Origin of the sequence: Streptomyces sp. NPDC048389, from assembly GCF_040706335.1 — a bacterium.
In the GTDB taxonomy this organism is placed as follows: Bacteria; Actinomycetota; Actinomycetes; order Streptomycetales; family Streptomycetaceae; genus Streptomyces.
This window is the reverse complement of the sequence record NZ_JBEZKP010000057.1, coordinates 1-43,987: the sequence shown is the minus strand read 5'-3', so window position 1 is coordinate 43,987 and position 43,987 is coordinate 1. Positions and strand designations below refer to the sequence as shown.

The window sequence follows — 43,987 nt, the reverse complement described above, 5'->3', positions numbered from 1 at the left end:
CATCGCCCGCACGGTCGCCAACTGGGCCTTCCGCACCTACCGCCGCAAACCCCTCATCATCCCCGTCATCATCGACGCCTGACGAGACCCGCACGATCCGGCACCACCCCCGGGTGGGCGACGCGGAACGCCACACGCAACAGCAGCGAACAAGGAACGGAGCAGGGATGAGCGCGCGTTTCGCCGAGCTCGACTGGAAGCCGACGCCGATGGGTGACATCTGTCTGCGGCGCCGGCGCGACCCAGGGTCGGGTGAGGACGTGTACGAGGTGAAACTCGGTGACGAGTACCTCATGTCCAGCCTTTTCACGGCGGGCGAGATCGCCCTCGCCCGCCTCGGCCTTGCGGCGCTGCCGGACACGCAACTGGACGTGGCCGTCGGCGGTCTCGGCCTCGGATACACCGCACGGGCCGCCCTCGACGACCCCCGGGTGCGCTCGCTGATCGTCGTCGACGCGCTCGCCGAAGTGATCGGCTGGCACGAGCGCGGCCTCGTACCACTGGGCCCCGGCCTGGTCTCCGACCCGCGCTGCCGCCTCGTCCACGGCGACTTCTTCGCCGGCGCGGGCGAGGGCGGCGCCCTCGACCCGCAGGACCCGGACCGCCGCTTCCACGCCGTCCTGCTCGACATCGACCACTCGCCCAGTCAGGTCCTGCACCCCCGTCACGAGGCGCTCTACCGGCCTGCCGGGTTGCGCGCCCTCGCCGACCGGCTGCGACCCGGCGGCGTCTTCGCACTGTGGTCCAACGATCCGCCCGAGAACGACTTCAGCACCGTACTGGCCGACGCGTTCGCCGAGTCGGAGGCCCACGTCGTCGACTTCGACAATCCGCTCCAGGGCGGCACCGCCACCAACACCGTCTACGTCGCACGCAAAAGCCCTGCCGCGCCGTAGGCGGCGCGATCCAACGGGTGGCGCGACGGTGGCCCGGGACGGAAGTGCAGGGCCGCCGCGGCTCCACGGGCCGTGCACCGCCTCACCGGAACACCGGCCCCCGGTCCCGGGCCCTGGGCGAAGGCGCATAGGCAGGCGGCTACAGCCGAAGGGCACGTTCACGGGCCGAGCCTCTCTTGTGCCCCGCCTCCTGGAACGGCTGGACGATGTCTCGCTCCAGCCGGTCCCTTGCCCCAATGGCTGCGGGTGCCAGGCCCCCGTCGGCCGTGGCCCCGGCACCGCGGACGAGGTCCAACCTGCCGGAAAAGCGAGGCCGGCCGCGTCCGTCGGGAGCGCTTCGCGGAGCCCGTGGGGGCAGCCGGTTCGGTCTAACGCCTCTCGTCCCTGCACGCCGCCGCGGGCTCGGCCTCCTCGTCTGCGTGCTCCTCGTCGGCCCGGACGGGTTCGGGGAGCCGAAAGAGGGCGAGGAGGATGCCTGCGGTACCGGCGGCGGCGACCAGCGCGCCCGTGGTGACGGAGGTGGCGTCGATCAGCGGCCCGAACACCAAGGGCGAGCCGAACTGCCCACCGAACAGGGCGGTGGCCTGGACAGCAGTCGCGGTACCACGCTGTTCCGGTGGAGCAGCATGGTCGACCAGCACTGTCAGCGTGGGCATGGTGATACCGCTGCCGATGCCGGTGAGCACCGGCACGAGCACCAGGAGTGCCGCATGGTCGGCGACGGCGAAGACCAGCAGCGCCGCGGTCCATGAAGCGGCTGCGATCCGCATCAGCACCGCGTACCCGAGGCGTGCGGTGAGTCTGGCGTACGTGAGACCGATCAGGCCGGCCGCGCCGGATGCCAGCACGGTGCCGTACAAAGCGACCACCAGGGTGTCGTGGATCCCCAGTTGGTCCAGGCGGCGGGGCAGCGACACGGCCAGCACCATCATCAGGCCGGTGGTCGCCACCCACAGTCCGCACAGGCCCAGAATCAGAGGATTCTCGCGCAGCAGCCGCAGCGCACCACCGCGCGACGCCCGAGGTCCTTGGCGCTCATCGCTCACCGCGCCGGCACCGGGCAAAGCCACCAGGGTGGCGATCCCCAGGGGCAGGCCGATGAGGTAGATCGCGAACGGCGCATGCCAGGAGTGGTTTCCCAACACCCCCGCCGCCAGCGGATACACAAACCCTCCGGCCGTGGTGGCGGCGGTCCGCCAGCCCATCACCTTGTCCCGCATCCCGCCCCGGCACAAGCCCAGCAGGGCGGCGGTCGAGCAGGTGAACACCGCCGCCGCTCCCGCACCGAGAAGCAGCCGGGAGGCGAACAGCACGGGATAGGAATCAATGACCAGTCCGGCACCCCCACCGATCCCGTACACCGCGAGCCCGACCGCGAGCGGCACTCGCACACCGAAGCGGTCCGTGATCCGGCCGACCAGTGGGCTGACCACGGCGATGGCCAGGCTGTGCGAGGTCAGCACCAGCCCTGCCGCCGTCGAGCCCACCTCCAGCGCCTGCCGGATCACCTCGATCACCGGGGCGATCGTGGCACCGCCCATCACTCCCAGCGTGGAGGCGAGCAGCAGAACCGTCAGGGCTCCCCGCCCCGCCGGCCTGCCTTCCCTCGCGATGTCAGCGTGCATCGTCCCCGTCTCCCGTAGCCAGTGCAGTGTGCGGATGCCGGCATCGACGGCCGCCGCGGCGCACGCCCGGGGCGTCCCCGGTGATACGGCTCCGGATACGCTGCGGGGCGGCCGCGGTGTCGGTGCGGGCGTGCTCGTCGTTCCACTCGGCGGCGTTGAACACCCGCGTGCCGTCCACGCTCGTGTGGAAGTGGGCGGCGAGTGATCCCGGCGTCGGCGGCACGTCCTTCGTCACCACTGCTCGTGCGCCGTCGACGCGTGCCCGTCGATGCTCGTGAACGGAGAACGGCTCGGCAGTCCGTCGGACCACGCCTCGGTTCGCCGTGCCCGCGCCGCCGCATCGGCTGCGGCCGGTCGGGCCGGGGCATCGCGCACGTGACTGGCGGTGATCACCGTGGTGTGGGTATCGGTCCGGGGGACGCCCGGTGGCGCGTCGGTACGCCGAATCACGACAACTCTCCTCACACGCCGAGTCCTGGGCAGGCCGAAGCCCGATCCCGGAACCTCAAAGAACTGAGACTGAGTATCAGCCTGCCATGCGTTCCAATATGACTCCAGTACCATTCAAGCCTGACTGCAGGTTCGGTAACCTGACCCCGTGGACCCCACACGGACCGACCCTCAGGACAGTTCCCTGCCGCTGCGCGAACGCAAGAAGCAGCGCACCCGCCGCGCACTGGCCGACGCCGCACTGACCCTGTTCAGTGACCGGGGCTTCGACCGCGTCACGCTCGAGGAGCTCACCGCGCACGCGGAGATCGGCCGCAGCACCTTCTTCCGGTACTACGGCACCAAGGAAGACGTCGCCATGGCCGCCGAGGACGACCTCTGGGACGCCTGCATCGCCCACTTCACACAACGCACCGCGACCGAACCCGCGCTCGACGCACTGCGCTCCGCCCTGACCGCGGCCATCCTCTCCATGCCCGACGACTGGGACCAGCGGTTCCTGCGCACGCGCCGACTCGCAGCAGGCACTCCCGTCCTGCGCGACCACAGCATCCTGTCCTCCATGAAAGCCCAGCAACGCCTGGTCGAACTCCTCGAAGAACGGCTCGGCATCGACAGCCGCGACGACGTCCGGCTGCGCCTCCTCGGCGAGTTCGCCCTCAGCGCCTGGCGCTGCGGCGCCCGCAACTGGGTCGCCGGACGCACACCCGGCGGCGGCAGGCAACGCGGCCACGGCGGCACGAAGGCCCTCGCCCGACGGGTGGAGGAAGCGTTCGACGCCATTCCCGCCGCCCTGGCCTACGACCTGCCCGGCCGTCACGCCACCCACCGAAGCCGACCCCGTCCGACCTCCGCTTGAGCGGTCTCGCGCTCGGCTGCACCGCAACGGGACGCGGGCATGCCGGAGCGCACGGCCGCCGGCGTCGGGCGAGAACCGTGCGGCCGCCGCCGGGACACTCGGGCAGGAACGCACCGCTTCATCACCGATGAGGCCGGATCATCCGACGCAGGTCCGAGGCACTGCCCCGGCTCAGCGCACCCTCCCCCGCGCCTTCAGCGGTGTCGCGGGCAGCTCCGGGGCCGGAAGCGGAGGGCCGTCGTAGCCCTTGACCTCGCCGAATCGGGTGCCGTTCATCCAGTCCTCGCGGGCCTGTGCGATGTCCTCCTGGGACCGTCCGATCCAGTTTTAGAACAAGTCGCAACACAGGAACGTTTTCGCAGGTCAAGTGGGTCTCGGATCGCTGACGGTCAGCAAACCGTCAGCATCAGCATCCGAGGAGTCCCAGGCGCATGGCGGCCAAGGCACTCGCCCGAGGAATGGGCACGTACTACAAGGACTGCGAGCACCCCACGTCCCGCTGGGCGAAGTGCCCGCACTTCTACAAGGTCCGGTACAGGAGCCCCGGTGGCAACCAGGTCGAGGAGTCGGGCTTCCTGACACAAGACGATGCCATCAGTCGACTGACCAGTGTCCACAAAGCGAAGAAGGCCGCTCCGGCGAACACGGCGAAGAGCGAACGCATCGGGAAGTACGGTCAGATGCGGTTCCGGGAGTACACCGCCGAGTGGAAGGCCGGCCGGCGTCACCTTGCCGCGGCCTCCCTCAGCCACCTCGATTCACTCCTCCAGCACCACATCTTCCCCGCCCTCACGACCCGTCGGATGAGCACCTTCGACCACAAGGTGGTGGACGGCTTCATCCGGTCGATGGAACGCAACAGCGTGGGCCTCGCAGCCCAGTCGAACGCCTACGACAAGCTGAAGTCGATACTCCTGGACGCACATCGTCTGCGGCTCTTCGACGGCAACCCCCTCTTGGGCGTCAAGCCACCGCAGTACGACCCCAAGCGTGCCGTCATCCCCTCCCCCGCCCAGCTCCAGACGCTTCGCAGAGCGGGGGACGACGCCTTCAAACTCGTAGTGGATCTCATGAGCGGCTGCGGCCTACGCAACGGTGAGGCTGCAGCGGTCAACGTCAACAACATCGTGGCGGGACCTGTCCCCGAGTGGTGGACACCTCTGACTCCGGCCCCGGCAGGGGCCGGGCAGGAGGCATCTTTTATGGTGATGAAGGTCTACTCGCCCGAGTTCAAGGCGGACGCTGTCGCGCTGTACCTGTCGGACCCGAGCCATACCTTCGAGGGCATCGGGAAGGATCTGGGGATCAGCCGGGAGACGCTGCGTAACTGGGTGCGGGCCGAGCGGGCCCGGCGCGGCCGGGAAAGTACGACGAGCACGGAGAAGAACACGGTGGATTCGCCGCCGACGGCCGAGGAACTACAGGCCGAGAACGAGGCCCTGCGCCGGGAGCCGGCAGCGGCGCGCAAGGAGATGCAGAAGCTCGCCACCGAGCGGGACATTCTCCGTAAGGCGACGAAGTTTTTCGCACAAGAGATGAGCTGGTGACCAACCGCTGCCAGTTCATCGAGGACCACCACCGCGCCTTCGGTGTGAAGCGGTTGTGCCAGGTGCTGGAGGTCGCCCGTTCCAGCTTCTACAAGTGGCGGGCCGGCCGCACGGCCCGCGCCGCCCGGAAGCGGGCCGACGTCGCTCTCGCCGAGCGGATCAGGGCCGTACACGCCGAGTGGGACGGCACTTACGGCCGCCCGCGGATCACCGCCGAGCTGTGCGACGACGGCGAGCGCGTGAACCACAAGCGTGTCGGGCGGGTGATGCGGAAGTTCGGTATCGCCGGACTGCGGCTGCGCAGGCGCCAGGTCACCACGGTGCCCGAACCCTCCTGCCCGCCGGACGAACGACCGCCGCCGTCCTCGTATGCGCCGCCGTTCTGGCAACCGTCACCGCCTGCGGGACGGCAGAGGCGCCTCACCACGGGCAGGACAAGCCGGTGGCGCTCACCTCGGCCGGCAACTCGCCCTACCGCGGCAACGCGCTGGAGAACCCGTTCGCCAAGCCCGAGCTGGTCCTGACCGACGGCGCGGGGCAGCCGTTCGACCTGCGCAAGCAGACCGCGGGCAAGACGACGCTCGTGTTCTTCGGATACACGAACTGCCCTGACGTGTGCCCGACCACCGTGGGAGATATCTCCGTCGCACTGGCCAAGCAGACCGCCGAGGTCCGTGACAGTGTCCGGGTGGTGTTCGTGACCACCGACCCCGAGCGGGACACCCCGGAGAGTCTGAAGAAGTGGCTGGCCGGGTTCGGACCCAACTTCACCGGTCTCTCCGGAGACCTGGAGCGGGTAAAGAAGGCCGCGCTGAGTCTCGGAATTTCGGTCGAGGACCCGAAGAGGCGCCACGACGGCACCGTCACCTCCGCCCACGGCGCCCAGGTCGCCGCCTCCCTCCTCGCCGACGACAAGGCGCACGTCGTCTACACCAGCGGCACCACCGTCGAAGACTTCGCGCACGACCTGCCGCTTCTCGCCAAGAGCACCCGCTGACGGGCACCCGCCCGATCCGCCAGCAGGGACCCCCGGAGCCGCGGCAGCGGGGTCAGTGGCGGTTCCCACGAGGGCGGCGCCGCCGGTCTGCCGCCTCCGTAACGACGGCCGTAGGCGTTACGGGGGGCCTGGTCAACGCGTCGGCTCCCCGTCGAGGCGATGGAGGACGACTCCGTGCTCTGCCAGGGACTCCGGGAGCGAGGCCAGAGCGGGCAGCTGGTCGATGTGGTGGACCCCGAGGGGCAGCGACCCTGTGAGGAGTTCTCGGGCAACGTGGGCCGCGACCAGTCCGGTGACGCGGCTTTGCGCCTGGCCAGTGAGGGCGTATGCCGCATGAAGGTCGCCGCGGTGGGCGTCCGCCCGCACACCGAAGCCGTCACGCCCTACGTGGATCCGGGTGAAGAGGCCCGTCAGAGCTCGGCGCACCGCCGACCTGCGGGCTGCTCGCCGTAGCGCGAAGAGCCCGGTGGTCAGCGGCCGCGAGTCCAGGCACAGGCGGGTCGTCACCTGCCCGACTCCAAGCGTGCGGGAGAGGGTGTGCTGGTCGGAGAAGGGGAACGGGTACGCGGTGCGCGTCCCGTACCCGGGCAGCATGGTGCGAAGCGGGCCGGCCGTCGTCGGTTCGGCCAGGTGCTCGACCGTCCAGCGGACCGCGTCGGCACCGTGTCGCTCGCCTGCGCCCAGCAGCACCGTGAGGTCGATGCGCTCCGCCCCGCCGACCGCCTCATGCGCCCTGCGGGCGAGGAGGTTGGTCAGTCCGGGGGCGACGCCAACGCTGAGCACGGCCGTGGCTCCGCTCCCCACCGCCACGTCATGCAGGTCCGCCAGGCCGTCGAGCAGCCGCCTGGTGGCTCCGATGTCGAGCAGGTGCACGCCACGCTCAAGGCAGATGCGCGCGATACCGGCGTCAGGCGCTTCCACGCACATGACGACCGCCACCACGCCGCCCAGGCCCGTCAGTACCCGTCGGAAGTCAGCCGGGTCCGTGACGTCCACGCGCACCCCGCCGAGCTGCTGCGCCCGGACCTCATCGCGCCCGCCCACGACGACCCGGCCGGGGAACCAGTCGGCAAGCGTGGAGGTCACCGTCGCACCCACGGCGCCATAGCCGCCGACCACCAGAACTCGCCCAGATCTCACTGTAGTCATGCTCTAGTGAAATACACTGTAGTGTCACTACAGTCAAAGCGACCATGAACGAGGAGAGCCAGTGGCCGCATCGCTGACCCGGGTGGAGAAGGCCCGACGCACCCGGCAGCGGATGCTCGACGCCGCAGCCCGCCTGTTCGCCGAGAAGGGCTGGACCGGTACGACCGTCGAGGACATTGCCCGGACCGCGGAAGTCGGCGTACAGACGGTGTACTTCACGTTCGGCAGCAAGCGGGCGCTGCTGAAGGAGCTTGTGGACACGACTGTCGCCGGCGACTCCGATCCGGTGGCCACCCTGGAACGGCCGTGGGCCCGTAAGGTGCTCGACGAGCCCGACCCCGCCGCCCAGCTCGCCCTCCAGGCCGCAGGCGCCCGGCGCATCCTGGAGCGCGCCGCACCGATCCTCGAGGTCGTACGGGGCGCCGCGACCGCCGATCCGGAGATCGCCGAGCTGTGGCAGGTCAACCATGAACAGCGGCATGCCGTCCAGCTCCACTTCGCCGAGGCACTGCTGGCGAAGGCCGGGGGCGCCCTGCGGCATGACTACGACAGCGCGACGGCAGCCGACATCACGATGACGGCGCTCGGCCCGGAGACCTATGGACTGCTCGTCACCCGGCGCGGCTGGACTCCAGCCCGCTGGGAGCAGTGGGCCGCCGACGCCTTGGTGCGCCAGCTCCTCTCCTGACCAAGCCGGGCCTCGATCAGCGTTCCGACCGAAGGCTCAACCTCTGTGCCCAGACTGCCCGGCGACGACTTCCTCGCCGTTGGCGGGATGACCGTCAGTACGCGCAGCCGGGAGCCCGAACTGCGGTTCTCGCAGAACCCCTTCGCGGATCGACAGGGGTTGGAGCGGGTCACGGCGCTGGTCTCCGCGTGCGGAGTCTTCTCCGATCCAGCCGATCAGTTGAGGAGCGGACGACGGCGCGCCGGTCAGCGTGTGGCATCACCCGCCCAGCGGCCCTTCTCTGAGGAGAATCTGGGGAGTACGAGTGACAGTCGGGGATGCCTGAGGAGAATGGACCAGGTCAGGGCCCGGCCGGGACGTGACCGTCGGCTACATGCGGGCCTTCCTCGCCCTGCGCTCCACGGGACCATCTCCCTCCCGTCGCCGGACGCCGAGCCGAACGCCCAGCCACGCACCCGGGGAAGCGCAGAACGGCTTTCAGCGGGTGAGATCAGCCAGGCTGTTGAGTGCGGTGTCGATCTCTGCTGGGGTGTTGATGACGGCGGTGCCGATGCGGGTGTAGGTCGAGGTGGACAACCGCACGCGGCGGGCAGCGGCGTGGTCGACGACCTGCTGATGGGTGTGGCCTGACACGCTGAAACAGGTGATGCCCGCTGAAAGTTCCGCGTCGTCCGGAGTGTGCACGGTGACTCCACGGATGCGGCTCAGTCCTTGTTTCGCCTGGGTCGACAGCTGTGTGATGCGGGTGGCGACGCGTGCTCGGCCCAGCTGCTCATGCAGCGCCACCGCCACCGGCAGGGCGAAGGCATGCTCGAACGCCAAAAAACCGCCGGGTGACAGGGGCGCTGCTCCCCCGCCCGCGATGAAGCTCACGAACGTGGGCCGCAGCTGCTCGAGGACGTCCGGCGCCACCCAGACCAGTCCCGTTCCCCTTGGACCGAACAACCATTTGTGCGTTCCGGCGACCACCACGTCTGCACCCAGGCCGGCGGCATCCTCATCGACTGCCGCCAAACCGTGCACGCCGTCGACGACCAGCAGGCACCGGTCGGCAGGACTGCGCCCTTCATTGGCCCGGCGCACCACCTCGGCCACCGCACGCACCGGCATCCGAAGCCCCGTGCTGGACTGCACCCAGGTGATCCCCACGACCCTCGTATTCGGGCGTATCGCCTCGCCGACTGCCGCTGCGATGCCGTCCGCCGTCGCGGTGGCCGGATCGGCGAACCAGGAGACCAGCCGCACTCTGTTGCCATGCTTTTCGGCGGCCAACCGGGCGGCGGTGCGATGGGAGATGTGGTCGTGATCCGTCAACAGGAACTCTTGTCCCGGACGGGTCACGACGCCGTTGTAGACGGCACCCAGCCCGATACTCGTGCTCGCCGTCATCGCGATGTCCTCGGCCCGGCCTCCCAGGTAGGCCGCGAGCGACTGGCGTACTCGGGGCCATCCGGTGGGACCATCGGGCAACGCCATCCCCGTGGGTACCGCCAGAGGATTGGCGTCGACCTGTGCGCTCAGATGATCCACCGCGTCCCGCACCACCTTCGGATGCGAGGCCAGGTAGAACAACGCGAGGTTCGCCCATCCCGGCTCCAGACGGAACTGCGCCCGCAAGGCGTCCCAGTCCGCGCGCCCGTCGGCCGTAGTGACCGGCCGCGCCCGTGGCGTGTCCACCCCTGCCACACAGGAGCCGGGCACGAGGGCGGCCGCCACCGCTCCCGCAGATCCCGCCAGCAGACCGCGCCGACTCGTCATCGACATCCAGCACCCCTTTTGCACCGCGGCCGGTGGAGCGGTGGCAGAAATAGCTGTCGGTGCCCTTCTCGTAACGACGTTACGCGAGGTGGCCGCGGATGCCGACAGGACCGTCACCCAAACGGCCTCTGCTCGTGAAGCGATGTCAAGTCAGACACCTTCTTCCGGCGAATCGCTCTCGCTGTCCAGCGCATGGCGAGTTTCGCCGAGGATCGGGTGCCGGACGAGTCGTGGGAGCTGTTCCGGCGGGTGGTGCCACCGACGGAGGTCGTCCCGCAGGGTGGAGGCCGGCCTCACCACCGGAGCGGTGACCGGGGTGCTCAACCGGCTGGAGAAGGCCGGCTACGTCCATCGCAGGGCAGACCCGCAGGACCAGACCGTCCGCCGGACGCGTCACCACCGCATTCCGCCGCACCTCAGCGCCAGCCCTCACCGACCCGAACCCTTTGCCGTCGAGACACGCGGCCCAGAGAAGGGGCTCCACATAACCGGCCCCAGTCCTGCCTGCCGTCGCGAACCCGGCGGCTCCGTCACCGCGCTTTGTGGACTGCCTACAACGTCACTCGCGAGCCGCCGCGCCGGACCGGCACCCGGAGCATCACCCGGAGGGACCATCCTTGGAGGCGCCTGTCGCATCTAAAGGAACCAGGACGGAGTCCTCGACGTGGCACTCGCCTGCCGGGAAGGCGTGCACCAGCATTCCCCTCCACACATCTAACTACTCGTCAGTAGAGTCAGCAAAGGGTCAGCATTCGTTCGACTAGAGCTGATCACAGCTTGCTTCACATGGCACTCCACCTCAAGGCCGGGCGGCGCTTCAAGAGGCTGCGGCACCTACCCGCAGACCTCCGGAAGCGGAACGGCCGTGTGACCCTGAACCCGACTCTCCCCACAAGGCGTAGCCGCAGCTCAGCGCACCCTCCCCCGCGCCTTCAGCGGTGTCGCGGGCAGCTCCGGGGCCGGAAGCGGAGGGCCGTCGTAGCCCTTGACCTCGCCGAATCGGGTGCCGTTCATCCAGTCCTCGCGGGCCTGTGCGATGTCCTCCTGGGACCGTCCGATCCAGTTCCAGAACATGACGATCTCCTCCTCGAACGGCTCGCCGCCCAGGAGCATCAGACCGGCGTCGGACTCGGCGCGCAGCGGGAGTTCGGTGCGGCCGCAGCCCAGATAGAGCATCGAGCCCGGGAGGACCGGCACTCCGTCGACGTGGGCCTCACCGGACATGGCGAGCACCGCGTACTCGAAGTCCGGGTCGAGCGGCAGCCGAGCCTCCGTGCCGTGGGCCAGGGCGAGATCCGCACCCACGATCGGGGTGTACGCGGTGCCCGGGGACGTCGCCCTGTCGAGGGTGCCGAGGACGACCGTGGCGCTCAGGCCGGGGGCGGTGACCTGCGGCAGGTCGGTGTGGTGCTGGAAGTGCGGCTCCGTGTGGCGGTGCTGTTCGGGCAGCGCGACCCACAGTTGGGCACCGTGCAGGAAGCGGGCGTGGGGCCGGGGACTCTCCTCCGAGTGGCTGATCGCCCGCCCGGAGGTCATGAGCCCCAGCTCCCGGGGACGGATCGTGGCGAGCACGCCGGTGCTGTCACGGTGCAGGACCTCGCCCTCATGCAGCCAACTGACCGTCTGCAGGCCCATGTGCGGGTGCGGCGGCACCTGCATGCCGGGCTCGTCGGCGATGTCGTCGGGACCGTAGTGGTCGACGAAGGCCCATGCGCCGACCATGCGCCGGCCCAGATTGGGCAGGAGGCGGCGGACCTCGGTCGACTCGCCGAGTGGAACACGGCGCGGACTGAGGAGTTCACGGACGGGTTCGGCGACGACGAACCCACGACCGCCGCATACGGAGAGGCCGGCCTGACGATCGAGATTGCTCATGGGACACAACCTATTCCCGTAGAGGCGCCGGGAGTCCGCACTCCGTCTCCGAGTTCTGTCACCGGGCACCCCGTCAGGTCGGAACCGGCTCCAGCGGCGCAGCCGGCTCCGGGAGCCGAGGCCCGTGGCCGGCCGCTCCGCTCGGCGAACGGCCCCGGCTCAGCCCGCCCGATACGTCTCCAGCAGCCTCAGCCAGACCTCACTGATCGTCGGGAACGAAGGAACCGCGTGCCACAGCCGTTCCACGGGCACCTCTCCCGCCACCGCGATCGTCGCCGAGTGCAGCAGTTCACCGACGCCGGGCCCGACGAAGGTGACACCGAGCAGGATCTCCCGGTCCAGATCGACGACCATGCGGGCACGGCCGCGGTAGTTCTCGCCGTACAGACCCGCGCCCGCGACCGAGGCGAGGTCGTAGTCGACGGCGCGCACCCGGTGCCCCGCCTGTTCCGACTCGGCGAGCGACAGACCCACGGCGGCGGCCTCGGGGTCGGTGAACACCACCTGGGGCACCGCGGCATGGTCCGCCGTCGCACAGTGCGCGCCCCAGCGGTCGGACTCCAGCAGCGGGACGTGCCGCGCCCTCGCGGCGATGGCTTCCCCCGCGATACGCGCCTGGTACTTGCCCTGATGGGTGAGCAGCGCACGGTGGTTGACGTCGCCGACCGCGTACAGCCACTCCGTGCCCGTGACGCGGCAGCTGTCGTCGACGGTCAGCCACGAACCCGGCTCCAGGCCCACGGTCTCCAGCCCGATGGCGTCGGTGCGTGGCGCGCGGCCCGTCGCGAAGAGCACTTCGTCGGCCTCGACGCGCTCGCCCCCGGCGAGGACCAGCGTCACGGGTCCGCTGCCGCCGGGGCGTTCGACGCCGGTCACGTCGGTGTCCGTCCGGATCGTGACGCCTGCCTCCCTGAGGCCGTCGGCCACGTGCTCGCCCACGAACGGTTCCATCCGGGGCAGCAGCCGCCCCCCGCGTACGAGCATGGTCACCTGCGACCCGAGGGCCTGCCAGGCGGTGGCCATCTCGACGCCGACCACTCCCCCGCCGACGATCGCCAAACGCCCCGGCGCCTCACGGGCGCTGGTCGCCTCGCGGCTCGTCCAGGCGCGGGCGCCGGCCAGGCCCTGGATATCGGGCAGGACGGCCCGGCTGCCGGTGCTGACGACGACGGCGTGCCGCGCGGTCAGCGACCAGTGCTCGCCCTCCGGTCCGTACACGACCACTTTCCTCGGTCCGTGGAGAGCACCTCTGCCCCGGTAGACGTGTGCGCCGATGGAGTCGAGCCAGTCGAGCTGGCCGTCGTCCCTCCAGTGCGACACCTTCTCGTCACGGCGTGCGAGTACGGCCTTGGTGTCGAGCGCGCCCTGCACCTGGCCGCTCAGACCGGGCAGCCTGCGCGCGTCGGCCCGGGCGATGGCGGGACGCAGCAGCGCCTTGCTCGGCATGCAGGCCCAGTACGAGCAGTCGCCACCGACGAGTTCGCTCTCCACCACCGCGGTACTCAGGCCCGCCGCTCTGGTCCTGTCCGCCGCGTTCTCCCCGACGGGGCCCGCGCCGAGCACTACGACGTCGTACTCCACAGCTTGGGTCATGGGGACAGTCTGATCGGGGGTGTGCGCGATGGCCACATGGGCAGGGGCAGGAATACCACCGCCCCGGGCACCGTTGTCCGGGGCGAGTCCGCCGGACGTCAGGAAGAGGTAGCGCGTCATGAGCACCGTTGAGCTCACCAAGGAAAACTTCGATCAGGTCGTGACCGACAACGACTTCGTCCTGATCGACTTCTGGGCTTCCTGGTGTGGTCCCTGCCGCCAGTTCGCGCCCGTCTACGAGGGCGCGTCCGAGCGTCACCCCGACCTGGTGTTCGCGAAGGTCGACACGGAGGCCCAGCAGGAGCTCGCGGCGGCCTTCGAGATCCGTTCGATCCCCACGCTGATGATCGTGCGCGACAACGTCGCGGTCTTCGCCCAGCCCGGCGCGCTGCCCGAGTCGTCTCTCGAGGACGTCATCGGCCAGGCCCGCGCCCTGGACATGGACGAGGTCCGCAAGTCGATCGACGAGGCCCAGCAGGGTGCTGCCGCCGAGGGAGGCCAGGCCGGGGCCTGAGCCCTTGGGACTGCGCACCTCGCGCCGTGAGTCGTACGGGCGGGGCGTGAGCGGACGAAGGTCTGCTCACGCCCCGCCCGTGTGCGCCGGCGTGCCGACGACTGCCCGCCGCGTCAGCGCTCCAGGACGAGAGCGAGCCCCTGCCCCACGCCGATGCACAGGGCAGCCATCCCGGTCCCCGAGCCGGCTGCCGCGAGCTGGTGGGCCACGGAACCGGCGAGCCGCGCGCCCGACGCGCCGAGCGGGTGGCCGACGGCGATCGCGCCGCCCCGCCGGTTCACGACCGAGAGGTCCAGCTCCGGCCACTCCGCCAGGCAGCCGAGCGACTGGGCGGCAAAGGCTTCGTTGAGTTCGAAGGCCGTCAGATCGTCGAAGGACCTGTCCGCCTTCGCAAGTGCCCGCCGGACGGCTTCGACCGGACCGAGACCGAAGAGCTGCGGCTCGACTCCGGTGACCGCCGAGGCGCGGATCCGGGCCAGCGGCTCGCGGCCCGTCGCCCGCAGTCCCTCCTCGTCGACCAGGAGGAGCGCCGCGGCACCGTCGTTGAGGGGTGAGGCGTTGCCCGCGGTGACCGTGCCGTCGGTGCGGAACGACGGCTTCAGCTTGGCGAGCGCCTCCATGGACGTGGTGTCGCGGATGCATTCGTCCCGCGGCAGGTCCACGTCGCCGTACGGGACGACCTCGCCGTCGTACAGGCCCTTCGCCCATGCCTCCGCGGCCTTGCGGTGGCTGGCGAGGGCGAAGGCGTCCTGCTGCTCGCGCGTGATGGCGTGCTTGTCGGCGACGAGTTCCGCGCCCTCGCCGAGAGCCACGGTCCATTCGGCGGGCATCTTCGGGTTGACCATGCGCCAGCCGAGAGTGGTGGAGTGGAGCTGCTGGTGGCCCGCCGGGAAGGCGCGCTCGGGCTTCTGCAGCACCCACGGCGCGCGAGACATCGATTCCACACCGCCGGCGATCGCGACGGACGCGTCGCCGAGGGCGACGGCCCGTGCCGCCTGGATGACCGCCTCCAGTCCGGAGCCGCACAGACGGTTGACGGTCACGCCGGGCACGGAGACCGGCAGTCCGGACAGCAGTACCGCCATCCGGGCGACGTCGCGGTTGTCCTCACCCGCTCCGTTGGCATCACCGAAGACGACGTCGTCGATGCGGACGGGGTCCAGCTCCGGTGTCCGGTCCACCAGAGCCCTCACGACGTGCGCGGCGAGGTCGTCGGGCCGTACGGAGGAGAGCGCGCCTCCGAACTTGCCGATCGGCGTGCGTACGGCGTCGACGATGTACACGTCGCGGATGCTCATCGGTTCTCTCCCAGGGCCTGGAGCGGCGGGCTGTTCAGTTCTCGGGCCGGCGGGCCGCTCGTCCGGCGGTCCGTCCGGCTGTTGGTGCGGTTGTTGGTGCGGTTGTCCGTGGGCGGTTGTGGCGCTGTTCGTCTGGTGAACTTTGGTTCACAATTGTGCCTGCCCGAGTCTCGGCCCGGCCGTGCCTGCTGTCAACGGCCTGCCGTGGCGCCCGCCGCGCAAGGAGCTCCATGCCGCATCCCCCGCCCCCGCCCGTGGGTCCGCTCGACCGCGGCCTCTCCGTACTGCGCGCCCTGTGCCTTCCTGAGGCGGCGGACCGCGTCAGGCACAGCGATCTCGCCCGTACGACGGGCTTGGCCCGCTCCACGGTGGACCGGGTGGTGACCACGCTCGCCCGTCTGGAACTGGTACGCGGCGATGGACGCGAAGTGGCGCTCGCGCCCCGGCTGCTGGAACTCGGCGGGGCGTATCTGACGGCGAGCGGCGTCCCTGCGGCGCTGGGCCCCGCGGTGGCGCGGCTCGCGGACGAGTTCGGCGAGCCGATCTCCGTCGCGGTCCCCGATCGGGACCTGGTGAGGTTCGTCGTACGGGCCTCGAGCCGCCGCACCACGAACCTCAGCTTCAGGGTCGGGGACGCGCTCCCGGCGGATCGGTGTGCGCCCGGCGCGGTCTTTCGCGACGGGCCGGAGTCGGCACTCGCGTCGTCGGACGAGCAGTCGGACGAACAGTCGGACCAGTCGCCGGGCCGGTCTGCGTACGAGCCGGTATCCGGATACACGTCGGCGTACCAGCCGGGATACGAGTCGGCGTACGAGGAGCAGCTCGTGGAGCCGGGTCTGGTGACGGTCGCGCTGCCGCTGCGGGACGCGGCCGGGCGGACGGTGTGCGCGGTGAGCGTGGCCAGTCACACCAGCCGGCACACGGCCGACTCGCTGGCCCGAGCGGTGCTGCCCCGGCTGCGTCAGGTGCGTGGCGCGATGGAGGAATCGCTCGCCGCGCCGCGGCCGGAGCGTCGCCCGGTGGCGGCCTGGGCGAACGACTCGTCGGCGGCGGCCAAGCGGGAGCTGGGGCCCGCGTATCTGCAGTCCCTGGCCCGCGGGCTCGACGTGCTGCGTGCGCTGGGCGCGGACCCCGGCGGCGGTATGCCGCTGACCGCGGTCGCCGAGGCCGCGGGGCTGGCCCGCGCCACGGCCAGGCGGTCGCTGCTGACACTGGAGCAGCTCGGTTACGCGGGGCGGGGTCCCGAGGGACAGCGGTTCGCCCTGCGGCCGCGCGTCCTCGAACTGGGCTGCGCACGCCTGTCGGGCCTCGGCCTGACCGACATCGCGCAGCCACATCTCGCGGATCTGGTGCGGCAGGTCGGCGAGTCGGTGTCGCTGGCGGTCCTCGACGGGCCCGACATCCGCTACGTGGCGAGGGTGCCGACGGTGCGCATCATGAGCATCGACATCACCGTCGGCACACGCTTCCCGGCGTACGCCACCGCGATGGGGCGTGTGCTGCTCGCCGGCCTGCCGGCGGGCGAGCGGCCCGCCCTGCCGGCCGAACTGCCGGCGTTGACCGGGCGCACCGTGACCTCGGCGGGACTGCTGACGGCCGTCCTCGACGAGGTGGCCGCTCAGGGCCACGCGCTGGTCGACCAGGAGCTGGAGGAGGGGCTGCGTTCGCTGGCCGTCCCGGTACGGGACGGCCAGGGCAGGGTGGTGGCCGCGCTGAACGTGGCGCAGCACGCGGGGCGGGGCAGTGCGGAGGGGATGCGGGCGGCGATGCTGGGGGCGCTGCGGCAGACGGCGGGGCGGGTGGAGACGGAGTTGCGGGCGGTGGGAGTGGTGACGGGCACGGTGGGGCCGGCGTGACGGGGGCGGGGCGGGCCTCCTGCGGGGGCGGGCGCGGTGGAGCCTGCATGACGGAAGCCGTGGCGGGCCGTCTGCGGTGGGCCTGGCCCCCACCCCGCCCCTTCCCGAAACCGGACCCACCCCGGACCCGTACGCCGCTCCGCCCGGACCCGTAGGCGTCCACGCGGTGTCCTCGATCGCCGGACGGGCCGGTTCTGCCGTGCCGTCCGACGAAACGGGCTCGTCGGGCCCGTCCTGCGAATCGGATGCGTCGGGCCCGTCGGGCACTCCGGGCGGCGCCCCCGCTACGCCTCGCTCGCGTCGACCACTCGTGCCGCCAGGCCCAGTGACAGTTCCGCGCCGTCCACCAGGAGCGCTTCCACGGCGCGGGTCTCCGGGTCGATGTCGGCCTCGACGCCGTCGCCGACGTAGCGCGGGTAGCCGGACGCGCCCTGTTCGCCGGTGGCGTCGACGACGGCGGAGCGGATCGCGTGGCGGGCTTGGGTGGCGAGGTCCTGGCCTTCTGCGGTCTCCGGGATCACGATGATCCCGAAGCGCTGCGGTTGAGTGTTCATACAGGCGACGCTAGACACCCGCCGCCCGCCGCGCACTACGGTGACGGGATGACGCATTCCATCACCTCCGTGCCCGGCGCACCGCGCCCGCACGGCTCCTTGCACGCCGACGACGCCCCGGACCTGCCCGGCAGCACCGGGCCGACCGCCACCGCCCAGGCCGATCCGGCGCACGTCGGAGCGGTGCGCACCTCGTACGCCCCGAATCGCGACGGCGATCCGGACCCGGGCGAGATCGTGTGGACGTGGGTACCGTTCGAGGAGAACGACGGCCGCGGCAAGGACCGGCCGGTGCTGGTGGTGGCCCGGGAGGAGGCCGGCACGCTGCTCGCCGTGCAGCTGTCCAGCAAGCGCCACGACCACGACCACGAGTGGGTGCCGATCGGCGTCGGGCCGTGGGACGGCGCCGGGCGGGAGTCGTGGGTGGATCTGGACCGCGTGCTGCGGGTCCACGAAACGGGCATGCGCCGCGAGGCGTGCGCGCTGGACCGGCCCCGGTTCGATCAGGTCGTACGGCGGCTGCGGGAGCGCTACGGCTGGAGCTGAGTGCCCGCGCCGAGCCGGTCCGCGAAGGCGCTGCGGAAGGCGCCCAGGTTGGGGGACGTGCCCGACCCGTCGAGGACGGCGAAGACGACTTCGTCGAAGTGGCCGGCGAACCGGCCCTCGCCGGTCAGCAGGCCGTGGAACGCCCGGGCCACCGCCGCCGGGTCGTTGCGGAAGACCCCGCAGCCCCATGCGCCCAGCACGAGACGGCGGTAGCCGCCCGCCACCGCCGTCTCAAGGACCCGTTCGGTGCGCGAGGCGAGCACGGCGGGGATGCGGTGGGCCTCACCGGGCGTGCGGCGGGTGATGACCCCGGCGTTGGGCGCGGGCGAGGTGAGGAAGCCGGCCGTGTACGGCGTCTCCAGCAGCCGGCCTCGGTCGTCACGGAAGACGGGCACGCCCGGGGAGAGAATCACCCGGTCGGTGTAGAAGACGCTGCGTTCCGCCCGGTGGTGCTCGTAGAACTCCGGCACCCGCAGCAGCGTGGCGTACAGGGCGGAGGCCCGGCAGAGCGCCTCTTCCTGTGCCTGTGCGCCGTTGAGATAGCCGCCGCCGGGATTGCGCGCGGAGGCGAAGTTCAGGACGGCGACCGGGCCGGGCCCGGCGCCGGTGAGCCGGCGGGCCGCCCCGGTGCTGCTCTCGTTCGTGACCTCGCAGGCGGTCACCCGGCCGGTGTCCGGCGTGACCGGAACGGGGGCGGGCCCGTACAGCCGGGTGCCCTCCAGCGCCGCGGCGAGCTCCTGCCCGATGCGCACCTCGCGCCCGCCGGGCAGGTGGTACTTCCCGGCCCTGACGATCTCCTCGGTCTCCTTCGCGATCCCCCGCAGTCGTGCACTCATGTCGTCATGATCGAGAACCGCAGGTGACGCCCGCAAATACATTTCCCCTCCTGAGGGGCGTTTCAAAGGCGCTCTTGTGCGTGGCCGCGGCAGTGGCTTTAGGTTGGCTGAGTCCCTTCTAATGGAGGAGTCGATCATGCATCCACCCGGGACGGGCGACTTCGGCCGTCCGCTGTCCGAGCCCGAGGCCGAGGACCTGCTCCGATGCATCTGTTTCAAGACCGGCCCTCCCCGCACCGTCGGTGTGGAGCTGGAGTGGCTGGTCCTCGCGAGGGAGCAGCCCGAGAAACCCGTGCCGCAGGACCGCCTCGAGGCGGCCTTCGACGACGTACGCGCCCTGACACTGAACTCGGCCCTCACCTTCGAGCCCGGCGGCCAGCTGGAACTCAGCTCGCGCCCCGCCGCCTCACTGATGGAGTGCATCGACTCCACAGCCGCCGACCTGGCGGCCGTACGAGCGGCGCTCCGCACGGCGGGCCTCACTCTGAACGGGCTGGGCCTGGATCCCTGGAATCCGCCCCGCCGCATCCTCCACCAGCCGCGCTACGACGCGATGGAGGCGTATCTCGACCGGTCCGGCCCCTTCGGGCGCGCCATGATGTGCAGTTCCGCCTCGGTCCAGGTGTGTCTGGACGCCGGTGAGGAGGAGCCCGGGCCGCTCGGCCACGGCCGCCGCTGGCGGCTCGCCCACCTGCTCGGCCCCGTACTGCTGGCGGCGTTCGCGAACTCCCCCCTGCTGGCAGGGCGTCGCACGGGCTGGCGTTCCACGCGTCAAGCGGTGTGGAACATGCTGGATCCGGTGCGCCCCACGGCGCCGCCGCTGGACGCGGAGCCGCGTTCGGCGTGGACGGCACACGTCCTGGACGCCCCGGTGATGTGTGTGCGCACCCGGGAGGGCCCCTGGCCCCTTCCCGACCGGCTCACCTTCCGGGAGTGGCTGCGCTCGGACACCGAGCGGGCGGCGACGGCGGAGGACCTCCAGTACCACCTCACGACGCTCTTCCCGCCCGTGCGGCCCCGTGGCCATCTGGAGCTGCGCATGATCGACGCACAGTCCGGCGAGGACGGCTGGATGGTGCCGCTGGCGGTCACCACCGCGCTGTTCGACGATCCGGAGGCGACGGAGACCGTGTACCGGGCCCTCAAGCCGCTCGCCGAGTGCATGGACGCCTACGCCACCGCTCCGCGCAACCCGTTGTGGGTGGCGGCGGCGCGGCACGGGCTGGCAGAGCCGGAACTGCACGCCGCCGCCGTGACGTGTTTCGCCGCCGCGCTGGACGCGCTGGACCGGCTCGGCGTCTCCGCGCCGGTGCGCGGCGCCGTCGCCCGCTTCAACGACCGCCACGTCCTGCGGGGCCGGTGCCCCGCCGACGACCCGAGCTTTCCCTCCGTGGGGGAGGAGTACCGCACATGACCGACGAACTGCGGCGTCAGGCCGTCGACGCGCTGACCCGGGCCCGTACCCGTACCTCCGCTCTCACGTCATGTGTCGAGGACCACGACCTGACCGCGCAGCACTCCCCGCTGATGTCGCCGCTGGTCTGGGACCTGGCCCACATCGGCAATCAGGAGGAGCAGTGGCTGCTGCGCAACGTCGGCAAGGGGGAGGCACTGCGGCCCGAGATCGACTCGCTCTACGACGCCTTCGAGCATCCGCGCGCGACGCGTCCGTCGCTGCCTCTGCTGGCGCCCGCGGAGGCACGGATCTACGCGTCCGACGTCCGCGGACGGGTGCTGGACATCCTGGAGCGGACACCGTTCGAGGGCGGTCCGCTGGTGGATGCGGGCTTCGCGTTCGGCATGATCGCCCAGCACGAGCAGCAGCACGACGAGACCATGCTGATCACCCATCAGCTGCGGAAGGGCCCGGCCGCGCTGTCCGCGCCCCCGCCGCCCGTCCATGACACCGGTGGCTTGCCGACCGAAGTCCTGGTACCCGGCGGGGTGTTCACGATGGGTACGTCCACCGAGCCGTGGGCGCTGGACAACGAGCGGCCCGCGCATGAGCGCGTCGTGCCGGCGTTCCACATCGACACGGTGCCGGTGACCTGCGGCCGGTACCGGACGTTCATCGAGGACGGCGGTTACCGCGAGCGGCGCTGGTGGGCCGACGAGGGCTGGGACCAGATCCGCCGGCACGGCATCGGCGCTCCGCTGTTCTGGCGGCGGGAGGGCAGCGTGTGGCTGCGCCGCCGCTTCGGCGTGACCGAGGAGGTGCCGCCGGACGAGCCCGTACTGCATGTCAGCTGGTACGAGGCGGACGCGTACGCCCGCTGGGCGGGGCGCCGGCTGCCCACGGAGGCCGAGTGGGAGAAGGCCGCCCGGCACGATCCGGGCACCGGCCGGGTCCGGCGCTACCCGTGGGGCGACGAGGAGCCCACGGCGGCACACGCGAACCTCGGCCAGCGCCATCTGCGGCCCGCCCCCGCGGGCAGCTATCCGGAAGGGGCGTCGCCGCTGGGTGTGCGGCAGCTGATCGGCGACGTGTGGGAGTGGACCGCGAGCGACTTCCTGCCGTATCCGGGCTTCGCGGCGTTCCCCTACCGGGAGTACTCGGAGGTGTTCTTCGGCAGTGAGCACAAGGTGCTGCGCGGCGGTTCCTTCGCCGTCGACCCGGTCGCCTGCCGGGGCACGTTCCGCAACTGGGACCTGCCGGTGCGCCGCCAGATCTTCTCCGGCTTCCGTACGGCGCGGGACGCACAGGAGCGGGGCAGCGGGAAGGGAGGGCTCTCCTGATGTGCCGTCATATAGCCGTGCTGGGCCCGTCGGAGCCGCTGGGCACCGCGCTCGTCGGGCCGCCGAACGGCCTGCTGCACCAGTCCTGGGAGCCGCGGCGCCAGCGACACGGCACGGTCAACGCCGACGGTTTCGGCGTCGGCTGGTACGCGGAGGGCGACCCCGTTCCCGCCAGGTACCGGCGTGCGGGGCCGATCTGGGGGGACCTGTCCTTCGCCGACCTGGCGCGGGTGGTGCGCAGTTCCGCGGTGCTCGCCGCCGTGCGGGACGCGACCGAGCCGGGTGCGGACGCCGAAGCCGCGGCGGCGCCGTTCGCCTCCGGGCCCTGGTTGTTCAGCCACAACGGGGCGGTGCGCGGCTGGCCCGCCTCCATGGGCGCGCTCGCCATGGCACTGCCCGCGGACGAATTGCTGTCGATGGAGGCGCGCAACGACTCGGCGCTGCTGTGGGCGCTGGTGCTGCGCCGGCTGCGCGCGGGCGACGGCCTGGGGCAGGCGCTCGCCGACACCGTCCGTGACGCGGCCGCGGCCTCTCCGGAGTCCCGGCTGAACCTGCTCCTCACCGACGGCACGTCGATCGCCGCGACCGCGTGGGGCGACACCCTCTGGCATCTCACCGATCCCGGCCGGCGCACGGTCGTGGCCTCCGAGCCGTACGACGACGATCCCCTCTGGCAGGAGGTGCCCGACCGCACGGTACTCACCGCGTCCCGCACCGAGATCCTGCTGACCGAGCTCAAGGAGCCGACCTAAGTGAGCCCGTTCCTGCTGACCCGTACCCTGCCCGAGGACGCCACGGACGCCGCGCTGCGCGGCGACGTGCTGCACGGCCTGACCCGTACGCCCAAGTCCCTGCCGCCGAAGTGGTTCTACGACGCGCGCGGCAGCGAGCTCTTCGAGGAGATCACCAAGCTCCCCGAGTACTACCCGACACGTGCCGAGCGGGAGATCCTCGCCGAACGGGCGCCGGAGATCGCCGCGGCGACCGGGGCGCGGACCCTGGTGGAGCTCGGTTCCGGCTCCTCGGAGAAGACCCGTTTCCTGCTCGACGCTCTTTCCGGCCTGCACACCTATGTGCCGGTGGATGTGAGCGAAAGCGCTCTGACGGGGGCGGCGGAAGCGCTGCTCGCCGAGCGTCCGGCGCTCAATGTGCACGCTCTGATCGCCGACTTCACCCGGGGGCTGGCGCTGCCCGGCACACCGGGGCCGCGGCTGGTCGCGTTCCTGGGCGGCACGATCGGCAACCTGCTCCCCGGTGAGCGTGCGGTGTTCCTGCGGTCGGTGCGTGCCCTGCTGGATCCCGGCGACTTCCTGCTGCTGGGGACCGACCTGGTGAAGGACGAGGCGGTGCTGGTGCGTGCGTACGACGACGCGGCCGGGGTGACCGCCGAGTTCAACAAGAACGTGCTCGCCGTCCTCGCCCGTGAACTGGGCGCGGACGTCGACCCGGGCGATTTCGACCATGTGGCGCTGTGGGACAGCGACAACGAATGGATCGAGATGCGGCTGAGGGCGCGTTCGGCCCTCACCATGAAGATTCCGGAGCTGGATCTGGCGGTGCCGTTCGAGGCGGGTGAGGAACTGCGCACGGAGGTGTCCGCCAAGTTCCGTCAGGACGGTGTCCGGACCGAACTACGGGCGGCGGGCCTGGAGCTGACGCACTGGTGGACGGACGAGGAGGGCCGGTTCGCCCTGTCACTCGCGACGGCGAGCTGAGCCGCCAGCGCCAGTGAGCGGCGGTCGGGCCGGCTCCCGGGGAGGATCGGCGGCAGCAACCGGATCTCCGCGGTGAGCGACCCGGCCGTCGCGACCCGCCACAGGGAGGTGGACAGCGGGTCGTCACCGACGAAGGCCGCCGCCCCGGTCGGCAGGTAGGTGATGCGTACGGGCTGGACGGCCACGCCCGCGTCCAGCGCGGCCTGGAAGGCGGCCGGCCGGAACCGTCCCCGGCCACGGCCGCACCAGGTGGAGCCCTCGGGGAAGACGACGACCCGGGACCCGTCGCGCAGCGCGCCCGCCATCGTCGCCACAGTGGCGGGCAGCGTGCGCAGCCGGTCACGTTCCACGAAGAGGGTGCCGCCGCGGGCGGCGAGCGGCCCGAGGACGGGCCAGGAACGCACCTCGCTCTTGGCCAGCATCCGCCCCGGCAGCACGGCGGCGACCAGCGGGATGTCCAGCCACGAGATGTGATTGGCCACGACAAGCGAGCTTCGCAGGCCGTGCGGGACTCCCACGACGCGTATTCGCACGCCGAAGGCCCGCAGCACGACCCGTGACCAGCAGCGGGTCAGCCGGTGTCGGCGGGCGGCGCCCAGCGGCGCCGCGAGAGGGGCGAGCAGTACGCCGCAGGCGATGGCCGCCAGGCCCGCGAGCAGCCGGACGGCGGCCCTGACGGGGCCGGCCGCAGGACCGTGGTGGGTGGCGCAGCCCTCCGGTGTGCAGGGTGCGGCGGGCAGCCAGACGCTCATCGGACGGGTGCGAGGGAGAGGAAGTGGCGCAGGTAGCGGGGGTTGGTGCGGCGCAGGGACAGCAGGACGTAGAGGTCGGCGACGTTGAAGTCGCCGTCGTGGGCGGGGGCGCCGCACACCCAGGCGCCGAGCCTGAGGTAGCCGCGCAGCAGCGGCGGCAGTTCGGTGCGGCCCGCGGGGCGGATGGCGGTGTCGGCGTTCCAGAGCTTGTGCGGGGTGACCCAGTACTCCTCGGGCGCGAGGTTCTTCTCCCGTACGGTGTCCCAGGTCGCGGCCGCGAGACCACCGCCGTCGGTGAGGGGGACGGAGCAGCAGCCGGCCAGCCAGTTGTGGCCGGTGCGGGTCATGTAGCGGGCGAGTCCGGCCCAGGTGAGTGCGATCACGGCGCCGTTGCGGTGCAGCGGGTGGACGCAGGAGCGGCCGACTTCGACGAGGTCGTCCCGGATGGGGCCGAGGCGGCTGAGGTCGAACTCGCCCTCGGAGTAGAGACGGCCGGCGATCCGGGCGCGCTCCGGTGGGAGCAGCCGGTACGTGCCGACGACCTCGCCGGTGTCGGCCTCCCGGACCAACAGGTGGTCGCAGTAGGCGTCGAAGGCGTCGGTGTCCAGGCCCGGCTCCGGCCCGTCGAGCCGGGCCCCCATCTCTCCGGCGAACACCTGGTGGCGCAGCCGCTGGGCGGCTCGGACGTCTTCCTGGTCGCGGGCGAGCGAGACCACGTAGCGGGGCTCGTCGCCGTGAGCCGGCAGGGGCGTGGGCGCGGGGGCCCGGGTGGAGATCGGGGCGGTCGCGACGAGCTGGGGTGCGGGCATGGCGGTCTCCTGTGCCGGACGGAAGGACGGACCGCGGGTGCGGCGGCCCGACTCCTTGTTTCTTCCGTGGCCGGCTGGATTCGACATGACCACCCAGTGAAGAGCGGATGTGGGGACCCGCAACTGCCGGTCGCTGAGCGGCGGCCGCAGCGGGGTCGCGTCCCGCGACGTGGTGCGGGGATGCGGAGTTCGTGACTCCGCTGCTCCGTCGACCGGACCTGCCGTCGTCCGTCCGGATGCCCGACGGCCCGGCCCGCGGCGCGCCCACCGGGCCGTCGCGGGACCACGGCCCCGTCAGGGACGCAGCGCCGCCGTGATCCTGTCGGAGGCGGTGCGCGCCGCGCGTGCCGGGTCCTGCCCCTGGAGGACGGCCGTCATATAGGGCTTGATCGGGTTGTCGGCCTCGACCGCCGCCCACTGGGGCGAGTTGGGGGTGGCGCGGCCCTTCGCGGCGCCGGCGGCCATCGCTGAGGTGCCCTCGTTGTTCTCGATGACGCCGGCGAGCGTCGTCTTGTTCGGCACGTAGTTCATCGTCAGGGCGAGTTCCGTCTGCCATTCCTCGCTCGCGAGCGCCGTGATCACATCGACGGCCGCGGACCGGTGCTGCGCCTTCTCCGGCACGATCAGGTCGGAGCCGCCGATGAACACGGCGCCCGGCGCCTCCGAGGTCTTTCCCGGCACGGGGAAGAAGCCGAGCTTCCCCTTGAGTGCGGGGTTGGCCTTCTCGATGGCGGGCACCAGGCTCGGCACCGCGATGATCTGCGCGACGTCCCCCTGGGCGAAGACGTTCTCCTGGGGCGGGGTGACCTCGTCGGCGTCCTTCGGCCCGTCGCCGTGCGACTGGAGCTCCTGGTAGAAGGCCATGCCGCGCAGCGCCGCCTTGGTGTGCAGGGCTCCCTCCCAGTTGCCGCCCCGCTCGACGGCCAGCTCTCCGCCCTCGTCCCAGACGAACCCGGCGAGGGTGTACCAGTCCTGTCCGGAGAGGTATATGCCCTGTCGGCCGCTGCCGTCGAGCTTCTCGGTCATCTCCAGCCACTCGGCGCGGTCCTTCGGCGGTTCCGTGATGCCCGCCGCCTCGAACAGGTCCTTGTTGTAGATGACGACCCGGTTGGCCGCGTACCACGGGATGCCGTACTGGGAGCCGTTGATGCTGCCGGGTTCCGCGAGGCCCGGCAGCCACTCCTCGCTGCCGAGGTCGCGGACCGACTCGAGGGTCAGGTCACGCAGGGCGTCACTCTCCGCGTACCGGGCGACCTGGGTGTTGCCGACCTCGATGACCTCGGGGGCCTCGTCGCTCTCCAGCGCCGCCATGACCTTCTCGCCGATGCCCGTCCACTGCTGGAAGGTGACCTCCAGTTCGACGGACGGATGTTCCTTCTCGTACTCGCTGGTAAAACGCTCGAGGAACTCTTCGGAGACGCTGCCCTGCATCAGCCAGACGTCCACGGTCGTCTTGCCGGAACCGCCGGGGAGGACCCCGCAGCCGCCGAGCGTGACGGCACAGACGAGCGCGGTGGTCAGGGCGAACGAGCGGTTCTTCACGTAGGACACCTTCTGCGGGGCACGGAGGATGGACCCGACGTGGGGGGAAGCGCGCAGCGCTCGCACGGGTGTGTGGCTGGATTTTGGTCTGCACCAAAGGCCCGGTCAAGTCCGGCGGCCGAGGGAGAACCCGTGAGCGCCCGGCACGGTCCGCTCACGGGGCCTTCACGGCGTGTTCGTGCGTGTGGCCAAAACGCATCCATGCCGCGGTGTCCGGCGGGACATGCCGGTGTGCGCGGCCCTCCGGTCCGGACGCCTCGCGGGAAGCGTTCCGGTGGGGCACGGTGGAGAGAACGCATCGAGAGGAGCGCGACAGACATGTCCAACCACACGTACCGCGTCACCGAGATCGTGGGCACCTCGCACGACGGGGTCGACCAGGCCGTCCGAAACGGGATCACCCGCGCGTCCCAGACGCTGCGGGGCCTCGACTGGTTCGAGGTGACGCAGGTCCGCGGTCACATCGTCGACGGGCAGATCGAGCACTACCAGGTCGGCCTGAAGGTCGGCTTCCGCCTCGAGGACGGCGACTGACCTGTTCCGAGCGGCCGCCGACCCGTCCCATCCGGCCGCCGACCTCTTCCGAGCGCGCCGACCCGTCCTACCCGGCCGCTGCCCCGTCCCCCCGGCCGCCGACCTCTTCCGACCGGTATCGCGGGACGGCCGCCTCAGGTGCGGCCCTCGCGCTCCTGCGCCTCCCGCATCACCGGTGTCGTACTCGACGCGCCCCAGCGCGCCGCGCGGACCACTCGGAAGCCGGAGTGCTCCGCGTCCTGGCAGACCAGTTCGTCGTCGTCGACCAGCATGCCGACCTCCCGGTCGCGGGCGAGCCGCCGCAGGATCTCCAGCTTGGTCCTGCGGGCCGGCCGCCGGTCGTCGTTGCGCCGCATGAACAGACGGCCCTCCGGCAGCCCCTGTGCGGCGAGCCAGGCCACGGTGTCGGCCCTGCACCGCTCCGGCCTGCCCGTGAGGTACACGACCTCGCACTCCTTCGCGGCCTCCAGGCACAGCGCCACCCCCTCCGCGAGCGGCGGGTCGTCGGGGGCTGCGGCGAAGAAGGCGTCCCAGGCGCGGGGTTCGCGTTCCAGCAGATGCTGGCGGTGCCCGGCGTCGGAGAGCGTCCCGTCGAGGTCGAATACGGCCAGCGGCCTGCTGCTGCGTGTCACGTTCCCCACCCTAGAGCGGGGAACGGGAATCCCCGCGGGCTCTGAGCGTTGCACCCGTATGTGAGTTCAGTGATCGCACCGGTCCGCCTGTCCGTGCTCGACCGTTCCCGCACCCGGGAGGGGCACGACGGCCCCGCCGCGCTGCGCGACACCGTGGGGCTCGCCCGGCACGCCGAGGCGCTCGGCTACCACCGGTTCTGGGTCTCGGAGCACCACGGTGTGCCGGGCGTCGCCGGTTCGGCGCCCACGGTGCTCGCGGCGGCCGTCGCGGCCGCCACCGGGTCGATCCGCGTGGGGACCGGCGGGGTCATGCTGCCCAACCACCAGCCACTGGTCGTCGCCGAGCAGTTCGGGGTGCTGGAGTCACTCTTCCCCGGCCGCGTGGATATGGGGCTGGGCCGCTCCGTCGGCTTCACCGACGGCGTCCGCCGGGCGCTGGGCCGGGAGAAGAAGGACGCCGAGGACTTCGCCGCGCAACTGGATGAACTGCTGGGCTGGTTCACCGGCGAGCAGTCCGCGCACCCGCAGGTCCGGGCCCGCCCTTCGGAGGGGCTACGGGTTCCGCCGTACGTGCTCGCCACCGGCGAGGGAGCCCGCGTCGCGGCGCGTGCCGGTCTGCCGCTGGTCATCGGCGATCTTCGGAGCCGGGACCGGCTGCTGGCGGCCGTGGACGGCTACCGGCGGGAGTTCCGTCCGTCCCGCTGGGCCGAGCGGCCGTACGTGATGGTCTCCGGCACCGTCGCGGTCGCCGGGACGGAGGAGGATGCGCAGCGGCTGCTGATGCCGGAGGCGTGGTCGATGGCGTACTCGCGCACCCGTGGGACCTTTCCGCCACTCATGTCTCCGGAGCGGGTCGAGGCACTGGAGATGACCTCCAAGGAGCGCGGCTTCTACGAGTCGGGGCTGCGGGGCCACATCGCGGGCACCGAGGAGCAGGTCGCCGACGCGCTGGGGAAGGCGGTCGGGGAGAGCGGCGCCGACGAGGTGCTGGTCACGACGAGCACGTACGACCGCGCGGCGCTGCTGGACTCGCTGCGGCGGCTGGCCCGGATCGCGGGGCTGACGCCGGCGGGCCGACCCCTGTCGCACAACTGACCCCGGGACCGACCCGCACCGCGACCGACCCCGGGACCGACCCGCACCGCGACCGACCCCGGGACCGACCGGAGCGGCGTCCGGCGGCACGGGCGGCCGGTCTCCCGACGTGGGTCCGGGCGGCGGTGGCGCCGCCCGGACGGCGGGTCACGCGGCGGTGTCGTAGGTGTAGTGCGGTCGGTGGTCGAGCAGGTCGGCGGGGGTCACGTCGTTCCAGGGGCGCATCGTGTCGTGCAGGTCCACCACGTCGGACGTGCCGCCCGCCGGGGCGTACGCCGCGTCCGGGTGACGCTCCTGCCACTGCGTCCAGAGCCGGTCGATGAAGGCGTGGTGCAGCCAGAACACCGGGTCGTTGGGCGAGACTCCGGTGACCATCTGACCGCCGACCCAGACGTGGACCCGGTTGTGCAGGTTGACGCCGCGCCAGCCTTCGAGGTGGTTGCGGAAGCCGTCGGACGCGCTGTTCCACGGCGGCATGTCGTAGACGGGCATGGCGAGGACGGAGTCGGTCTCGGCCCGGGTGGGCAGTTGGAGGCCGTGGGCACCGAGCGAGCGGCGCAGATAGTCACGGCCGTCCACCCGTACCGTGATGGGCCAGTTCCCGGTGGAAGCGGCGAACGGCCCGTCCATCACCCGGCCGTCGCGGCTGCGCCCGGTGCCGCCGAGGAAGTCGGCCGCCCAGAGCGAGGAGGCGGGTGTCCGGTCGGCCGTCCAGTCCCAGTAGGGCAGGGCCACGGACGGGTCGACGGACTGGAGGGCCTGCTCGAAGTCGAGGAGGAATCTGCGGTGCCATGGCAGGAACGACGGTGAGCGGTGGCCGGTCCGCGGCCCGTGGTCGGTGTCGGCCATGATGAAGCCGTTGTGGGTGGTGACGAAGTCGTCGTAGCGGCCGGTGCGTTTGAGCTCGAGCAGGGCGTCGGTGAAGCGCCTCTTCTCGGCGGTGGTGAGCGCGGCCTGGTTCTTGCGTACGGTCATGGTGCGGGATGCTCCCGGATCAGGCGAGGTCGACGGGGACGAGGGAGGCGCCCTGGAGCTCCAGGACGGCGGCGCGGGCGATGGCCCGCGGGGTGGCCTGTGGCTCGTAGTGGTTCACGACGCTGATCCAGGTGCCGTCGGTGTTGCGCATGACGTGCAGTTCCCGGCCGTCGATCCGCACGGCCCAGCCGCCCGCGTGGTGATCGTGGTGTCCACCGGCGTGCGACGGGCCGCCCTGTATCCGGCGGCCGAGGTAGACCTCGTCGAAGGGCTGCGGAGTGCGCGGGTCGGTGCGCCGTGACCCTTCGGACGGCGCTGCCGGTACGGCCGATACGACCGGCGCGGCCGGTGCCGCGCCGACGACCGCGAGGCCCGCGGCGGCGGCGCCGGCGCCCAGGGCCCGGCGTCGGGTGAGTCGGGACATGGCTGTTCCCCCAGAGGTGCTGTGGTCCGTACGGCGGTGTGGTCGGCACCGCCGTGAACATGCCTACCTGGCTCCCCGGTGCGTCCGGAAATCGGTGCGGACCGGTTGGCCGTGAAATGGACAACTCACCGCGAGAGGTACAGAATTGAACGAAGTTGATCTTGCGATGCCGCACCCTTCCCGGCCCTCTGGAAGCGAATATTCCGCTCCGAAGCCGACCTCTTCACGGATTTTCTGCGGCAAGGGGGCGAAAGTCCTGCGGATTCCCCCGCCCTCAACATGACTGGAACATATGCCGATCCGTTTCGCCGCGGCGAGCGATCCCTCAGCCGTACACCACCGACCATGGCCGGGGTCCCTGCTCCTCTCCCCCGCCGTACGGCACCGCCGTGCGGTCCCGACCGAGCACCTCCGCCGCGACAACCGCGAACTCCCGGGCAGCGGCGCCGTGCGGCGACCGGCGCGGCCAGGCCGCGCGGATCCGCTGGGCGAGCGGTCGTCCGACGAGCGGCCGCCAGGCGGCCCTGGGTTCCTTCCGTGCGACCGGTCCCTGGTCGAAGGCGACTCCGTGGCCAGCCGTCACCAGGCCGATCAGGAACTCGGGGTTGCGTGCGTGTCTGACCCGGCCGGGGACGAAACCACCGCGCCGGCAGACGTCGAGCGCCATGTCGTACCAACCGGGCGCCGACGCCCGGGGGAAGAGGACGAGGTCATGGCCGGCCAGGTCCGCCAGGTCGACCTCGGGAAGCCGTGCGAGCGGCGAGGTGCGGGGCAGCACCACCCCCAGCTCGATGCGGACCTCCGGGCCCAGCTCCAGCTCCGTGGCGTCGACCGGCTGATGCACGAGGCCCACGTCCAGGCCCCCGGAGGCCAGCAGCCGCAACTGCTCGTCCGTCGTCACCTCCTGGAGATCCACCCGCAGTCCCCGGTCGTCGCACTGGGCGAGGAGCGCGCCGAGCACGGCGGCCGAGGTGTCGGGCGGCACGCCGGCACGCAGCGTGCCGAGGTCACCGTCGCGGGCCCGCCGTACGAGCGCCCTCGTCCGCTCCTCGCGGGCCAGCAGCTGCCTCGCCTCGTCCAGGAGCACCGACCCGGCCGGGGTGAGCCGAACCTGCCGGCGGGAGCGGTCGAAGAGTTCGGCCCCGAGGTCGTCCTCCAGCCGGCGCACGGCACGGCTGAGCGGGGGCTGGGCCATGCCGAGTCGTTCGGCTGCTCTCCCGAAGTTCAACTCGTCGGCGACGGCGACGAAGATACGCAAGTGGCGAAGGAGATCCACAAGGCGACCATAGGCGACAGACGGGAGTGCTGATCCGGATGCTGGTGGAGGAAAGGCTGGGCGCGGTGTTCGCCGCGGCGGGGGCCGAGGGGGTGCTGCACGCCGTGGATGTCGACGGCCCCGGCGAGGTCGGGTGCCGCCCCGACGAACCGGTGGTGGTGGCCTCCGTGTTCAAGGTGCTGCTGGCGCTGGAGTTCGCCCGGCAGTCGGAGGCCGGTCAGCTCGACCCCCGGGAGCGGGTCCGCGTCGGTGCGGACCGCCGGCTCGGCGGCTGGGGCACCGGAGGCTGCCTGGACGACGTGGAGCTCTCGCTGCGCGACCTCGCGCACTTCGCCATGGCGGTGAGTGACAACACGGCCGCCGACCTGTTGATGGAACGGGTGGGACCGGACACCGTGGCGCTGCTCGCCGGGGAACTCGGGCTGGTGAACACCCGGATCGTGGGCGGCCCGAGGCAGTTGCTGGAGTCGATGCTCGCCGAGGTGGGGGCCGCGGACGAGCGGGAGTTCGCCGCGGTGTTCCCGGCCCTGTCACCCGAGCGGGTGCGGGCGCTCGGCGTCCACGACCCGGCCCGCACCAACGCGAGCACACCGCGCGACATGACACGGCTGCTGGGGATGGTGTGGCGCGACGAGGCCGGGCCGCCCCGGGCATGCGCCCAGGTACGGGAGCTGATGGCGCGCCAGGTGTTCCGGCACCGGCTGGCCGCCGGGTTCGGGGACGGGGTGCGCGTCACCGCCAAGACGGGCACGCTGCCCGGGCTGCACAACGAGGTGGGCGTGGCCGAGTTCCCGGACGGCGGGCGGTACGCGGTCGCCGTGTTCGCCCGCACACCGGACCTCGTCGCGAACCATACGCAGACGGACGTCGCCATCGGCGCGGCGGCGCGGACCGCGGTGGATCTGCTGCGCGGTCCCCGGTCCGGGCAGGCCCTCCGACCAGGCGTCATGCGCCCCGAGGTATGAGTCGTGCGGCGACCGGGTCTTGGACACTGGCCGCCCTGGGCTGGTCTGCTCTGCCTCATGAGCGAACACACGAACACACGCCACGACGACGGGCGACGGGCCTTCGTACGGCGGAGCCTGCTGCGCGGCGCGGCCCTGGGCGCGGCGGCTCCGCTGCTGCCCGCCGCGGCGCACGCCGCCCAGGACGCGGTGCCCGCCGGGGCGGCGCCGGGCACCTCTGACGCGCCGCGCCCCGACACGGCCGCCCGGCCGGCGCAGGCCGGCCCCCACGCGGCCACCCTGCGCTGGCTGGGCACATCCGGCTGGCGCATCGGCGTCGGCGGCCGGACCGTCCTGTTCGACCCGTACATCACCCGCTTTCCGACCGGTCTGTTCGGGCCGAGGGGGAGCTTCGACCCGAACACCCGGCTGAGCTGCGACGAGGAGCTGGTGGCCCGCCACGCGGGCAGCCCCGAGCTGGTGCTCGTCAGCCACACCCACTGGGACCACGTGGGCGACGTGCCGTACATCGCGGCGTCGACCGGTGCCCGGGTGCTCGGCACGGAGACGACGTACCACGTGCTGCGGGCGCTCGGCGTGGACGCCGGGCAGATCAGCGTGGTGAAGGGCGGCGAGGTGCTCGACTTCGACGGATTCACGGTCGAGGTGGTCGCGAGCCGGCACAGCCGCAACGCGAAGTGGTCCTACTTCGCGCCGGGCACACTCCACGCCGCACCGCGCCGGGCCCCGCGGACGATCTCGGACCTGCCGGAGGGCGACACGCTCGCCTTCCACGTGACCGTCGCCGACGGCCCGTCCTACTTCCTGATGGGCGCCAGCGACTTCGACGAACGGTCCGCGGCCGGCCTGCGGCCCGACGTGCTGATGGCGGCGACACCCGCGACCCGGTCGACACACCGCTATCTGCCGCGGCTGCTGGCCGCGCTCGGGAGCCCGGGGACGGTCGTCCCCGTCCACTGGGACAACTTCGAGGAGCCGCTGAGCGCACCGCCGCGGCGTGATCCGGCGATGGACCTCGACGCGTTCACCGCCGAGATCCGCCGGCTCTCCCCCGCCTCCCGGATCGTGGTGCCCGACTACGCGACGCTCTACGGCGCCGATCTGCGGCCTACCGCCTGACCTTCCGGGCCGCCCGCAGCCACTCCCGGTTCATCGAGGCGATGGAGGGCAGCTCGATGCCCTTCGGGCAGGCGGTGGCGCACTCCCCGGTGAGCGTGCAGCCGCCGAAGCCCTCGTCGTCCATGGCCGCGACCATGTCCAGCACCCGGGTCTCACGCTCTGGTGCGCCCTGCGGCAGCACGCCCAGGTGGTTCACCTTCGCCGAGGTGAAGAGCATCGCCGAGCCGTTGGGGCAGGCCGCCACGCAGGCTCCGCACCCGATGCACTCGGCGTGCTCGAAGGCGGAGTCGGCGTCCGGCTTGGGTACGGGCGTGGCGTGGGCCTCTGGCGCCGATCCGGTGGGAGCGCTGATATAGCCGCCGGCCTGGATGATCCGGTCGAAGGCGGAGCGGTCGACCACCAGGTCCTTGACGACGGGGAAGGCCGAGGCCCGCCACGGCTCGACGTCGATGGTGTCGCCGTCGCGGAAGGAGCGCATGTGGAGCTGGCAGCTGGTGGTGCGTTCCGGGCCGTGGGCGTCACCGTTGATGACCAGTGAGCAGGCGCCGCAGATGCCCTCGCGGCAGTCGTGGTCGAAGGCGACGGGCTCCTCACCGCGCAGGATGAGCCCCTCGTTGAGCGTGTCCAGCATCTCCAGGAACGACATGTCCGGGGAGATGCCGTCCACCTCGTAGGTGGCCATGGCGCCTTCGGCGTCCGGGTTCTGCTGGCGCCAGACGCGCAGGTTGAGCTTCATGCGTAGCTCCGCTGGGTGGGGTGGACGTACTCGAAGACGAGGTCTTCCTTGTGCAGTACCGGTGCGGCGCCGGTGAACTCCCAGGCCGCGGCGTAGGCGAACTCGTCGTCGTTGCGGGCGGCCTCGCCGTCGGGGGTCTGCGACTCCTCACGGAAGTGGCCGCCGCAGGACTCCCCGCGGTGCAGGGCGTCGAGACACATCAGCTCGGCGAGCTCCAGATAGTCGACGACGCGGTTGGCCTTCTCCAGCGACTGGTTGAACTGCTCTCCGGTGCCCGGCACCTTGATCCGGCGCCAGAACTCCTCCCGGATCCGCGGGATCCGCGCCAGGGCCTCGCGCAGGCCCTCGTCGGTGCGGGCCATCCCGCAGAACTCCCACATGAGTTCGCCGATCTCGCGGTGGAAGGAGTCGGGCGTCCGGTCGCCGTCCACAGCCAGCAGCAGGCTGATCCGGTCCTCGGTCTCCGCGACGGCCCCGGTGACCGCGGGGTCCGAGGGGTCCACGGCGTCGAGGCCGCCGTGGGCGAGATAGTCGTTGATGGTGGACGGCAGGACGAAGTAGCCGTCGGCGAGGCCCTGCATGAGGGCGGAGGCGCCGAGACGGTTGGCGCCGTGGTCGGAGAAGTTGGCCTCACCGATGGCGAAGAGGCCCGGGACCGTGGTCTGGAGGTCGTAGTCGACCCAGAGTCCGCCCATGGTGTAGTGGACGGCCGGATAGATCCGCATCGGGACCTCGTAGGGGTTCTCCGCGGTGATCCGCTGGTACATCTCGAAGAGGTTGCCGTACTTCTCCTCGACCCTGTCCCTGCCCATCCGCGCGACGGCGTCGGCGAAGTCCAGGTAGACGCCCTGCCCGCCGGGGCCGACCCCGCGTCCTTCGTCGCAGACGTTCTTGGCCGCCCGTGAGGCGATGTCACGGGGGACGAGGTTGCCGAAGGAGGGGTAGATCCGCTCGAGGTAGTAGTCGCGCTCGTCCTCGGGGATCTCGTTCGCCGGCCTGGCGTCGCCGCGCGCCTTGGGCACCCAGATGCGGCCGTCGTTGCGCAGCGACTCGCTCATCAGCGTCAGCTTCGACTGGTGTTCGCCGGTCCGCGGGATGCAGGTGGGGTGGATCTGGGTGAAGCAGGGGTTGGCGAAGTACGCGCCGCGGCGGTGGGCTCGCCAGATCGCCGTGGCGTTGGAGTTCATGGCGTTGGTCGACAGGTAGAAGACGTTGCCGTAGCCGCCGGTGGCGAGGACCACCGCGTCGGCGAGGTGCGTGGAGATCTCCCCGGTGACCAGGTCGCGGGCGACGATGCCGCGGGCCCGTCCGCCGACGACGATCAGGTCGAGCATCTCGGTGCGCGCGTGCAGGGTGACGGTGCCGGCGGCGATCTGGCGGGAGAGCGCCTGGTAGGCGCCGAGCAGTAGTTGCTGGCCGGTCTGCCCACGGGCGTAGAAGGTGCGGGAGACCTGGACGCCGCCGAAGGACCGGGTGTCGAGAAGTCCCCCGTACTCGCGGGCGAAGGGGACGCCCTGGGCGACACACTGGTCGATGATCTCGACGGAGATCTCGGCGAGGCGGTGGACGTTCGACTCACGGGCGCGGAAGTCGCCGCCCTTGACGGTGTCGTAGAAGAGCCGGTGGACCGAGTCGCCGTCGTTGCGGTAGTTCTTGGCCGCGTTGATCCCGCCCTGTGCGGCGATGGAGTGGGCCCGCCGCGGGGAGTCCTGGTAGCAGAACTGCTCGACGTGGTAGCCCTGTTCGGCGAGTGTGGCGCCCGCGGCGCCGCCGGCGAGACCGGTTCCGACGACGATGACGGTGTGGCCGCGGCGGTTGGCCGGGTTGACCAGCCCGGCCTCGAAGCGGCGCCTGGCCCAGCGTTCCGCGACCGGCCCGCCGGGCGCCTTGGCGTCGGCGATCGGGGCGCCGACCTCGTAGTCGGCGTAGTGGGGGTAGGTCATGTCAGCTCACCACTCCGGTCATGACGGCGACGGGTACGGAGACGAATCCGGCGGTCAGTGCGAGCGCCAGGCCGTCTGCGGCGGTCCTCAGGGCGCGGTCGCGGCGGGCACTGCCGATCCCAGGGTCTGCGCGGCGCTCCAGAAGCCGTGCCGGACGTGCAGCCCGACGGCCAGCATGGCGACGATGTAGATCACGTTGCCGTACCAGGTGGAGAAGGTGTCCACGACGTTCTGGTAGGGGCGCCCCTCCTCGAAGCCGCCCGCGTGGACGGTGCCGGTGGTCAGGTCGAGGACGTGCCAGGCGATGAACAGCGCGAGAATGACGCCGCCCCAGCGCATGGTGCGGGTCGCGTAGCTCGCGCCGGGCCGCTTGTGCACGTACGCGGTGGGCCGGGCCCTGATGTCGCGCCGACTGAGCTGGTACGCGCTGACCGCGTGCGCGACGACGGCGGCGAGCAGTACGACCCGGACGATCCACAGGGCCCAGGAGTGGTGCAGGACCGGGGCGCCCATGGTGCGCAGCCAGTGACCGTAGGCGTTGAACTCCGCCGGCCCGAAGAAGATCTTGAGGTTGCCCATCACATGGGCGACGAGGTAGCCGAGCATGATCAGACCGCTGACGGCCATGACCGTCTTCTTGCCGACGGTCGAGCGCCAGAAGGTGCGTGCCATGGACGGTTGCCGTTCCGTCCGCGTTGCCAGAGCCATGGTGCCGACGCTAGGGCCGGTGCCCGTCAGAGGTCCAAGACATGATCCGGCTCATGTCGATAGACCAAGCCTATTGAGCCGTAGACTCGTGGCATGCAGTTGCAGCAGCTCCGCTACTTCACCGCGGTCGCAGAGACCCTTCACTTCACCCGGGCCGCGGAGCGGGTCCATGTCTCCCAGCCGTCGCTCTCCCAACAGATCCGGGCACTGGAGCAGGAGCTCGGCGCGGATCTCTTCCGTCGCGCCCGGGGCAACATCGCCCTCACGGACGCCGGTCAGGCGCTGCTCCCGCTCGCCCGCCGGATCCTCGCCGACACCGAGACGGCCCGCCGCGAGGTCCAGGAGGTGGCTCAGCTGCGGCGCGGCCGGGTCCGGCTCGGTGCGACGCCGAGCCTGTGCACCGGTCTGCTGCCGCAGGTGCTGCGCACCTTCCACGATCTGCACCCGGGCGTCGAGATCCTCGTCGAGGAGTCCGGTTCGCACGATCTCGTACGGGAACTGGCGCGCGGCGCGCTCGACCTCGCACTCGTGGTGCTGCCGCTGCCGTCCTCGTCGCCGGCGCTCAGCACGGTCGAGCTGCTGCGGGAGGATCTGGTCGTGGTCTCCTCCCCGGCGGCGCCCGCCCCGCCCGCACCGCTGCGGATCGCCGATCTCGCCGGTGAGCCGCTGGTGATGTTCCGGCACGGCTACGACCTGCGGGATCTGACGGTCGCCGCCTGCCGGGCCGAGGGGTTCGAGCCGTCGTTCACCGTGGAGGGCGGCGAGATGGACGCCGTCCTCGGGTTCGTCAGGGCGAGCCTCGGTGCCGCCGTGGTTCCCGCCATGGTGGCCGAGGGGGCGGGCGGCGATCTGCGGGTCACAGCGCTCGCCGGGCCGGGCCTGCGCAGAACGATCGGGCTGGCGCACCGCAGCGATGTCGCGCCGCCGCGGGCGGCCCGCGAGTTGCAGCGGGTGCTGCTGGACTCGCGGGCCGTCGGGTGGCGTCAGACCGTGTCCGCCAGCACCAGGGTGTGAATCCGCTCGGGGGCGCCCGGCCGCGCGTAGTACCAGCCCTGGGCGGTGTCGCAGCCGATCTCCCGCAGCTGCTCCGCCTGCGCGGCGGTCTCCACCCCCTCGACCGTGACGGCCAGATCCAGGCTGTGGGCCAGCGATACGATGCCCTCGACGATCTTGAGGTCGACGGGGTCGGCGGGATGGCGCTGCATGCCCTGGGTGAACGAGCGATCCAGCTTGAGGACGCTCACCGGCAGCCGGCGCAGATTGGCGAGGTTGGAGTACCCGGTGCCGAAGTCGTCGAGCGCTATGTCGACACCCATCTCCGCCAGGTGCCGCAGCGGTTTGAGCCGGTCCTCGTCGGCGCCGATGAGCGCCGACTCGGTGACCTCCAGGCACAGTGCGCCCGGTTCGAGGCCCGACCGCTCCAGTACGTCGATGGTGTCGGCCACCAGCCCGGGATGCCGGAGCTGGGCGGGCGAGAGGTTGACGTTGATCCGCAGCGGTCCGCCGTCGCTGTGCCGCCTGCTCCAGAACCGGGCCTGGCGCACGGCCTCCTGGAGCACCCAGCGGCCCAGCGGGACGATCAGCCCGGTGCGCTCCGCGAGCGGGATGAACCGGTCCGGGCCGAGCACCCCGTGCTGCGGGTGGCACCAGCGCACCAGCGCCTCCGCGCCGTGCACGCTGCCGTCGCCGAGGTGGACCAGTGGCTGGTACTCGATGAAGAACTCACCGCGCTCCAGGGCTGCGGGCAGCGCGTTGGTCAGCCCGTGCCGGGTGATGGCGCGGGCGTCGGCCTCCGGGTCGGCGAGCTCGAAGCGGTTGCCGCCGGCGGACTTGGCCCGGTACATCGTGATGTCGGCGCTGCGCAGCACCTCGGCGCTGGTCCGCTCCCCGGCCGGTCCTTCGACGATGCCGATGCTGCCGCGTACCGTGAACTCCCGCCCGTCGACGCGGATCGGGGTCGACAGCGCGTTCAGGATGCGGCCGGCGAGTTCGTCGACCTCGTGCTGGGTGTCGGGCCCGGTGGTCAGTGCCACGAACTCGTCGCCGCCGAGCCGGGCGACCATCTCGCCCGGCGCGGTGGCGCAGCTCTGCAGCCGGTCGGCGACCTCCACCAGCAGCCGGTCGCCGGTGGCGTGACCGAGGCTGTCGTTGATGGTCTTGAAACCGTCGAGGTCGAGGTAGCAGAGCCCGAAGCGGGTGCCGTTGCCGCCGCCGACGGCCTTCTCCAGCCGTTCGAAGAACAGGGTGCGGTTGGGCAGGCCGGTCAGCGCGTCGTGTGTGGCCTCGTACCGCAGCCGCAGGTTGAGCAGCCTGCGCTCTGTGGTGTCCTCGAAGAGCGCCAGCTGGTACTGCGGCCGGCCTTCGGCGTCACGCAGCAGGGAGACGGTCAGATTGGTCCACAGGACGGTGCCGTCGTTGCGGTAGAACGGCTTTTCGACCCGGTAGTGCTCCCGCTCGCCCTTGACCAGCTCCCGGTAGAACTCCCATACCTGCGGCCGGTCCTCCGGATGCGCCCAGTCGGTGACCTTGCGGCCGCGGACGTGGTTCTCCAGGCCGCCGAACATCTGGGTCAGCGTGTCGTTGACCTCGAGGACGTTGCCCTCGAGATCGGCGATGCCGATGCCGATCGCGGCGCCCTCGAAGACCGCGCGGAAGCGGACCTCGGTGGCGTGCATCGCGTCCAGTGCCTCACTGCGGGCCAGTAGCGACGAGCGGGCGATGGACTCCTGCTCGGCCAGCGTGCGCTCACGGAGCGCCTGGGCGAAGCCGGCGGCGAGCGCGTGCTGCAGCCGGGCGCAGCGGGCCCGGCTCTCTTCCGCGCTGAGGTCGGGATCGCCGCAGTAGAGCACCAGGTAGGCGTCGATCACGCCGAGGGTGCGGCCGAGGGCGTCGGGGTCGGTGCAGTGCGCGCCGACGAGCGCGGCACCCACCTGCTGGGCGGGCCGGGCGGTGAACGGGCGGGCGTGGAGCGCGCTGCTCAACTCCCTGGCGAGCGGGAGCAGATGCTGTTCGAACTCCGGCCGGGTCAGCGACGTGGCCGTGGCCGGGAAGATCGCCCGGCTCCAGATGGTCGCGAACCGCCTGAGCCGATCCTCCAGCACGCCCGGATGCCCCTCCGGAGCTTCCACCTCTGTGGTATGCCTCACGCCTTGCGCCCCACTCCGGCGAAACCGGAGAAGGCATACGGATCCTCCTGGTCGACCGGCCCGTCCGGCCGCCAGTGCGGCATGGACACCAGGCCCGGCTCGACCATCTCGTACCCGTCGAAGAACCGGGAGATCTGCTCGCGTGAGCGCATCACCAGCGGATTGCGGATGTCCCGGTACACCTCGACGGCGCCGCCCGCCTGCTCGGGGGGCACCGGGATGCCCTCGAACGAGGCATGGGTGAGCATCAGCAGACTGCCGGGGGCCAGCGCGTCCCGCAGTTCGGCCACCGCCCCGTACGGGTCGTCGTCCTCCTCGATGAAGTGGAGGACGGCGACCAGGAGCAGGGCCACCGGCCGCTCGAGGTCGAGGAGTCCGGCCTCCGGACTGTCGAGGATCTGCCGGGGCGCCCGCAGATCGGCGGCGACGACACCCGAGCGCTTGTCCCCGTCGAGTACCGCGCGGCTGTGGGCGACGGCCACCGGGTCGTGATCGACGTAGAGGACCCGTGCGTCCGAGGTGGCGCTGCGGGCGACCTCGTGGACGTTGCCGAAGGTCGGAATGCCGGATCCGATGTCGAGGAACTGCGTGATGCCCGTGCCCACCGCGTAGTTGACGGCCCGCCGCATGAACGCCCGGTTCGCTTGCATGATCTTGGGGAGTCCCGGCATGTACTGCATGGCCTTGCGCGCGGCCGCCCTGTCGACCTCGAAATTGTGGGAGCCGCCCAGATAGAAGTCATAGATGCGGGACACGCTCGGCACCGATATGTCGATGCCCTGCGGGGCCCAGGCGGGACGCTCCATCGATGTCTCCAACAAGTCGCCACGGGGGAGTTCGGCCGTGTTCATGGCCGGCGTTCGAGCCGAGGCTACTGATCGCCCGCCAAGAGGGCGACCCCAACCGGAAATTAGCGGTCCGTTCTTGGTCACACCTGTTCGTCACTGGCCCTGGGCAACAGTCCTTGTCACAATCACCCCGCACATGCGCCGGCCCGCCGTCACGCGTGTGGCGTGAGGCGGGCCGACTCCTGCCGGAGGCGCAGCGTGGGGACTACTTGGGCGCTCCGACCGGCTTTCCCTCGGGCGAGACGGCGTACCAGGTGCCACCGACGCCCTGGCCGTTGGTGTCACCGGGCTTGGCGTCGCCCTTGAAGGTGTAGATGGGCCAGCAGTCGATCGTCTGCTGCACGATCCCGTCGGGGCGGTCGAAGGTGACGAAGCCCTTCTTGAGGATTCCGACCGTGTCGTTCTTCTCGACGGGTGCCACGACCGGCCACTTCTCCAGGCAGTCGCCGGTGCACGCGGTCTTCATGGGCCAGGCGGAGTCCTTCATGAACCGGTAGACGGTCATGCCGTTCTTGTCGACCACGATCTCGCCGAGCTTGGGATCCTTGCGCACGGAAAGCCCCGCGAGGTCGGCCGGCGCTGTGCCCTCGTCACCGCCCGCCTCGCCGCCGCCCGCGCCCGGGGACGCCTTCTTGCCGTCCGGGGCCGCCGCGTACCAAGTACCCCCGATGCCCTGGCCCTTGACGTCACCGGCCTTGGTGTCCTTGGCGTAGCGGTACATGGGCCAGCCGTCGATCGTGAGCTGCTTGGTGCCGTCCGCCCTGGTGACCTCGCCGATCAGGGACGGGTCGACGCCGGGTGCCGCGGAAGCGCCGCCCGCCGCCACGACGGGCCAGGTCTTCGCACAGTCGCCTTCGCAATTCGACTTGGGAGGATTCGCGGTGTCCTTGTCGAACCGGTACAGCGTGAGGCCCGCACTGTCGGCGACGACCTTACCGAGCTCCTCGCTCTCCCAGACCGCGAGCTGCCCGGCCGGCTTGGCGGCGGCGGCCTCGCCGCCGGCGGCCGAGCCGTAACCGGCGTCGGAGCCATAGCCGTTGCCGGGCTGTGCGGCGGGGTTGGCCGCACCGACCGCCTGGCCGTTTGGTGTTTCGGTGCCCTTGTCCTGACCGCACGCCGTCGTCAGCGCGAGTACGGCCGCTGCAGTCACCGCGAGCGAGGCGTTCCGCCAGGTGTTCATGTCCACTCCCGTAGTTCATCCATCCGGTCCGGCGCCCCGAGTGCGCCGTTCATGGCCCTAGGTACGGACGGGAGTGCGCCGCATGTTCAACCGCGTTCGGAAAATCTTCGGCCTGGCGACCGCGAAGAGTTGAAATGCCCCTTCCCGCAGATGAATTCCCCCCACGTGGAACCGCCACAGAAATGGCCGGATCTCAACTGCCCCGATGGGCACACCAGTCACACGGTGTACCGAAATCGTTCCAGAGAGCCGATGACCCGGCTTCGCATCGCGGCGCTGCCCTTGTGCCCGGCGTCGTCCACGACCACCAGTTCCGTGTCGGTCCAGACGCTGCGGAGTTCCCACGCGGTCTTGAGCGGTGAACCGAGATCGAGCCGGCCGTGGAAGAGCGCTCCGGCAATTCCTTTCAGGCGTCCCGCGTCGCGCAGCAGCGCCCCTTCCTCGAGCCACGCTCCATGCGCGAAACAGTGGGCCGCGATCCGCACCAGCGCCCTCCGCGCGCCCGAGGGCCGTCCCCCGTAGGGGCCGGGCGCGCCGTTCGGTTCCAGGCTCCTGCTCGCCCAGCTCGACGCCGGCGTGGCAGCCGTCTACGTGGAGCTGGACCTCGAAGGCGTGCGCCCGCGCTACGCCCCGGTCCTTCGCGCTCTGGCCGCCGCCGGTCCCGGCTCGATCCAGGAGCTCGCCGCGGCCACCGGCGTGACCCACTCGGCGGCGAGCCGGACCGCGGCCCGGCCGGCCAAGGACGGCCTCGTGGCCGTCGGCACCGGCAGCGACGGCGCCGGCGCATCGCGTCCCTCACCGGGAGGGCGGAGTCCCCGCTGCCCGCGCTGGACGCCGAGTGGCGGGCGACGGCCGCGGCTGCGGCCGCCCTTCGAGGCCGAGCTCCGCTTCCCGCTCAGCGAGCTCGTCGGCGATGCCCTGGAGGCACTGCGGCGGCGGCCCATGCGCGAGCGCATCCTGGACGCTGCGCCCCATCCCCCTCCGCCCGGCCGTTGAAAGCCGACACGCATGACGGCTCGCCCGCACGGATCAGCGGAATGACCCGTTTGCCCTACACCGATCGCGGCGGGCACACACCCCTCTTAGCGTTTCGGTGATCGAGGTGCATTTTCCGACCCCTGCGGAAATCGTTCCGCGACTGCTCCTCGGGACCGGAGGACCACCATGCGCGCGATACGTGCCGCATCCGCCGCTCTGCTCGGAGCGGCCGCACTCGCAGTGACGGCGGCCCCCACGGCCATGGCCGTCAACAACACGCCGTACGACTTCAACGTCACGCCCTCGACCGTCGCGGCGGGCGGCCGGGTCACACTGACCGCCGGCGGCTGTCCCAGCAGCGCCACCGTCACCTCCGCCGTGTTCGACACCGTCACCGTGCCCCGTAACGGCGCCGCGACGGCCGTCGTCGACTGGGACGCCAGGCCGGGCGCCGTGTACACGGTGCAGTTCAACTGCGTCGGACGCATCGGCACTCTGAACCTCACCATTTCCGGCGGCACCCCCAGCCCCACCGCCACGTCCACGAGGACGACCGCACCGCCCGCGGGCGTCCGCGGCGGTGTCGGCGGCAGCTTCGAAGGAATGAACACGGCGGAGATCGCCGCCGGCGGCGCGCTGGTCGCCGCCGCGGCCACCGCGACGGTGCTCGTCCTGCGCAGGCGGTCGACCAACCGCCGGCACTGACGGCCGCGGCCACCCGTTTCCGGAGCACCGTGCCCGCACCTCCGCCACAGGCGCCGACCGCCCGTCGCCCCCGGGCCGGGGGCGGACCCCGGGGGGCGGGGGGGTGGGGCCGGTCCCGGGGGGTGAAA

The 43,987-nt window shown here is 71.5% G+C and carries 39 protein-coding genes and 6 pseudogenes; 21 read left to right on the top strand and 24 right to left on the bottom strand.

Annotation, left to right across the window (positions count from 1 at the left end; translation table 11 throughout):
- The first annotated feature begins 167 nt into the window (after positions 1-167).
- Positions 168-896, top strand: a complete 729-nt coding sequence (locus tag AB0903_RS28745; protein WP_366707638.1) for a spermidine synthase — start codon at positions 168-170, stop codon at positions 894-896.
- A gap of 368 nt (positions 897-1,264) precedes the next feature.
- Here the strand turns inward: AB0903_RS28745 and AB0903_RS28740 are convergent, their stop codons facing one another.
- Both AB0903_RS28740 and AB0903_RS28735 read right to left on the bottom strand, forming a co-directional pair.
- On the bottom strand, positions 1,265-2,521 hold the full coding sequence (locus AB0903_RS28740) for an MFS transporter (protein WP_366707637.1): 1,257 nt from the start codon (positions 2,519-2,521) through the stop codon (positions 1,265-1,267).
- Positions 2,511-2,756, bottom strand: a complete 246-nt coding sequence (locus tag AB0903_RS28735; RefSeq protein ID WP_366707636.1) for a hypothetical protein — start codon at positions 2,754-2,756, stop codon at positions 2,511-2,513. The genes AB0903_RS28740 and AB0903_RS28735 overlap by 11 nt, the downstream gene beginning before the upstream one ends.
- Before the next feature lie 363 nt (positions 2,757-3,119).
- Here AB0903_RS28735 and AB0903_RS28730 point away from each other — a divergent pair, with 363 nt between their 5' ends.
- Positions 3,120-3,830 carry a TetR family transcriptional regulator gene (locus tag AB0903_RS28730; RefSeq protein WP_366707635.1) on the top strand — a complete coding sequence of 237 codons (711 nt, stop codon included), beginning with the start codon at positions 3,120-3,122 and terminating at the stop codon, positions 3,828-3,830.
- Between the two features lie 171 nt (positions 3,831-4,001).
- Here AB0903_RS28730 and AB0903_RS28725 read toward each other — a convergent pair.
- Positions 4,002-4,166, bottom strand: a pseudogene (locus AB0903_RS28725) (pirin family protein); the annotation flags it as partial.
- 866 nt (positions 4,167-5,032) lie between these two features.
- Between AB0903_RS28725 and AB0903_RS28720 the strand changes: the two are divergent.
- A pseudogene (locus AB0903_RS28720) lies at positions 5,033-5,706 on the top strand (IS3 family transposase); the annotation flags it as partial.
- Positions 5,707-5,819: 113 nt separating this feature from the next.
- Complete coding sequence (locus AB0903_RS28715) at positions 5,820-6,374, top strand: SCO family protein (protein WP_366707634.1); 555 nt, start codon at positions 5,820-5,822, stop codon at positions 6,372-6,374.
- A 132-nt stretch (positions 6,375-6,506) separates the two neighbouring features.
- Here the strand turns inward: AB0903_RS28715 and AB0903_RS28710 are convergent, their stop codons facing one another.
- Positions 6,507-7,523: a saccharopine dehydrogenase NADP-binding domain-containing protein gene (locus AB0903_RS28710; RefSeq protein ID WP_366707633.1), complete on the bottom strand. Its 1,017-nt coding sequence runs from the start codon at positions 7,521-7,523 to the stop codon at positions 6,507-6,509.
- A 61-nt stretch (positions 7,524-7,584) separates the two neighbouring features.
- On the opposite strand from AB0903_RS28710, the gene AB0903_RS28705 reads away from it, so the two are divergent.
- Positions 7,585-8,211: a helix-turn-helix domain-containing protein gene (locus tag AB0903_RS28705; protein ID WP_366707632.1), complete on the top strand. Its 627-nt coding sequence runs from the start codon at positions 7,585-7,587 to the stop codon at positions 8,209-8,211.
- A gap of 477 nt (positions 8,212-8,688) precedes the next feature.
- Here the strand turns inward: AB0903_RS28705 and AB0903_RS28700 are convergent, their stop codons facing one another.
- Complete coding sequence (locus AB0903_RS28700) at positions 8,689-9,975, bottom strand: aminotransferase class V-fold PLP-dependent enzyme (RefSeq protein WP_366707631.1); 1,287 nt, start codon at positions 9,973-9,975, stop codon at positions 8,689-8,691.
- 186 nt (positions 9,976-10,161) lie between these two features.
- On the opposite strand from AB0903_RS28700, the pseudogene AB0903_RS28695 reads away from it, so the two are divergent.
- Positions 10,162-10,281 (top strand): annotated as a pseudogene (locus tag AB0903_RS28695) (IS5/IS1182 family transposase); the annotation flags it as partial.
- Positions 10,262-10,363: pseudogene (locus AB0903_RS28690) on the top strand (MarR family transcriptional regulator); the annotation flags it as partial. The pseudogenes AB0903_RS28695 and AB0903_RS28690, both read left to right, overlap by 20 nt.
- 515 nt (positions 10,364-10,878) lie before the next feature.
- Here the strand turns inward: AB0903_RS28690 and AB0903_RS28685 are convergent.
- Both AB0903_RS28685 and AB0903_RS28680 read right to left on the bottom strand, forming a co-directional pair.
- Complete coding sequence (locus AB0903_RS28685) at positions 10,879-11,844, bottom strand: pirin family protein (RefSeq protein WP_366707630.1); 966 nt, start codon at positions 11,842-11,844, stop codon at positions 10,879-10,881.
- Between the two features lie 159 nt (positions 11,845-12,003).
- The gene (locus AB0903_RS28680) at positions 12,004-13,437 is read right to left on the bottom strand and encodes an NAD(P)/FAD-dependent oxidoreductase (protein WP_366707629.1); all 1,434 of its coding nucleotides are present in this window, start codon (positions 13,435-13,437) and stop codon (positions 12,004-12,006) included.
- Positions 13,438-13,555: 118 nt separating this feature from the next.
- Between AB0903_RS28680 and trxA the strand changes: the two genes are divergently transcribed.
- Complete coding sequence (gene trxA / locus AB0903_RS28675) at positions 13,556-13,951, top strand: thioredoxin (protein WP_366707628.1); 396 nt, start codon at positions 13,556-13,558, stop codon at positions 13,949-13,951.
- Between the two features lie 113 nt (positions 13,952-14,064).
- On the opposite strand, the gene AB0903_RS28670 is transcribed toward trxA, so the two are convergent.
- Complete coding sequence (locus tag AB0903_RS28670) at positions 14,065-15,249, bottom strand: thiolase family protein (protein ID WP_366707627.1); 1,185 nt, start codon at positions 15,247-15,249, stop codon at positions 14,065-14,067.
- Positions 15,250-15,479: 230 nt separating this feature from the next.
- On the opposite strand from AB0903_RS28670, the gene AB0903_RS28665 reads away from it, so the two are divergent.
- Positions 15,480-17,105 carry an IclR family transcriptional regulator C-terminal domain-containing protein gene (locus AB0903_RS28665; protein WP_366707626.1) on the top strand — a complete coding sequence of 542 codons (1,626 nt, stop codon included), beginning with the start codon at positions 15,480-15,482 and terminating at the stop codon, positions 17,103-17,105.
- A 284-nt stretch (positions 17,106-17,389) separates the two neighbouring features.
- Here the strand turns inward: AB0903_RS28665 and AB0903_RS28660 are convergent, their stop codons facing one another.
- Positions 17,390-17,659: a hypothetical protein gene (locus tag AB0903_RS28660; protein WP_366707625.1), complete on the bottom strand. Its 270-nt coding sequence runs from the start codon at positions 17,657-17,659 to the stop codon at positions 17,390-17,392.
- Between the two features lie 48 nt (positions 17,660-17,707).
- Between AB0903_RS28660 and AB0903_RS28655 the strand changes: the two genes are divergently transcribed.
- Positions 17,708-18,205: a type II toxin-antitoxin system PemK/MazF family toxin gene (locus AB0903_RS28655; protein ID WP_366707624.1), complete on the top strand. Its 498-nt coding sequence runs from the start codon at positions 17,708-17,710 to the stop codon at positions 18,203-18,205.
- Here AB0903_RS28655 and AB0903_RS28650 read toward each other — a convergent pair.
- Positions 18,190-19,041, bottom strand: coding sequence for a TIGR02452 family protein (locus AB0903_RS28650; RefSeq protein ID WP_366707623.1), 852 nt, complete (start codon positions 19,039-19,041; stop codon positions 18,190-18,192). The genes AB0903_RS28655 and AB0903_RS28650 overlap by 16 nt on opposite strands.
- Before the next feature lie 136 nt (positions 19,042-19,177).
- Here AB0903_RS28650 and egtA point away from each other — a divergent pair, with 136 nt between their 5' ends.
- The 4 genes from egtA to egtD are packed head-to-tail and all read left to right on the top strand — an operon-like array spanning position 19,178 to position 23,492.
- Positions 19,178-20,455 carry an ergothioneine biosynthesis glutamate--cysteine ligase EgtA gene (gene egtA / locus AB0903_RS28645; protein ID WP_366707622.1) on the top strand — a complete coding sequence of 426 codons (1,278 nt, stop codon included), beginning with the start codon at positions 19,178-19,180 and terminating at the stop codon, positions 20,453-20,455.
- Positions 20,452-21,777 carry an ergothioneine biosynthesis protein EgtB gene (gene egtB / locus AB0903_RS28640; RefSeq protein WP_366707621.1) on the top strand — a complete coding sequence of 442 codons (1,326 nt, stop codon included), beginning with the start codon at positions 20,452-20,454 and terminating at the stop codon, positions 21,775-21,777. Before egtA ends, egtB begins: the two co-directional genes overlap by 4 nt.
- Positions 21,777-22,529 carry an ergothioneine biosynthesis protein EgtC gene (gene egtC / locus AB0903_RS28635; RefSeq protein WP_366707620.1) on the top strand — a complete coding sequence of 251 codons (753 nt, stop codon included), beginning with the start codon at positions 21,777-21,779 and terminating at the stop codon, positions 22,527-22,529. Before egtB ends, egtC begins: the two co-directional genes overlap by 1 nt.
- A complete protein-coding gene (gene egtD, locus AB0903_RS28630) occupies positions 22,530-23,492 on the top strand; it encodes an L-histidine N(alpha)-methyltransferase (protein ID WP_366707619.1) in 963 nt (320 codons plus the stop codon).
- On the opposite strand, the gene AB0903_RS28625 is transcribed toward egtD, so the two are convergent.
- The 3 genes from AB0903_RS28625 to AB0903_RS28615 form a co-directional block, all read right to left on the bottom strand.
- On the bottom strand, positions 23,387-24,244 hold the full coding sequence (locus AB0903_RS28625; RefSeq protein ID WP_366707618.1) for a lysophospholipid acyltransferase family protein: 858 nt from the start codon (positions 24,242-24,244) through the stop codon (positions 23,387-23,389). The two genes, egtD and AB0903_RS28625, sit on opposite strands and share 106 nt — an antisense overlap.
- Positions 24,241-25,053, bottom strand: a complete 813-nt coding sequence (locus AB0903_RS28620; RefSeq protein ID WP_366707617.1) for a GNAT family N-acyltransferase — start codon at positions 25,051-25,053, stop codon at positions 24,241-24,243. The genes AB0903_RS28625 and AB0903_RS28620 overlap by 4 nt, the downstream gene beginning before the upstream one ends.
- Before the next feature lie 294 nt (positions 25,054-25,347).
- The gene (locus AB0903_RS28615) at positions 25,348-26,595 is read right to left on the bottom strand and encodes an extracellular solute-binding protein (RefSeq protein ID WP_366707616.1); all 1,248 of its coding nucleotides are present in this window, start codon (positions 26,593-26,595) and stop codon (positions 25,348-25,350) included.
- 318 nt (positions 26,596-26,913) lie between these two features.
- Here AB0903_RS28615 and AB0903_RS28610 point away from each other — a divergent pair, with 318 nt between their 5' ends.
- The gene (locus AB0903_RS28610) at positions 26,914-27,129 is read left to right on the top strand and encodes a dodecin (RefSeq protein ID WP_366707615.1); all 216 of its coding nucleotides are present in this window, start codon (positions 26,914-26,916) and stop codon (positions 27,127-27,129) included.
- Positions 27,130-27,263: 134 nt separating this feature from the next.
- On the opposite strand, the gene AB0903_RS28605 is transcribed toward AB0903_RS28610, so the two are convergent.
- Positions 27,264-27,761 carry a hypothetical protein gene (locus AB0903_RS28605; protein WP_366707614.1) on the bottom strand — a complete coding sequence of 166 codons (498 nt, stop codon included), beginning with the start codon at positions 27,759-27,761 and terminating at the stop codon, positions 27,264-27,266.
- Positions 27,762-27,821: 60 nt separating this feature from the next.
- On the opposite strand from AB0903_RS28605, the gene AB0903_RS28600 reads away from it, so the two are divergent.
- Complete coding sequence (locus tag AB0903_RS28600; RefSeq protein ID WP_366707613.1) at positions 27,822-28,856, top strand: LLM class flavin-dependent oxidoreductase; 1,035 nt, start codon at positions 27,822-27,824, stop codon at positions 28,854-28,856.
- 147 nt (positions 28,857-29,003) lie between these two features.
- Here the strand turns inward: AB0903_RS28600 and AB0903_RS28595 are convergent, their stop codons facing one another.
- From AB0903_RS28595 to AB0903_RS28585, 3 genes are all read right to left on the bottom strand, one after another.
- Positions 29,004-29,831, bottom strand: a complete 828-nt coding sequence (locus AB0903_RS28595) for a tyrosinase family protein (protein ID WP_366707612.1) — start codon at positions 29,829-29,831, stop codon at positions 29,004-29,006.
- A 19-nt stretch (positions 29,832-29,850) separates the two neighbouring features.
- Complete coding sequence (locus tag AB0903_RS28590; protein WP_366707611.1) at positions 29,851-30,255, bottom strand: tyrosinase cofactor; 405 nt, start codon at positions 30,253-30,255, stop codon at positions 29,851-29,853.
- A gap of 325 nt (positions 30,256-30,580) precedes the next feature.
- On the bottom strand, positions 30,581-31,531 hold the full coding sequence (locus tag AB0903_RS28585) for a LysR family transcriptional regulator (RefSeq protein WP_366707610.1): 951 nt from the start codon (positions 31,529-31,531) through the stop codon (positions 30,581-30,583).
- 41 nt (positions 31,532-31,572) lie between these two features.
- Here AB0903_RS28585 and AB0903_RS28580 point away from each other — a divergent pair, with 41 nt between their 5' ends.
- Together AB0903_RS28580 and AB0903_RS28575 are read left to right on the top strand one after the other, a co-directional pair.
- Positions 31,573-32,496 (top strand): serine hydrolase, encoded by a 924-nt coding sequence (locus AB0903_RS28580; RefSeq protein ID WP_366707639.1) that lies wholly within the window; start codon positions 31,573-31,575, stop codon positions 32,494-32,496.
- 57 nt (positions 32,497-32,553) lie between these two features.
- Positions 32,554-33,615: an MBL fold metallo-hydrolase gene (locus AB0903_RS28575; RefSeq protein WP_366707609.1), complete on the top strand. Its 1,062-nt coding sequence runs from the start codon at positions 32,554-32,556 to the stop codon at positions 33,613-33,615.
- Here the strand turns inward: AB0903_RS28575 and AB0903_RS28570 are convergent.
- The 3 genes and pseudogenes from AB0903_RS28570 to AB0903_RS28560 form a co-directional block, all read right to left on the bottom strand.
- Positions 33,605-34,351 (bottom strand): succinate dehydrogenase/fumarate reductase iron-sulfur subunit, encoded by a 747-nt coding sequence (locus tag AB0903_RS28570; RefSeq protein WP_366707608.1) that lies wholly within the window; start codon positions 34,349-34,351, stop codon positions 33,605-33,607. The two genes, AB0903_RS28575 and AB0903_RS28570, sit on opposite strands and share 11 nt — an antisense overlap.
- Positions 34,348-36,294 (bottom strand): fumarate reductase/succinate dehydrogenase flavoprotein subunit, encoded by a 1,947-nt coding sequence (locus AB0903_RS28565; RefSeq protein WP_366707607.1) that lies wholly within the window; start codon positions 36,292-36,294, stop codon positions 34,348-34,350. The genes AB0903_RS28570 and AB0903_RS28565 overlap by 4 nt, the downstream gene beginning before the upstream one ends.
- Position 36,295: 1 nt before the next feature.
- Positions 36,296-37,002, bottom strand: a pseudogene (locus AB0903_RS28560) (succinate dehydrogenase).
- Positions 37,003-37,095: 93 nt separating this feature from the next.
- Between AB0903_RS28560 and AB0903_RS28555 the strand changes: the two are divergent.
- Complete coding sequence (locus AB0903_RS28555) at positions 37,096-38,016, top strand: LysR substrate-binding domain-containing protein (protein WP_366707606.1); 921 nt, start codon at positions 37,096-37,098, stop codon at positions 38,014-38,016.
- Here AB0903_RS28555 and AB0903_RS28550 read toward each other — a convergent pair.
- The 4 genes and pseudogenes from AB0903_RS28550 to AB0903_RS28535 all read right to left on the bottom strand — a co-directional run.
- On the bottom strand, positions 37,986-40,148 hold the full coding sequence (locus AB0903_RS28550) for an EAL domain-containing protein (RefSeq protein ID WP_366707605.1): 2,163 nt from the start codon (positions 40,146-40,148) through the stop codon (positions 37,986-37,988). The two genes, AB0903_RS28555 and AB0903_RS28550, sit on opposite strands and share 31 nt — an antisense overlap.
- Positions 40,145-40,954, bottom strand: a complete 810-nt coding sequence (locus AB0903_RS28545) for an SAM-dependent methyltransferase (protein ID WP_366707604.1) — start codon at positions 40,952-40,954, stop codon at positions 40,145-40,147. Before AB0903_RS28545 ends, AB0903_RS28550 begins: the two co-directional genes overlap by 4 nt.
- 247 nt (positions 40,955-41,201) lie before the next feature.
- Positions 41,202-42,176 carry an SCO0930 family lipoprotein gene (locus AB0903_RS28540; protein ID WP_366707603.1) on the bottom strand — a complete coding sequence of 325 codons (975 nt, stop codon included), beginning with the start codon at positions 42,174-42,176 and terminating at the stop codon, positions 41,202-41,204.
- 218 nt (positions 42,177-42,394) lie between these two features.
- A pseudogene (locus AB0903_RS28535) lies at positions 42,395-42,727 on the bottom strand (prolyl aminopeptidase); the annotation flags it as partial.
- A 25-nt stretch (positions 42,728-42,752) separates the two neighbouring features.
- Between AB0903_RS28535 and AB0903_RS28530 the strand changes: the two are divergent.
- Positions 42,753-43,172: a MarR family transcriptional regulator gene (locus tag AB0903_RS28530; RefSeq protein WP_366707602.1), complete on the top strand. Its 420-nt coding sequence runs from the start codon at positions 42,753-42,755 to the stop codon at positions 43,170-43,172.
- A 168-nt stretch (positions 43,173-43,340) separates the two neighbouring features.
- Positions 43,341-43,859: a hypothetical protein gene (locus AB0903_RS28525; RefSeq protein ID WP_366707601.1), complete on the top strand. Its 519-nt coding sequence runs from the start codon at positions 43,341-43,343 to the stop codon at positions 43,857-43,859.
- Positions 43,860-43,987: the final 128 nt, after the last annotated feature.

What these genes read in the sequence shown, in the direction of transcription:
- AB0903_RS28745 (WP_366707638.1), top strand. Translation starts at nt 168, where the DNA reads ATGAGCGCGCGTTTCGCCGAGCTCGACTGGAAGCCGACGCCGATGGGT.
- AB0903_RS28740 (WP_366707637.1), bottom strand. Translation starts at nt 2,521, where the DNA reads ATGCACGCTGACATCGCGAGGGAAGGCAGGCCGGCGGGGCGGGGAGCC.
- AB0903_RS28710 (WP_366707633.1), bottom strand. Translation starts at nt 7,523, where the DNA reads ATGACTACAGTGAGATCTGGGCGAGTTCTGGTGGTCGGCGGCTATGGC.
- AB0903_RS28700 (WP_366707631.1), bottom strand. Translation starts at nt 9,975, where the DNA reads ATGTCGATGACGAGTCGGCGCGGTCTGCTGGCGGGATCTGCGGGAGCG.
- AB0903_RS28685 (WP_366707630.1), bottom strand. Translation starts at nt 11,844, where the DNA reads ATGAGCAATCTCGATCGTCAGGCCGGCCTCTCCGTATGCGGCGGTCGT.
- AB0903_RS28680 (WP_366707629.1), bottom strand. Translation starts at nt 13,437, where the DNA reads ATGACCCAAGCTGTGGAGTACGACGTCGTAGTGCTCGGCGCGGGCCCC.
- trxA (WP_366707628.1), top strand. Translation starts at nt 13,556, where the DNA reads ATGAGCACCGTTGAGCTCACCAAGGAAAACTTCGATCAGGTCGTGACC.
- AB0903_RS28670 (WP_366707627.1), bottom strand. Translation starts at nt 15,249, where the DNA reads ATGAGCATCCGCGACGTGTACATCGTCGACGCCGTACGCACGCCGATC.
- AB0903_RS28665 (WP_366707626.1), top strand. Translation starts at nt 15,480, where the DNA reads ATGCCGCATCCCCCGCCCCCGCCCGTGGGTCCGCTCGACCGCGGCCTC.
- AB0903_RS28660 (WP_366707625.1), bottom strand. Translation starts at nt 17,659, where the DNA reads ATGAACACTCAACCGCAGCGCTTCGGGATCATCGTGATCCCGGAGACC.
- AB0903_RS28655 (WP_366707624.1), top strand. Translation starts at nt 17,708, where the DNA reads ATGACGCATTCCATCACCTCCGTGCCCGGCGCACCGCGCCCGCACGGC.
- AB0903_RS28650 (WP_366707623.1), bottom strand. Translation starts at nt 19,041, where the DNA reads ATGAGTGCACGACTGCGGGGGATCGCGAAGGAGACCGAGGAGATCGTC.
- egtA (WP_366707622.1), top strand. Translation starts at nt 19,178, where the DNA reads ATGCATCCACCCGGGACGGGCGACTTCGGCCGTCCGCTGTCCGAGCCC.
- egtB (WP_366707621.1), top strand. Translation starts at nt 20,452, where the DNA reads ATGACCGACGAACTGCGGCGTCAGGCCGTCGACGCGCTGACCCGGGCC.
- egtC (WP_366707620.1), top strand. Translation starts at nt 21,777, where the DNA reads ATGTGCCGTCATATAGCCGTGCTGGGCCCGTCGGAGCCGCTGGGCACC.
- AB0903_RS28625 (WP_366707618.1), bottom strand. Translation starts at nt 24,244, where the DNA reads ATGAGCGTCTGGCTGCCCGCCGCACCCTGCACACCGGAGGGCTGCGCC.
- AB0903_RS28620 (WP_366707617.1), bottom strand. Translation starts at nt 25,053, where the DNA reads ATGCCCGCACCCCAGCTCGTCGCGACCGCCCCGATCTCCACCCGGGCC.
- AB0903_RS28610 (WP_366707615.1), top strand. Translation starts at nt 26,914, where the DNA reads ATGTCCAACCACACGTACCGCGTCACCGAGATCGTGGGCACCTCGCAC.
- AB0903_RS28595 (WP_366707612.1), bottom strand. Translation starts at nt 29,831, where the DNA reads ATGACCGTACGCAAGAACCAGGCCGCGCTCACCACCGCCGAGAAGAGG.
- AB0903_RS28590 (WP_366707611.1), bottom strand. Translation starts at nt 30,255, where the DNA reads ATGTCCCGACTCACCCGACGCCGGGCCCTGGGCGCCGGCGCCGCCGCC.
- AB0903_RS28575 (WP_366707609.1), top strand. Translation starts at nt 32,554, where the DNA reads ATGAGCGAACACACGAACACACGCCACGACGACGGGCGACGGGCCTTC.
- AB0903_RS28570 (WP_366707608.1), bottom strand. Translation starts at nt 34,351, where the DNA reads ATGAAGCTCAACCTGCGCGTCTGGCGCCAGCAGAACCCGGACGCCGAA.
- AB0903_RS28565 (WP_366707607.1), bottom strand. Translation starts at nt 36,294, where the DNA reads ATGACCTACCCCCACTACGCCGACTACGAGGTCGGCGCCCCGATCGCC.
- AB0903_RS28555 (WP_366707606.1), top strand. Translation starts at nt 37,096, where the DNA reads ATGCAGTTGCAGCAGCTCCGCTACTTCACCGCGGTCGCAGAGACCCTT.
- AB0903_RS28545 (WP_366707604.1), bottom strand. Translation starts at nt 40,954, where the DNA reads ATGGAGCGTCCCGCCTGGGCCCCGCAGGGCATCGACATATCGGTGCCG.
- AB0903_RS28540 (WP_366707603.1), bottom strand. Translation starts at nt 42,176, where the DNA reads ATGAACACCTGGCGGAACGCCTCGCTCGCGGTGACTGCAGCGGCCGTA.
- AB0903_RS28525 (WP_366707601.1), top strand. Translation starts at nt 43,341, where the DNA reads ATGCGCGCGATACGTGCCGCATCCGCCGCTCTGCTCGGAGCGGCCGCA.